General features: G+C 67.7%; 55 protein-coding genes (1 of these 55 cut by a window edge). 38 read left to right on the forward strand and 17 right to left on the reverse strand.

The annotated features are described in order from the left end of the window. The first annotated feature begins 199 nt into the window (after positions 1-199). From HNP48_RS24635 to HNP48_RS24650, 4 genes are all read left to right on the forward strand, one after another. A complete protein-coding gene (locus HNP48_RS24635) occupies positions 200-952 on the forward strand; it encodes a pseudouridine synthase (protein WP_184862097.1) in 753 nt (250 codons plus the stop codon). A 157-nt stretch (positions 953-1,109) separates the two neighbouring features. Then, positions 1,110-2,108, forward strand: coding sequence for a beta-propeller fold lactonase family protein (locus HNP48_RS24640; protein ID WP_184862099.1), 999 nt, complete (start codon positions 1,110-1,112; stop codon positions 2,106-2,108). A gap of 7 nt (positions 2,109-2,115) precedes the next feature. Next, on the forward strand, positions 2,116-2,919 hold the full coding sequence (locus tag HNP48_RS24645; RefSeq protein ID WP_184862101.1) for a polysaccharide deacetylase family protein: 804 nt from the start codon (positions 2,116-2,118) through the stop codon (positions 2,917-2,919). 55 nt (positions 2,920-2,974) lie between these two features. After that, the gene (locus HNP48_RS24650) at positions 2,975-3,973 is read left to right on the forward strand and encodes a sterol desaturase family protein (protein WP_184862103.1); all 999 of its coding nucleotides are present in this window, start codon (positions 2,975-2,977) and stop codon (positions 3,971-3,973) included. Here the strand turns inward: HNP48_RS24650 and HNP48_RS24655 are convergent. Continuing rightward, positions 3,970-4,869: a LysR family transcriptional regulator gene (locus HNP48_RS24655; protein WP_184862105.1), complete on the reverse strand. Its 900-nt coding sequence runs from the start codon at positions 4,867-4,869 to the stop codon at positions 3,970-3,972. The two genes, HNP48_RS24650 and HNP48_RS24655, sit on opposite strands and share 4 nt — an antisense overlap. A gap of 106 nt (positions 4,870-4,975) precedes the next feature. Between HNP48_RS24655 and HNP48_RS24660 the strand changes: the two genes are divergently transcribed. From HNP48_RS24660 to HNP48_RS24705, 10 genes are all read left to right on the forward strand, one after another. Next, positions 4,976-5,980: a bile acid:sodium symporter family protein gene (locus HNP48_RS24660; RefSeq protein ID WP_184862107.1), complete on the forward strand. Its 1,005-nt coding sequence runs from the start codon at positions 4,976-4,978 to the stop codon at positions 5,978-5,980. Between the two features lie 78 nt (positions 5,981-6,058). Next, positions 6,059-6,967, forward strand: coding sequence for an aromatic amino acid DMT transporter YddG (gene yddG, locus HNP48_RS24665; protein WP_311773857.1), 909 nt, complete (start codon positions 6,059-6,061; stop codon positions 6,965-6,967). An 80-nt stretch (positions 6,968-7,047) separates the two neighbouring features. Further along, positions 7,048-7,542 carry an aminoacyl-tRNA deacylase gene (locus HNP48_RS24670; protein ID WP_184862110.1) on the forward strand — a complete coding sequence of 165 codons (495 nt, stop codon included), beginning with the start codon at positions 7,048-7,050 and terminating at the stop codon, positions 7,540-7,542. Positions 7,543-7,582: 40 nt separating this feature from the next. Further along, entirely contained in the window at positions 7,583-8,527 is a 945-nt protein-coding gene (locus HNP48_RS24675) for an EI24 domain-containing protein (RefSeq protein WP_184862112.1), read from the forward strand. Next, the gene (locus HNP48_RS24680) at positions 8,524-9,351 is read left to right on the forward strand and encodes a molybdopterin-binding protein (protein WP_184862114.1); all 828 of its coding nucleotides are present in this window, start codon (positions 8,524-8,526) and stop codon (positions 9,349-9,351) included. The genes HNP48_RS24675 and HNP48_RS24680 overlap by 4 nt, the downstream gene beginning before the upstream one ends. 173 nt (positions 9,352-9,524) lie before the next feature. After that, complete coding sequence (gene glnA / locus HNP48_RS24685; RefSeq protein ID WP_184862116.1) at positions 9,525-10,940, forward strand: type I glutamate--ammonia ligase; 1,416 nt, start codon at positions 9,525-9,527, stop codon at positions 10,938-10,940. Positions 10,941-11,212: 272 nt separating this feature from the next. Then, on the forward strand, positions 11,213-11,725 hold the full coding sequence (locus HNP48_RS24690) for a hypothetical protein (RefSeq protein ID WP_184862118.1): 513 nt from the start codon (positions 11,213-11,215) through the stop codon (positions 11,723-11,725). A gap of 81 nt (positions 11,726-11,806) precedes the next feature. Then, a complete protein-coding gene (glnL, locus tag HNP48_RS24695; RefSeq protein WP_184862492.1) occupies positions 11,807-12,829 on the forward strand; it encodes a nitrogen regulation protein NR(II) in 1,023 nt (340 codons plus the stop codon). Positions 12,830-12,872: 43 nt separating this feature from the next. Then, positions 12,873-14,498 carry a nitrogen regulation protein NR(I) gene (ntrC, locus tag HNP48_RS24700; protein ID WP_184862120.1) on the forward strand — a complete coding sequence of 542 codons (1,626 nt, stop codon included), beginning with the start codon at positions 12,873-12,875 and terminating at the stop codon, positions 14,496-14,498. A 134-nt stretch (positions 14,499-14,632) separates the two neighbouring features. After that, the gene (locus HNP48_RS24705; RefSeq protein ID WP_184862122.1) at positions 14,633-15,118 is read left to right on the forward strand and encodes a GFA family protein; all 486 of its coding nucleotides are present in this window, start codon (positions 14,633-14,635) and stop codon (positions 15,116-15,118) included. 30 nt (positions 15,119-15,148) lie between these two features. Here HNP48_RS24705 and HNP48_RS24710 read toward each other — a convergent pair whose 3' ends face one another. Then, on the reverse strand, positions 15,149-15,823 hold the full coding sequence (locus tag HNP48_RS24710; RefSeq protein WP_184862124.1) for a hypothetical protein: 675 nt from the start codon (positions 15,821-15,823) through the stop codon (positions 15,149-15,151). A 5-nt stretch (positions 15,824-15,828) separates the two neighbouring features. Then, positions 15,829-16,533 carry a class I SAM-dependent methyltransferase gene (locus HNP48_RS24715; protein WP_184862126.1) on the reverse strand — a complete coding sequence of 235 codons (705 nt, stop codon included), beginning with the start codon at positions 16,531-16,533 and terminating at the stop codon, positions 15,829-15,831. A gap of 112 nt (positions 16,534-16,645) precedes the next feature. Between HNP48_RS24715 and HNP48_RS24720 the strand changes: the two genes are divergently transcribed. From HNP48_RS24720 to HNP48_RS24745, 6 genes are all read left to right on the forward strand, one after another. Then, complete coding sequence (locus HNP48_RS24720; RefSeq protein WP_184862128.1) at positions 16,646-17,167, forward strand: helix-turn-helix domain-containing protein; 522 nt, start codon at positions 16,646-16,648, stop codon at positions 17,165-17,167. Next, positions 17,164-17,610 carry a VOC family protein gene (locus tag HNP48_RS24725; RefSeq protein ID WP_184862130.1) on the forward strand — a complete coding sequence of 149 codons (447 nt, stop codon included), beginning with the start codon at positions 17,164-17,166 and terminating at the stop codon, positions 17,608-17,610. The genes HNP48_RS24720 and HNP48_RS24725 overlap by 4 nt, the downstream gene beginning before the upstream one ends. Next, positions 17,607-17,858 (forward strand): hypothetical protein, encoded by a 252-nt coding sequence (locus HNP48_RS24730; RefSeq protein ID WP_184862132.1) that lies wholly within the window; start codon positions 17,607-17,609, stop codon positions 17,856-17,858. Before HNP48_RS24725 ends, HNP48_RS24730 begins: the two co-directional genes overlap by 4 nt. Before the next feature lie 33 nt (positions 17,859-17,891). Then, positions 17,892-18,707, forward strand: coding sequence for an acetoacetate decarboxylase family protein (locus tag HNP48_RS24735; RefSeq protein ID WP_184862134.1), 816 nt, complete (start codon positions 17,892-17,894; stop codon positions 18,705-18,707). Then, entirely contained in the window at positions 18,700-19,515 is an 816-nt protein-coding gene (locus HNP48_RS24740) for an AraC family transcriptional regulator (RefSeq protein WP_184862136.1), read from the forward strand. Before HNP48_RS24735 ends, HNP48_RS24740 begins: the two co-directional genes overlap by 8 nt. A 141-nt stretch (positions 19,516-19,656) precedes the next feature. Then, entirely contained in the window at positions 19,657-20,529 is an 873-nt protein-coding gene (locus HNP48_RS24745) for a DMT family transporter (protein WP_184862494.1), read from the forward strand. Positions 20,530-20,640: 111 nt separating this feature from the next. Here HNP48_RS24745 and HNP48_RS24750 read toward each other — a convergent pair whose 3' ends face one another. After that, complete coding sequence (locus HNP48_RS24750) at positions 20,641-21,564, reverse strand: LysR family transcriptional regulator (RefSeq protein WP_260420373.1); 924 nt, start codon at positions 21,562-21,564, stop codon at positions 20,641-20,643. Between the two features lie 72 nt (positions 21,565-21,636). Between HNP48_RS24750 and HNP48_RS24755 the strand changes: the two genes are divergently transcribed. Together HNP48_RS24755 and HNP48_RS24760 are read left to right on the forward strand one after the other, a co-directional pair. Further along, positions 21,637-22,623 (forward strand): tripartite tricarboxylate transporter substrate binding protein, encoded by a 987-nt coding sequence (locus HNP48_RS24755; RefSeq protein ID WP_260420374.1) that lies wholly within the window; start codon positions 21,637-21,639, stop codon positions 22,621-22,623. 29 nt (positions 22,624-22,652) lie between these two features. Beyond that, positions 22,653-24,293, forward strand: coding sequence for an FAD-dependent monooxygenase (locus HNP48_RS24760; protein WP_184862138.1), 1,641 nt, complete (start codon positions 22,653-22,655; stop codon positions 24,291-24,293). 6 nt (positions 24,294-24,299) lie between these two features. Here the strand turns inward: HNP48_RS24760 and HNP48_RS24765 are convergent, their stop codons facing one another. Continuing rightward, entirely contained in the window at positions 24,300-25,406 is a 1,107-nt protein-coding gene (locus HNP48_RS24765; protein WP_184862140.1) for a hypothetical protein, read from the reverse strand. 195 nt (positions 25,407-25,601) lie between these two features. Here HNP48_RS24765 and HNP48_RS24770 point away from each other — a divergent pair, with 195 nt between their 5' ends. Further along, positions 25,602-26,540 (forward strand): PA2169 family four-helix-bundle protein, encoded by a 939-nt coding sequence (locus HNP48_RS24770; RefSeq protein WP_184862142.1) that lies wholly within the window; start codon positions 25,602-25,604, stop codon positions 26,538-26,540. Positions 26,541-26,721: 181 nt separating this feature from the next. Here the strand turns inward: HNP48_RS24770 and HNP48_RS24775 are convergent, their stop codons facing one another. Continuing rightward, complete coding sequence (locus HNP48_RS24775) at positions 26,722-27,612, reverse strand: LysR family transcriptional regulator (RefSeq protein ID WP_184862144.1); 891 nt, start codon at positions 27,610-27,612, stop codon at positions 26,722-26,724. Between the two features lie 110 nt (positions 27,613-27,722). Between HNP48_RS24775 and HNP48_RS24780 the strand changes: the two genes are divergently transcribed. Genes HNP48_RS24780 through HNP48_RS24790 form a run of 3 tightly spaced genes read left to right on the forward strand, consistent with a single transcriptional unit; the run spans position 27,723 to position 29,516 of the window. Continuing rightward, positions 27,723-28,370: an NADPH-dependent F420 reductase gene (locus HNP48_RS24780; RefSeq protein WP_184862146.1), complete on the forward strand. Its 648-nt coding sequence runs from the start codon at positions 27,723-27,725 to the stop codon at positions 28,368-28,370. Positions 28,371-28,403: 33 nt separating this feature from the next. Further along, complete coding sequence (locus tag HNP48_RS24785; protein WP_184862148.1) at positions 28,404-28,898, forward strand: SgcJ/EcaC family oxidoreductase; 495 nt, start codon at positions 28,404-28,406, stop codon at positions 28,896-28,898. 54 nt (positions 28,899-28,952) lie between these two features. Beyond that, positions 28,953-29,516 carry a GNAT family N-acetyltransferase gene (locus HNP48_RS24790; RefSeq protein WP_184862150.1) on the forward strand — a complete coding sequence of 188 codons (564 nt, stop codon included), beginning with the start codon at positions 28,953-28,955 and terminating at the stop codon, positions 29,514-29,516. Positions 29,517-29,529: 13 nt separating this feature from the next. Here the strand turns inward: HNP48_RS24790 and xth are convergent, their stop codons facing one another. After that, on the reverse strand, positions 29,530-30,306 hold the full coding sequence (gene xth / locus HNP48_RS24795; protein ID WP_184862500.1) for an exodeoxyribonuclease III: 777 nt from the start codon (positions 30,304-30,306) through the stop codon (positions 29,530-29,532). Positions 30,307-30,687: 381 nt separating this feature from the next. Between xth and HNP48_RS24800 the strand changes: the two genes are divergently transcribed. Further along, a complete protein-coding gene (locus HNP48_RS24800; protein WP_184862152.1) occupies positions 30,688-34,866 on the forward strand; it encodes an S-layer family protein in 4,179 nt (1,392 codons plus the stop codon). A gap of 394 nt (positions 34,867-35,260) precedes the next feature. Continuing rightward, positions 35,261-35,626, forward strand: a complete 366-nt coding sequence (locus HNP48_RS24805; RefSeq protein ID WP_184862154.1) for a hypothetical protein — start codon at positions 35,261-35,263, stop codon at positions 35,624-35,626. 36 nt (positions 35,627-35,662) lie between these two features. Here the strand turns inward: HNP48_RS24805 and HNP48_RS24810 are convergent, their stop codons facing one another. The 6 genes from HNP48_RS24810 to HNP48_RS24835 form a co-directional block, all read right to left on the reverse strand. Next, positions 35,663-38,170, reverse strand: a complete 2,508-nt coding sequence (locus tag HNP48_RS24810; protein WP_184862156.1) for a TonB-dependent receptor — start codon at positions 38,168-38,170, stop codon at positions 35,663-35,665. Positions 38,171-38,277: 107 nt separating this feature from the next. After that, positions 38,278-39,243, reverse strand: a complete 966-nt coding sequence (locus HNP48_RS24815) for a FecR domain-containing protein (RefSeq protein WP_184862158.1) — start codon at positions 39,241-39,243, stop codon at positions 38,278-38,280. A 2-nt stretch (positions 39,244-39,245) separates the two neighbouring features. Next, on the reverse strand, positions 39,246-39,797 hold the full coding sequence (locus HNP48_RS24820; protein WP_184862160.1) for a sigma-70 family RNA polymerase sigma factor: 552 nt from the start codon (positions 39,795-39,797) through the stop codon (positions 39,246-39,248). Between the two features lie 119 nt (positions 39,798-39,916). Then, complete coding sequence (locus HNP48_RS24825; protein ID WP_184862162.1) at positions 39,917-40,405, reverse strand: dihydrofolate reductase; 489 nt, start codon at positions 40,403-40,405, stop codon at positions 39,917-39,919. Between the two features lie 23 nt (positions 40,406-40,428). Further along, complete coding sequence (locus tag HNP48_RS24830) at positions 40,429-41,046, reverse strand: DUF4337 domain-containing protein (protein WP_184862164.1); 618 nt, start codon at positions 41,044-41,046, stop codon at positions 40,429-40,431. Between the two features lie 270 nt (positions 41,047-41,316). Continuing rightward, positions 41,317-42,168, reverse strand: coding sequence for a thymidylate synthase (locus HNP48_RS24835; protein WP_184862166.1), 852 nt, complete (start codon positions 42,166-42,168; stop codon positions 41,317-41,319). Positions 42,169-42,292: 124 nt separating this feature from the next. On the opposite strand from HNP48_RS24835, the gene HNP48_RS24840 reads away from it, so the two are divergent. Further along, positions 42,293-42,805, forward strand: a complete 513-nt coding sequence (locus HNP48_RS24840; RefSeq protein WP_184862168.1) for a GNAT family N-acetyltransferase — start codon at positions 42,293-42,295, stop codon at positions 42,803-42,805. Between the two features lie 158 nt (positions 42,806-42,963). Here HNP48_RS24840 and HNP48_RS24845 read toward each other — a convergent pair whose 3' ends face one another. Then, entirely contained in the window at positions 42,964-43,257 is a 294-nt protein-coding gene (locus tag HNP48_RS24845; RefSeq protein ID WP_184862170.1) for a DUF4148 domain-containing protein, read from the reverse strand. Between the two features lie 52 nt (positions 43,258-43,309). Next, positions 43,310-43,603, reverse strand: a complete 294-nt coding sequence (locus HNP48_RS24850; protein ID WP_184859606.1) for a DUF4148 domain-containing protein — start codon at positions 43,601-43,603, stop codon at positions 43,310-43,312. Positions 43,604-44,006: 403 nt separating this feature from the next. Here HNP48_RS24850 and HNP48_RS24855 point away from each other — a divergent pair, with 403 nt between their 5' ends. The 9 genes from HNP48_RS24855 to HNP48_RS24895 all read left to right on the forward strand — a co-directional run bounded on the left by HNP48_RS24855 (position 44,007) and on the right by HNP48_RS24895 (position 54,167). Beyond that, positions 44,007-45,338 carry a sugar ABC transporter substrate-binding protein gene (locus HNP48_RS24855; RefSeq protein WP_184862172.1) on the forward strand — a complete coding sequence of 444 codons (1,332 nt, stop codon included), beginning with the start codon at positions 44,007-44,009 and terminating at the stop codon, positions 45,336-45,338. 141 nt (positions 45,339-45,479) lie between these two features. Continuing rightward, positions 45,480-46,340 carry a carbohydrate ABC transporter permease gene (locus tag HNP48_RS24860; protein ID WP_184862174.1) on the forward strand — a complete coding sequence of 287 codons (861 nt, stop codon included), beginning with the start codon at positions 45,480-45,482 and terminating at the stop codon, positions 46,338-46,340. 23 nt (positions 46,341-46,363) lie between these two features. Next, the gene (locus HNP48_RS24865) at positions 46,364-47,203 is read left to right on the forward strand and encodes a carbohydrate ABC transporter permease (protein ID WP_184862176.1); all 840 of its coding nucleotides are present in this window, start codon (positions 46,364-46,366) and stop codon (positions 47,201-47,203) included. Positions 47,204-47,353: 150 nt separating this feature from the next. Further along, on the forward strand, positions 47,354-48,397 hold the full coding sequence (locus tag HNP48_RS24870) for an ABC transporter ATP-binding protein (protein WP_184862178.1): 1,044 nt from the start codon (positions 47,354-47,356) through the stop codon (positions 48,395-48,397). After that, entirely contained in the window at positions 48,397-49,128 is a 732-nt protein-coding gene (locus tag HNP48_RS24875) for an SDR family oxidoreductase (protein ID WP_184862180.1), read from the forward strand. Before HNP48_RS24870 ends, HNP48_RS24875 begins: the two co-directional genes overlap by 1 nt. A gap of 27 nt (positions 49,129-49,155) precedes the next feature. Then, complete coding sequence (dalD, locus tag HNP48_RS24880) at positions 49,156-50,553, forward strand: D-arabinitol 4-dehydrogenase (RefSeq protein ID WP_184862182.1); 1,398 nt, start codon at positions 49,156-49,158, stop codon at positions 50,551-50,553. A 29-nt stretch (positions 50,554-50,582) separates the two neighbouring features. Further along, a complete protein-coding gene (locus HNP48_RS24885) occupies positions 50,583-51,521 on the forward strand; it encodes an AraC family transcriptional regulator (protein ID WP_184862184.1) in 939 nt (312 codons plus the stop codon). 132 nt (positions 51,522-51,653) lie between these two features. Next, positions 51,654-53,123 carry a xylulokinase gene (xylB, locus tag HNP48_RS24890; protein ID WP_184862186.1) on the forward strand — a complete coding sequence of 490 codons (1,470 nt, stop codon included), beginning with the start codon at positions 51,654-51,656 and terminating at the stop codon, positions 53,121-53,123. A 21-nt stretch (positions 53,124-53,144) separates the two neighbouring features. After that, positions 53,145-54,167: a PfkB family carbohydrate kinase gene (locus HNP48_RS24895; protein ID WP_184862188.1), complete on the forward strand. Its 1,023-nt coding sequence runs from the start codon at positions 53,145-53,147 to the stop codon at positions 54,165-54,167. A gap of 81 nt (positions 54,168-54,248) precedes the next feature. On the opposite strand, the gene HNP48_RS24900 is transcribed toward HNP48_RS24895, so the two are convergent. Beyond that, positions 54,249-54,857 carry a GNAT family N-acetyltransferase gene (locus tag HNP48_RS24900; protein ID WP_260420375.1) on the reverse strand — a complete coding sequence of 203 codons (609 nt, stop codon included), beginning with the start codon at positions 54,855-54,857 and terminating at the stop codon, positions 54,249-54,251. Between the two features lie 37 nt (positions 54,858-54,894). Continuing rightward, a protein-coding gene (locus tag HNP48_RS24905; protein ID WP_184862190.1) for an ABC transporter substrate-binding protein crosses the window boundary here: on the reverse strand, positions 54,895-55,606 show its 3' portion. Its footprint extends 311 nt past the window's final position; only the last 712 of its 1,023 coding nucleotides appear in the window; its start codon lies off the right edge, out of view; it ends in the stop codon at positions 54,895-54,897.

The raw sequence follows: 55,606 nt of genomic DNA on the forward strand, positions 1-55,606 counted from the left end.
TAGTGCGGGTTCCCGTGTGAAAGTAGGTCATCGTCAGGCTCTTACAGCCCCAACCGCCCCCAGTACCATTTGGTATTGGGGGCGTTTGCTTTGGGGAATGCAAAGCCCGCGGGCTGCAGGGTACAGGCCCCGGTTGCGGGCCAGCCAGGCTTGCGTTTTTGCTTCTTCGTCCACCACCTCTCTTCTCCCTTCGATCACCATGCAGCTGCAAGACATTCTGTATTCCCAGGGCTTTGGCACCCGGCGCGTGTGCGCCGGTTTGGTGCAGCAGGGGTGGGTGGCCGTGAGCACCAATGGGGTGCATGGTGACTACCTGCCCTGTACCGAGGCGGCAGCCGATTTCGATCCCGAGGGCTTGCACCTGCGTGTGCAGGGGGTGGACTGGCCGTACCAGGAAAAGGCCTATGTGCTGCTGCACAAGCCGGCGGGCACCGAGTGCTCGCAAAAGCCATCGACCTACCCGAGCATCTACACCCTGCTGCCGGCACCGTTGCGCCAGCGTCCGAGCAAGACGGCCGTGCAGGGCATCCAGGCCGTGGGCCGGCTCGACCAGGACACCACAGGCATGCTGCTGCTCAGCGACGATGGCCAGTTCATCCACCGCATGAGCTCGCCCAAGAAGCATGTGCCCAAGGTCTACCAGGTGACGACCAAACACCCCGTGGACGAGGCCCAGGTCCAGAAGCTGCTGGCCGGCGTGGTGCTCGACGACGATCCCAAACCCGTGCGTGCCGCTGCCTGCGTGCAGGTGGATACGCACCGCCTGGACCTGACGCTGACCGAGGGCAAGTACCACCAGGTCAAGCGCATGCTGGCTGCCGTGGGCAACCGTGTGGAGGGGCTGCACCGCTCGCAGATCGGCCGCATGCCCTTGCCGCAGGATCTGGCGCCCGGCCAATGGCGCTGGCTCAGTGCGCAAGACCTTGAGGTGCTGGTGGCATCGCCGCTCTGAATGCCGTGCGGCACGGTCCACAGGCCGGGAAATCCGTGAAAAATACGGAACTTCCTTGATCCAGGGCTTGTCCCTGTGCAGATGTTACGCCTTGCGGCATGGAGGCCGGACTCCCGGCGCTACACTTGCAAACTGTCCTGAAAGTGCTTGGTTGTTTGTGAAGATCCTTTTTCCCGCGCGTGCACGCGCCGCCCTGGCCGCGATGGTCCTGCTGTGGGGCGCCGGTGCGGCAGCCAGCGCACAGACGGCGCCGCCTCCGATTTTTGTGCTCAATTCGCTGGAGGCCAATGTCAGCGTGATCGATCCGCTGACCTGGACGGAAACCTCGCGCATCCCCACCGGCAAGGAGCCGCACCACCTGTACCTCACGCCCGATGAGCGTTCGCTCATCGTGGCCAATGCGCTGGGTGACACGCTGACCTTCCTGGACCCGCGCACGGCGCAGGTGCAGCGCACGGTGCGCGGCATCGTCGACCCCTACCACCTGCGCTTCACGCCCGACATGAAGTGGCTGATCACGGCGGCCAACCGGCTCAACCACGTGGACTTCTACCGCTGGGACGGCAAGGAGCCCACGCTGGTGGCGCGCGTGAACACTGCGCGCACCCCGAGCCACATGTGGATCGACAGCCGCAGTACCACGGTCTATGTGTCCATGCAGGACAGTGATGAACTGGTGGCCATCGACATCGCCACCCAGGTGGTCAAGTGGCGCATGAAGACCGGCCCCATGCCGGCCGACGTCTACGGTACCTCGGACGACAAGCATGTGTTCGTGGGCCTCACGGGCAGCGACAGCGTCGAGGTCTTCGACGTCTCGGGCCGGGAGCCGCGCAGCGTCCGCAAGATCAAGACCGGCAACGGCGCGCACGCCTTCCGCGCGGCGGGCGACGGCAAGCACCTGTATGTGAGCAACCGCGTTGCCAATTCGGTCAGCAAGATCGACATGGCCAGCATGGCCGTGGTGGACAGCTACCCCGTGCCCGGCGGGCCCGACTGCATGGAGGTCTCGGCCGATGGCCGCTGGATCTACGTGAGCTCGCGCTGGGCGCGCAAGCTCTCGGTGGTGGACACCGAGGCCAAGAAGGTCGTGCGCCAGGTGCCGGTGGGCAAGTCCCCGCATGGCGTGTGGACGCTGCAGCACGCTCCGCGGTAGCCGCTGCATGACCCCCGGGCGCCTGCGGGCCCTATTGCTGCCCCTGGCCCTGCTGGCCGGGATGCCTGCCGGCCAGGCGCAGACCAGCGACAGTCGCTGTGCCAAGCCCGTCTACCTGACACTGGACACGGGCCACATGGAAGTGGCCCCGCTGATGGCCGACGTGCTCAAGCGCCAGAACGTACAGGTGACCTTTTTCGCGGCCCAGGAGCGCACGAAAGAAGGCGACGGCAGCCTGGGTGAGCACTGGGCGCCTTGGTGGCGCGCCCGGGCCGCCGAAGGCCATGCCTTTGCCTCCCACACCTGGGACCATACCTACTGGCGTGGCGACCTGGGCACCCCGGACAAGCCCCTGTTCAAGGTGCGGCCCTCGGCCGGCCCGCGCGCGGGGCAGGACTTCACCATGACGGCGGCCGAATACTGCGCCGAGATCGCCAAGGCCGCGGACCGCCTGCAGGCCCTTACGGGGCAAAAGCCGATGGCGCTGTTCCGGGCGCCGGGCGGCAAGACCTCGCCCCGGCTGATCGCCAGTGCCCAGGCCTGTGGCTACACGCATGTGGGCTGGTCGCCGGCGGGCTTTCTGGGGGACGAGCTGTCCACCGCGCAGGCCAGCAACGAGGCACTGCTGCGCAAGGCGCTGCGCGACATCCGGGCCGGCGACATCCTGCTGGCCCACCTGGGCATCTGGTCGCGCACCGACCCCTGGGCGCCCGCCGTGCTGGAGCCCCTGATCGTGGGGCTGAAAGAGCGTGGCTTTTGCTTCAGGACACTGCGCGAGCACCCGGACTACGCTACAAAGACCGTGCGGTGAGTCGCGGCACTGACCCACGGCACATCAGGCGACAGCAACAGGAGCGGGCAAGGCAATGGAGTGGTTGAGCGCGATTTTCGACGGGGCGCAGCAATGGCTGTTCGAGACCGTGGTGCAGCCCCTGATGTTCGCAGGCGGCCTGGGCAATCTGCTCGAGGATGGCTATGACGCCACCGGCTGGCTGCTGGTCGGCCTGCTGCAGCTGGCGGTGATCATCGCCGTCATCGGCCCCATCCAGCGCTGGCGTCCCGTGGAGCCGGTGACCAACCGCGCCACCATCCGCACCGACATCCTCTACACCCTGCTGCACCGCCTGGGCCTGTTCCGCGTGGGTCTGTTCTTTGCCATCGACCCGCTGATGGATGCGCTGTTCGGCGCGGCACGCATGTCGGGCATCAGCACTTTCCACCTCGACGGCCTCTGGCCTGGTGTGACCGACGTGGCCTGGGTCAGCCTGTTGCTGTACCTGGTGGTGTTCGACTTCGTGGACTACTGGATCCACCGCGGCCAGCACCATTTCGAGTGGTGGTGGAAACTGCACTCGCTGCACCATGCGCAGCAGCAGATGACGATGTGGAGCGACAACCGCAACCACCTGCTGGACGACATGCTGCGCGACACCATTCTCGTGGTCGTGGCCCAGCTCATCGGCGTGGCGCCAGGGCAGTTCGTGGCCATCGTCGCCATCACGCAGCTCAGCGAGAGCTTCCAGCATGCCAATGTGCGCCTGTGGTTCGGCCGCGTGGGTGAGCGCCTGTGGGTAAGCCCGCGCTTTCACCGCCTGCACCACAGCATCGGCATCGGGCACGAGACCGTCAAGCCCCCCGCCGCGGGCGAAAAGGCCCCGCGCGTGGTGCTGGGCGGCCACAACTTCGGCGTGCTGCTGCCCTGGTGGGACATGCTCATGCGCACGGCCAACTTCGAGCAGCGCTACGACCCCACGGGCGTGCGCGACCAGGTAGAGCCCGGGCCCGATGGCCGCGTGCGCGACTATGGTCGCGGCTTCTGGTCGCAGCAGTGGCGCGGGGTGCTGCGGCTGGTGGGCAAGGCTTAGCCCCTGCTGGCCGCAACGTCGCGTACCAGCGCCCAGGCCACTTCGGCGACCGGTGCCAGCGCGCGATTGGCCCGGCGCACCAGCACGATGGCGCGCTCCACGCGCGGTGTGAGCGGTCGCACCTCCAGGCCTTGAAGGCCCGCAGGGGGCAGGGCCAGCGTGGGCACGACCGAAATGCCCAGGCCCGCATCGAGCATGCGGAAGATGGTGGTCACATGGCCGACCTCCTGCGCCACGGGCGCCTGCACGCCATGCCCGCGCAGCGCATCGTCGATCAGCCGGCGGCTGCCCGAGGCGTGGTCCAGCAGCACCAGCGGCTCTCCGTGCAGCGCGGCCCAGCGCACGCTGCGCTGGCGCGCCAGCCGGTGCGTGGGTGGGCAGACCAGGCAGAAGGGTTCGGACAGGATGGGCTCGGCATGCAGCTCGTCGCTGCGCCCAGGCTCGGGCTCGATCACCACGCCGAAGTCCACCTCGCCCGAGAGCACGCTGGCCAGCGCATCGTGCTGCATGCGGTCCAGCAGCAGCAGCTCCAGCCCCGGGTGCTCCTGGCGGCAACGCGCGATGCACTCGGGCAGCAGGTTGGCCGACAGGGTGGGGCTGCTGGCCACGCGCACGCGGCCCTGGCGCTGCGTGGCCAGGCCGCGCACATCGAGCAGCATGGTGTCCAGGTCTTCCAGCACGCGCTGCAGGCGCACGGCCAGGCTGCGGCCGGCCTCGGTCAGCACCACCTCGCGCGTGGTGCGGTCCAGCAGTTTGATGCCCAGGTGCTGCTCCAGCTCGGTCACGCAGCGGCTCACGGCCGGCTGGGTCAGGCCGATCTGGTCGCCGGCGCGCGTGAAGCTGCTGTGCAGGGCCACGGCCTGGAACACCCGGAGCTGGCGCAAGCTGGGATTCATGATTTGAAATTATAAATTCATCAAATCAATCCATTTCTCTTTGGTCGGCAAACACGGTCCAATCGATGTGTACCGTTTCTCAATGGGCGTTCACGCCCCCACATCCATGGCCCGCTCCCGCCTGCTCCCCGACAATTTCACGCTCTACCTCGTCGCCACGGTCATCACGGCCAGCCTGCTGCCGGCGTCCGGGGCTTTCGCCAAAGTGCTTGAAGTGGCCACCACGGCGGCCGTGAGCCTGCTGTTCTTCCTGCATGGCGCCAAGCTCTCGCGCCAGTCCATCCTGGCCGGCATCGGCCACTGGCGCCTGCACCTGGTTGTGGTGGCCAGCACCTTCGTGCTGTTCCCGCTGCTGGGCTGGGCGCTGCGGCCGGTGCTGGAGCCGCTGGTCACGCGCGACCTGTACACCGGCATCCTCTACCTGTGCGCGCTGCCTGCCACGGTGCAGTCGGCGATCGCCTTTGTCTCCATGGCGCGCGGCAACATCCCTGCAGCAGTGTGCAGCGCCTCGGCGTCCACCCTGCTGGGTGTGGCCTTCACGCCGCTGCTGGTGGGCCTGCTGATGTCGCAGAACGCCGCCATGGGCGACCCGCTGGCCGCCATGGGCCGCATCGGCGTGCAACTGCTGCTGCCCTTTGCCATCGGCCACCTGCTGCGCCCCTGGATCAGCGGCTTTTTGCAGCAGCGTGCGGCGGTCATGAAGGTGGTGGACCAGGGCTCCATCCTGCTCGTGGTGTATGCCGCCTTCAGCCACGCCGTGATCGACGGGCTGTGGTCCCAGGTGCCTCCCATGGCCCTGGCCGGTCTGCTGGCCGTGTGCGCCGTGCTGCTGGCACTGGTGCTCACGCTCACCACCTGGAGCGCTCGGCGCCTGGGCTTTTCCAAGGAGGACGAGATCACCATCGTCTTCTGCGGCTCCAAGAAGAGCCTGGTGAGCGGCGTGCCCATGGCCAACGTGCTGTTCGCTGCCAACGTGGCGGGCGCCATCGTGCTGCCACTGATGCTGTTCCACCAGATGCAGCTCATGGTCTGCGGCGTGCTGGCGCAGCGCTATGCGCGGCGCGAGGCGGCTGCCGTGCCCGCCACCGCCGTGGCACAGTCCAAGGCCTGAAACCCGCCCTGCGGGTGGTAAGGTCGAAGGCGCCACGCTCCGAGCGTGGCGTTTTCTTTTTCTGGGGTATTCGGCAGCATGATGAGCAAGAACAGCGCGACGGGCATCGGCCTGGTCGCCGTCCTGTTGTGGGGCGCGGTGGTGGGATCGATCCGTGGCCTGAGCGAGCACCTGGGCCCGGTGGGCGGCGCGGCGCTGATGTATTCGCTGGCCTCGGTGCTGCTGCTGGCCACGGTGGGCCTGGGCCGGGTGTGGGAGTTCCCGCGCCGCTACCTCGCCTGGGGCAGCGTGCTTTTCGTCTCTTACGAGCTGTGCCTGTCGCTGTCCATCGGCTATGCGAGCAATGCGCGCCAGGCCATCGAGGTCGGCATGGTCAACTACCTGTGGCCCAGCTTCACCCTGCTGGCCGCCATCGTGTTCAACCGCCAGCGCGCCAATGCGCTCATCGTGCCGGGCTTTATCCTGTGCCTGCTGGGCATCGCCTGGGTGCTGGGCGGCGAGAAAGGCCTGGACCTGCCGGGCATGGTGCAGAACGTACAGCTCAACCCCCTGAGCTACGGCCTGGCGTTTGCCGGCGCCTTGATCTGGGCGGCCTACTGCACGGTCACCGCCCGCATCGCGGGTGGCAAGAACGGCGTCACGCTGTTCTTCATGCTCACGGCCCTGGCGCTGTGGGTGAAGTACCTCTTCTTCGCCGACGAGGGGGCTATGCAGTGGAGCCTGCAGGCCGCCCTGTACCTGGCGATGGCGGCTGCCGCCATGGGCTTTGGCTATGCCGCGTGGAACGTCGGCATCCTGCACGGCAACATGACCATCCTGGCTGGTGCTTCGTACTTCACGCCGGTGCTGTCGGCCGCGCTGGCCGGGCTGCTGCTGCGCACGCCGCTGCCCTGGTCGTTCTGGCAGGGTGCCTGCATGGTGTGCGCGGGCTCCGTCCTGTGCTGGCTGGCCACCCGGGGTGCCAGGCCAAAGGCGGCGGCTGCGTGATGCCGGCCACGACGGGGACCGCTATGCTGCGGCCTCGAAGGGCCTGAACGGCAGGCCCGAAAAGGAAGGAGTCCCCCACCATGCCCCTCGCCCCCGTCTCGGCCACCCTTCTGGCGCAGGCCCAGGTGGCCTATCGGTTGCATGAACACGCCGAGGCGCACACCACGCAGCAGTTCATGGCGCTCGGCTTTCCGGTGCAGCAGATGGTCAAGACGCTGGCCTTCCAGGCAGGCGATGGCGGCATCGTGCTGGTGGCCTTGTGCGCCGCCGACGCGGTGGACTATGGGGCCGTCGCGCGGGCTGTGGGTACCTCCCGCGCCAAGCTCACCCCCTTGGGCGAGGAGTTGCTGCGCGAGCGCCTGGGCATGCAGGCCGGTGGCGTGGGCCCCTTCGTGCAGCAGGACGGTGTGCGGGTGCTGGTGGACCGCCAGGTGCCCGCATTGCCGGCCGTGTTTTGCGGCTCGGGCGAACGCAGCAGCACGCTGGAGGTAGCGGGCCAGGCCTTTTCGGCCATTGCAGGGGCCGTGCTCGGCGAATTCGCCAAGCCTGTCGATGCGGCGGTGAAGGGTCCATAGCACCGCAAGGATGTCATCGGCAGAAGCCAGGGCTCGCGGTATGCTCACGCGCATGGGACTGTTACTGGACTCCTTCTGGCGCGCTGCGGCCTATTGCATGCGCCCGCGCGTCATCCTCCTGTCGCTGCTGCCATTGCTGCTGATGGCGCTGCTGGCCTTCGGCCTGGGCTATTTCTACTGGGATGCGGCGGTGCAGAGCATGCACTCACTTCTGGAGAGCTCGCCCATGCTCAAGAATTTCTGGAGCTGGCTCGAAGGCTGGGGCCTGGGCCGGGTGGTCGGGGTGCTGGCACCCATGATGGTCATCCTCACGGCGACACCGGTGCTGGTGGTGGTGTCGCTGCTGCTCGTGGCCGTGCTCATGACGCCGGCCCTGGTCACGCTGGTGGCCGAGCGGCGCTTTCCCGAACTGGTGCGCAAGAAGGGTGGTTCCTTCTTCGCCAGCCTGGCCTGGTCCGTGGGCTCCACGGCCATGGCGCTGGTGGCGCTGGCCGTGTCGGTGCCGCTGTGGCTGGTGCCGCCCCTGGTGCTGGTGCTGCCGCCGTTGATCTGGGGCTGGCTCACCTACCGCGTGATGGCCTTCGATGCTCTGGCCGAGCATGCCAGCAAGGAGGAGCGCAAGCGCCTGTTCGAGCGCCACCGCGCCAGCCTGCTGGGCATCGGCATCATCACCGGTTACCTGGGCGCAGCGCCCAGCATCGTCTGGGCCTCGGGCGTGCTGTTCGTGGCGGCCTTTGCCGTCCTGGTGCCGCTGGCCATCTGGATCTACATGCTGGTGTTCGCCTTCTCGTCGCTGTGGTTCACCCATTTCTGCCTGGCGGCCCTGCAAGAGCTGCGCGAAGACGATGTGCGGGCCACCATGCCCGTGCCGTCGCGCCTGCCGCTCGATACGCTGGCCCCCGCGCCGGCCATTGAAGACACCGCACCGCCTGCGGCCAGCCTTGCGGCACCTGGCGCCCTTCCTACCGATCCCCGCACCCCATGACCCCCACCTTCGGCCTCATCATCGTCGGCGACGAAATCCTCTCGGGCAAGCGCGCCGACAAGCACATGCCCAAGACCATCGAGCTGCTCGCTGCGCGCGGTCTGTCCCTGTCCTATGCCGACTACGTGGGGGACGACCCGGCACGCATCACAGCCACCTTGCAGCGCGCCTTTGCCTCGGGCGACGTGGTGTTCTCGTGCGGCGGCATCGGCGCCACGCCGGACGACCATACACGCCAGTGCGCGGCGCGTGCGCTGGGCGTGGGCCTGGCGCTGCACCCCGAGGCCGAGCGCCTGATCCGCGAGCGCATGCAGGACGTGGCGCGCGAGCAGGGCCTGCCCTACGAGCCCGAGCGCCACGACAACGTGCACCGGCTCAACATGGGCATGTTCCCGGTCGGTGCGCAGACCATTCCCAACCCCTACAACAAGATTCCGGGCTTCAGCTGTGCGAGCCCGGGCGGGCAGGGCGGGGCGGTGCATTTCGTGCCCGGCTTTCCGGTGATGGCCTGGCCCATGATCGAGTGGGTGCTGGACACCTTGTATCCCGATCATTTCAACCGCACGCCGCAGACCGAGCATTCGGTCGTGGTCTTCGGTGCCATGGAGGCTGCACTCACCCCGCTGATGGAGCAGATAGAAAAATCGCACCAAGGCGTTCGGGTGTTCAGTTTGCCCAGCGTGGATCATCCACAATACGGGCGGCATATCGAGCTGGGCGTCAAAGGCCCGGCGCAGGCGCTCCCCGCGGCATGGACGGACCTCAAAAATGGTCTGCACGAATTTGGTGCAGAACTTGGCCCCGAAATGGTGCGCAACCTGTGATGTGCAGCAGGGGTTGTTGGATTGCACCAATATTGTGCATTCGGTGGCCCTGGCCGGATCCCAGGTAGGGCCGCTGCTCCGCGATAGTGCGGTGATTGCACCCCGCTGGCACGCAAACTGCTTTTATTTCGGCAAATTCTTTTTTCAACAAGCGCTTTACCCAGGAGAACCTGATGGCCAAGACCGTTGCAGACGTGATGAAGATGGTGAAGGAAAACGAAGTCAAGTTCGTTGACTTCCGTTTTACCGACACCCGAGGCAAGGAACAGCACGTGACCGTGCCGGTTTCGCACTTCGACGAAGACAAGTTCACGTCGGGCCACGCATTTGACGGTTCGTCGGTGGCTGGCTGGAAGGGCATCGAAGCTTCGGACATGCAACTCATGCCCGACCCCAGCACCGCCAACATCGACCCCTTCTTCGAAGAAACCACGCTGTTCCTGCAGTGCGATGTGATCGAACCCGGTGACGGCAAGGCCTACGACCGCGATCCCCGCTCCATCGCCAAGCGCGCCGAAGCCTACCTCAAGGCCTCTGGCCTGGGCGACACCGCCTTCTTCGGCCCAGAGCCAGAATTCTTCATCTTCGACGGCGTGCGCTGGTCCAACGAACCCGGCCGCGTGTTCAGCGAAATCGAAGAATACGAAGCCCCCTGGAACTCGGGCGCCAAGCTCGAAGGCGGCAACCGTGGCCACCGTCCCACCGTCAAGGGCGGCTACTTCCCTGTGCCTCCCGTCGACAGCACGCAGGACATGCGCGCCGAGATGTCCCTGATCCTCGAATCCCTGGGCATCCCGGTCGAAGTGTTCCACCACGAAGTGGCAGGCGCCGGCCAGAACGAAATCGGTACCAAGTTCAGCACGCTGGTCGAGCGCGCCGACTGGACCCAGGTCCTGAAGTACGTGGTCTGGAACGTGGCCAACGCCTACGGCAAGACCGCCACCTTCATGCCCAAGCCCTACGCTGGCGACAACGGTTCCGGCATGCACGTGCACCAGTCCATCTGGAAGGACGGCAAGAACCTGTTTGCAGGCGACGGCTACGCCGGCCTGTCGGACTTCGCGCTGTACTACATCGGCGGCATCATCAAGCACGCCCGTGCCCTGAACGCCATCACCAACCCCGGCACGAACTCGTACAAGCGCCTGGTGCCTGGCTTCGAAGCCCCTGTGAAGCTGGCCTACTCGGCCCGCAACCGCTCGGCCTCGATCCGCATCCCTTACGTTGCCAACCCCAAGGGCCGCCGCATCGAAGCGCGCTTCCCCGATCCATCGGCCAACCCCTACCTGGCCTTCTCGGCCCTGATGATGGCCGGTCTGGACGGCGTGGAAAACAAGATCCATCCCGGCGAAGCCGCCACGAAGGACCTGTACCACCTGCCTCCAGAAGAAGACAAGCTGGTGCCTACCGTCTGCCACAGCCTGGACCAGGCCCTGGAGTACCTGGACAAGGACCGCAGCTTCCTGACCAAGGGCGGCGTGTTCACCGACTCCATGCTCGACGCCTACATCGAGCTGAAGATGGGCGAAGTCACGCGTTTCCGCATGGCTCCCCACCCTGTCGAGTTCGACATGTACTACTCGCTGTAATCGGCCCTTCCAGGCGGTTACACCCCCAAAAGGCGGCGCAAGCCGCCTTTTTTCATGGCGCCGGCACAACACCGGCTGCGGAACCAACCGTGGCTGCGGCGCCTCTGTACAGCAGGGGCACAGTGCCTGCCGCCTTGCCCCTGGCCTGCCGTTGGCCCCAAGGCCCGACTGCAAACCCCCATGGCCGCAGCACTTGCGCAATTGGCGATGCGGGGTGATTGGGGGATACTCTCTGGCTATCCCCTGCATAAGCTGCTGCGCGAGGAATTTCCATGAAGAAGACTGTCACCACCCTGTTGTTGCTTGCTGCCCTGGCCCCGGTGGCCGGCTGGGCGCAGGACCGCATCTACCGCTGTGGCAACGAGTACACGAACAACACCACCCAGGCCAAGGAGCGCGGCTGCAAGCTGGTCGAAGGCGGCAACGTCACCGTGGTGCAGGGCGCGCGCCCTGCCGCCGCTGCGGGTGGTGCCGCAGCGCCTGCCGGGGGCAGCGCGCCCTCGGCATCGCCACCGAACGCGCCGCGCGTGAACAGCAACGACCAGAAGGCCCGCGATGCCGATGCGCGCGCCATCCTCGAGTCCGAGCTGCGCAAGGCCGAGGCCCGCCATGCCGAACTGGTCAAGGAATACAACGGCGGCGCGCCCGAGCGCAATGCGCTCGATCTGCGCAACCCCCAGCGCTACATGGAGCGCACGGCCGAGCTCAAGGCCAGCGTGGCCCGCAGCGAGAGCGACATCGCCGGCATCAAGCGCGAACTGGGCCGCGTTGCGCCCGCCAACTGAGCCCGATTGAACCTGCGTGTGAGCACACCCCCCGACACCTCCACCCCGTCCGACACCGAGCGTTTCCATTCGCTGGACCTGATGTCCACGCTGGTGGCGGTGCTGCGCATCGATGGCGCAGTGCTGTTTGCCAACGCGGCCCTGGAAAACACCCTGGGCCTGTCGCGCCGCACGCTGGAGGGCGGGGATTTCTCCGGCTTCTTCACCGACCCGGCCCTCCTGCAGACGGCCCTGGCCGGTGCCCGTGTGCAGGACTTTGCGGCCTTGCGCTACGAGGCCAGCCTCAAGCGCCTGCACCAGGAGCCCGTGCCCGTGCATGTCAACGTGGCGGCGGCCGAGCAGGCCGGCGAGATCCTGGTGGAGCTGTGGCCCCTGGAGCAGCAGGCCCGCCAGGACCGCGAGGAGCGCCTGCTCGACCAGGCCCAGGCCAACAAGGAACTCATCCGCAACCTGGCCCACGAGATCAAGAACCCGCTGGGCGGCATCCGCGGTGCCGCGCAACTGCTGGAGATGGAGCTCGAGAGCCGCGAGCTCACCGAGTACACCCAGGTCATCATCCACGAGGCCGACCGCCTGCAGAGCCTGGTGGACCGGCTGCTGGCCCCGCACCGCCACCCGCACTTGGTGGGCGACGTGAACATCCACGAGGTGTGCGAGCGCGTGCGCTCGCTGGTGCTGGTCGAGTACCCGCATGGCCTGCGCGTGCAGCGCGACTACGACACCTCCATCCCCGAGTTCCGTGGTGACCGTGCGCAGCTCATCCAGGCGCTGCTCAACGTGGTCCAGAACGCGGCGCAGGCCCTGTCCGAACGCGTGGCCGCCGGCGATGCCGTGATCACCCTGCGCACGCGCGTGGCCCGACAAGTAACCTTTGGTCGCCAGCGCTATCGGCTGGCACTGGAATTGCATGTCATCGACAACGGACCGGGCGTACCCGATGCCATCAAGGAGCGTATTTTTTACCCTCTGGTGTCGGGTCGGGACGGCGGATCGGGGCTGGGGCTCACGTTGGCGCAAACCTTCGTACAACGGCACCATGGATTGATCGAATGCGACAGCGTACCGGGTCGCACCGACTTCCGAATCCTGATCCCCTTGCCCTGAGGTCCCTGACGACACGCAACCACAGGGAAGGTAAGCAACACATATGAAGCCGATCTGGATAGTAGATGACGACCCCTCGATCCGCTTCGTCCTGGAAAAGGCGCTGGCCCGCGAGAACCTGCCCACGCGCAGCTTCACCCATCCGCGCGAAGTGCTCGATGCACTGGCCGACATCACCGCAGGCGACCCGGCCCGCCAGGCCCCCCAGGTCCTGGTGAGCGACATCCGCATGCCCGGAGGTTCGGGCCTGCAACTGCTCGAAAAAGTCCGCGAACTGCAGCCCGGCCTGCCCGTCATCATCATGACGGCGTACTCCGATCTGGACAGTGCCGTATCGGCCTTCCAGCGCGGGGCCTTCGAATACCTGCCCAAGCCTTTCGACCTGCCCAAGGCGGTGGAGCTGATCCGCCGCGCCGTGGAGGAAAGCCAGCGCGAGGAAGTGACCGAAGAGCGCCAGACCGAGACGCCCGAGATGCTGGGCCAGGCCCCGGCCATGCAGGACGTGTTCCGCGCCATCGGCCGGCTCAGCCAGAGCCAGGTCACGGTGCTGATCACCGGCGAGTCGGGCTCGGGCAAGGAACTCGTGGCGCGGGCGCTGCACAAGCACTCGCCCTGCGCGGATGGTCCCTTCGTGGCCATCAACACCGCGGCCATCCCCAAGGACCTGCTCGAATCCGAACTCTTTGGCCACGAGCGCGGCGCCTTCACGGGCGCCCAGACGCAGCGCCGCGGCCGCTTCGAGCAGGCCGAGGGCGGCACGCTGTTCCTCGACGAAATCGGCGACATGCCGTTCGATTTGCAGACGCGCCTCTTGCGTGTGCTGTCGGACGGCCAGTTCTACCGCGTGGGCGGCCATGCGGCCGTGAAGGCCCATGTGCGCGTGATCGCCGCCACCCACCAGGACCTGGAAAAGCGCGTCAAGGAAGGCGGTTTCCGCGAGGACTTGTTCCACCGCCTGAATGTCATCCGCCTGCGCCTGCCCGCGCTGCGCGAGCGCCATGAAGACGTGCCCATGCTCACGCGCCACTTCCTGCAGCAGAGTGCGCGGCAGCTCGGCGTGGAGCCCAAGCGCATTGCCGATGCGGCCCTGGTGCGGCTGGAGCAGTTCGCCTTTCCGGGCAATGTGCGCCAGCTCGAGAACATCTGCCATTGGCTCACCGTGATGGCGCCGGCCCAGGTGATCTCGCTGCAGGACCTGCCGCCCGAGGTGCTGGAAGCGCCGGTGTTCCAGGCGCCTGCGCGTGCCGTGGCGCCCGACGGCCATGCCGTGGCACCGCAGCCGGTGATTGCGATGCCCGTGGCGGCGGTGGCACCCCAGCCCGAGCTGGTCGGCGGTCTGCATGCCGTGGCACCCGCGGTACCGCAGTTCGCAGCAGCAACCCCCGCGGCTACCTGGGCGGCAGACACCATGGCTGCACCGGCGACCCAGGCCAGCCCCGCGCTGAGCTGGGAGCAGGCCCTGGAAGCCGAGGCGCAGAAACTGCTGTCCGGCGGCCAGCCCGAGGTCTGGGACGCGCTCACGCGCCGTTTCGAATCGCGCCTGATCCGCACGGCCCTGGTGGCCACCCACGGCCGCCGCATGGAGGCCGCGCAGCGCCTGGGCATCGGTCGCAACACCATCACACGCAAGATCCAGGAACTGGGCCTGGACGCACCCGACGAAGGCTGAGCGGGCCATCCATCGGCCGCGAACCACAAGCCCCGGGCAGGCGCCCGGGGCTTTTTTGTTTTTGCGTGGCGTTCCTACAGGCAGCGCGCAGCAGCCTGTGTAGCCTGCAGGTTCTCCCTCACTGAGGACGCCCCATGCACCTCGAAGGCTCCTGCCATTGCCGCGCCGTCCGCTTCTCGCTCGAAGCCGACAGCCCTGTTCCCTTCATGCACTGCCACTGCTTCATCTGCCGCAAGACGGCAGGGGGCGGCGGCTATGCCATCAACCTGGGCGGCGATGCGCGCACGCTCAAGGTCCGGGGGGCCAAGCACCTGGGCACCTACCATGCCGTGATGCGCGAAGAGGGCCAGCGCGCCAGGCGCTCCAAGGCCGAGCGCAAGTTCTGCCTGCAATGCGGCAGCGCGCTGTGGCTGTGGGACCCGCGCTGGCCCGAGCTGGTCCATCCCCATGCCTCGGCCGTCGACACGCCGTTGCCCAAACCGCCGGAAGTCGTCGAAGGCATGCTGGAATTCGTTGCGAACTGGGTCGATGTGCCCAAGGGCCGGGGCCACCGGCACTACCAGGCGTTTCCCGATGAATCCCTGGCCGAGTGGCACGAGCGGCATGGGCTGAAAGGCTGACGTGCAAAGCAGCGCCGGCCGGGAGCTGCGTCACCGTTTCTGATTGCCGACAAAGGTGGTGCCGTACAGCGCCATGAGAAGGAGGAACATCACTATGGGGAACACATAGTCGCCGACGCGGTTCTTGTCCTTCAAATACCGTGCTTTGGACTGTTCGTAAGAAACCAGGATGGTCTGATCGGTTCGAATCTCGTAGCAGAGCGGGAATCGCTCGTGCATTTGTGTTGCCGACATGAGCACCGTCACGGGCTGCTCCCTCAGCGAGCGCATCAAGGAGAGGTTCTTGGCGTCATCCTGGCTCAGGCAGTTGGGTCCGCTGCTGCCTGCAGCGCAATGGCATTCTTTCAAACTGCCGTCGCTGGCCTGAACAGTGGTCGCATGCCCTTTGCCGTTGGGGCTGATGAAAGGCATCTTGTAGATGCCGCGCACCTCTGTCAGGTCGCTTTTCTCCGGGATTTCCAGCAGGGAAAGCTGCAGTACCGGAAAAATGAATGTGACGGCAAGCATCCACCACATCCATCGGAATCTTGCAAAAAGAAGCCACCAGGTCGTGCTGAGTAAATGCCTGTGCATTGGTTGTCGTCGGTCATCGGACTGTTTGGTGCGCGCATCATCGCCCACATGACTGCCGGGGCGGCTTTCACCCCGTGGAAATGCAAGGCTTCGATCTCTGGAGGGATTCGGATAGCTGATTTCGGCTGCCACCGTCTTCAGGCCTGCGCCACCCACCCCCGAAACGCCAGCCCCGCATAGAACAGGCGGATGCCGCCAAAGCCGGCCTGCGCCAGCAGCGCCTCTTCCTCAGCCGGGCCGAGCAGGGGCAGGGCGGTGTCGATGGCCGTGGCTGCGCGCTGGGCGGCCTCTGCATCCACACCCGAGGCCACGGCGAACGCCGCATAGCGTGCCAGCCACTGTGCGCGCTCCTTTGGCGGTGCCAGTGGAAAACTCAGGTGGGCCGTGACCAGGGGCGCTCCGGGTCGCAGGCGTTGGCGGATGGCCTTCAGGGTGGCCAGCCGTTCGTCCAGCGGAACGAAATGCAGGGTGAGCAGGCAGGTGGCCGCATCGAAGGGGCCCGCGGGCGCCGTGTGCACATAGCCCTGGTGGAAATCCACGCGCGCAGCCAGCGGCCCGAGCGTGGCCTGCGCCAGCTGCAGCATGGGCTCCGAGGGGTCCACCCCTGCGAAACGCCAATTCGGCTGGGATTGCGCGAAGACACCCAGTTCCGCCCCGCCGCCGGCCCCGACCACCAGCACGCTGGCCTCGGGTGGGGCGCGCTCGGCCAGCAGCACGCCCGCCATTTTTTGCAGATCGTCCCAGCCGGGCACGAGGCGGCGGGTGCGGTCGGCGTAGGACGCGGCGGCCTGGGGATCGGCGAATGGGGCATTCGGGTTGGCGCGGTTGGAGGAGGTGGACATGCTGGCTCTTGTTAAGTAACTTTTATTGTTGCATATGTGGCGGAGACACCGCAACCCGAGCCCTTCAAGCCCCTTGGGGTCGCCGACAATGGCGCTGTTGACCCGAGGACGCATGAAGCCATCTGCCACGCCCGACACATCTCCTGCCGCCACCCTGCAGGACCCGGCCCTGCTGCGGCGCCTGCTGCGCGCCAAGGACCGCATGGACGCCGCATCGCACGAGGCCTGGCCGGTGGCCCGGCTGGCCGAGGTGAGCGGGGTGTCCGAGGCGCATTTCGCGCGCTCGTTCAAGCAGGCCTTTGGTGTGCCGCCGCACCGCTACCTGCTCACGCGGCGCATCGAGCAGGCCTCGACGCTGCTGCGCGACACCGACCTGCCCATCACCGACATCGCCTTCGCCACGGGCTGGGAGAGCCTGGGCACCTTTGGCCGCATCTTTCGCGACATCACGGGCAAGAGCCCCAGTGTGTTGCGGCGCGAGGCGCGGGCCCAGGCCGGGCCGCTGGCCAGCGTGCCGGCCTGTGTCCTCAAGGCCGCCGAACGGCCGGACCTCACGATCGCAGTTTTGGAGAAGCGCCGGCGCGCGGCGGACGGTACAAACCGGTCTTCGACAACCCAGGAGATCGAACAATGACGATGACAAGCTTGATGAACCCGCCCACCCAGGGCATTGGTGTGGTGGGCGTGTATGTGGACGACCAGGACGCGGCGCTGGCCTTCTATGTGGACCAGCTCGGCTTTCGCGTGCACACCGATGTGCGCAACGGCAGCTACCGCTGGCTCACGGTGCAGGATCCGGCGCAGCCCTCGTTCCAGCTCGGCCTGTTTACCCCGGGGGCGCCCATGCACGATGAGGCCACGGCGCAGACCTTGCGCGCCATGGTGGCCAAGGGCGCCATGCCGCCGCTGGTCTGGCATGTGGCCGATTGCCGCGCCACCTGTGCGCAACTGCGCGAGCGCGGCGTCGAGTTCACCCAGGAACCTGTGGACCGCTATGGCAATGTGGACGCGGGTTTCCGCGACCCCGCGGGCAACGGCTGGAAGGTCATCCAGCGGGCCCAGGAGGGTGCACGGTGAGCGGCCCGGGGCTCTGGCTGCGGCGCAGCCACCGCTGGGTGTCCATCGTGTTCACGCTGACCGTTGTGGCCAATTTCGCGGCCATGGGCCTGGGACGGGGCGCGCCACCTGCCTGGATCACCTACGCGCCGCTGGCTCCCCTGGCCGTGCTGCTGCTCACGGGGCTCTACCTGTTCGTGCAGCCCTACCTGGCCCGCAGGGCCGGCGCGCGTGCGGCAGAGTCCGAGCGCCGTTCACATCCGTTCTAGCCGCAGGTGCGGGCCCTGGGCACCATGGCGGGCATGAACTCTTCATCCTGCACTCCGCACCTTCCCGCCTGGCCGCACCAGGCCTTCACTGCACCGTTCACCACCACGGGCCGCTCGGCCCTGGTGCCGCCGCCGCCCTGGCACTATGCGGGCTGGCTGCTCAATGTGTCCTTCCAGTTCGATGCCGGGCGCGCAGTGCCGTTGGTGCCACCGGCGGCGGGCCGTCCGCTGGGTTCGGGCTGCGTGCACTTTGCCGACTGGCAGGCCTGCACGCCAAACGGCAACGAGCTGCTGGACCCGGTGCTGGCGCAGTACCGCGAGACCATCGTGGTGCTGGAGGTGGAGCGGCCCGACGGCAGCCGCGCCATGTACTGCCCGGCGATCTGGGTGGACCAGGACATCTCCCTGGTACGCGGGCTGCTGCAGGGCTGGCCCAAGAAAATCGGCAGCACCTGGCTCACGCGCAGCCTGCCCTTGGACCACCCTGCAGCCGCCCCGCTGCGCGCCGGCAGCCGCTTGGGCGCCAGCCTGGCGGTGAAGGACCGCCGCGTGTTCGAGGCACAGGCCACGCTGACGGGCCAGCCCGGCCGGGCGCTGGGCTTTCTGGGCACGCCCACCATCGGCGCCGTGGGCTGGCCGGACCTGCGGCAGCCCGCGCAGCGGCCCACCCTGGCGCTGGTGAAACCCGCCATCGGGGAACGTGTGGGCAGCGGGTGGCATGCCGCCACGGCCACACTGCAGCTCACGCCGCACCCCACCGAAGACATCGGCCTGCTGGACGGCCTGGTGGCGCAGGAGGCCAGTGCGGGCTGGATCGGCATCACCGTGTCCGGGGCGGTCGATGCCTGAACAGCCGCCTGCCGCCGCGGTGCCGCATCTGCGCTCCGAGGTGCAGCGCTTGCGCGTGTTCGACCTGGAGCAGGTGCGCCACCAGCAGCACGGGCAGGAGTGGGTGCCGCACTGGCACGGGGAGTGGTCGTTTGGCGCCATCGTGCGCGGCGAATGCCGGTGCAGCGTGGCCGGGCGCCCGTTCGTGGCGCGCACGGGCGACGTGGTTGCCATTGCACCCGGCGTGGTCCACACGGGGGCCTTGAGTGCACCGCAGTACCGCGGGAGCGTGCTGGTGACCATGCTCTACGTGCCCACCGCATGGCTGTTGCACGAGGGCCTGCAGGCCCCCGCGCACAGTGGCGTGGTGCACATGCCCCGGCTGGCCGAGCGCGCGCGCAGCCTGGCCGGCACGGCCGAGGTGCAGGCCTGGCTGCGGCGCGTGGTGCCGGCGCTGCGCCGCAGCCTGCGCGCCGGATCATCTGCCATAGAGCCGCCGCTGCCGAGTGCTGCGGTGCGGGCACTGATCGAGCGGGTGCAGGTGGCGGTGGCTGGCGGCGAGACCTCGGTGGCAGGCCTGGCAGGCCACTGCGGGGTGAGCCGGGAGCGAGTGCACCGTGTGCTCACGCAATGGGTGGGCATGGCGCCGGGCGACTACCTGCGGGCGGTGCGCCTGCACCGCGCCCGGCAGATGCTGCTGGCGGGCGAGCCGGCGGCATCGGTCGCAGTGGCGTGCGGGTTTGCCGACCAGGCGCACTTCACGCGCTGGTTCCGCCGCTCCTTCGGGTACACACCGGGCGACCTGCTGCAGGCGGCTGTTCGCGGCTGACCAGCGCGGCCAGCGAAGGGCAGGCACAATCGCCCGGCGGCAGGGCCTTGCCCTTGCCGGTTGTCGGCCTTTTGCGCCACGTCCCCCCTTTGTTGACCGATGCCCGCGCCCGCACTGCGCGCGGGGGCCTCTTTTCTCTTCATGCAATCGCCGCTGCCCGTCTTCGCCCTGTTGTTCAATGCCTTTGTGTGGGGCCTGGCCTGGTGGCCGTTTCGGGTGATGCACGGGGCGGGCCTGCACCCGCTGTGGGCCACGGCCACGATGTACGCCCTGGTGCTGCTGGGCCTGCTGGCGCTGCGGCCGGGCATCCTCGCGCAGGTGCGCCAGCACCCGGGGCTGTGGCTGCTGGCGCTGGCCTCGGGGTTCAACAACGTGGCGTTCAACTGGGCCGTGACGGTGGGCGACGTGGTGCGCGTGATTTTGCTGTTCTACCTCATGCCCGCCTGGGCGGTGCTGCTGGCCTGGCGCATCCTGGGCGAGCGGCCCACGCCCATGGCCCTTGCGCGGCTGGTGCTGGCCTTCGCGGGTGTGGTGCTGGTGCTGCTGCCCGAAGGCACCTCGCCTGCGCGCCTGCTGCAGAACCTGTCCATGGCCGACGGGCTGGCGCTGATGGGGGGCTTCATGTTCGCGCTGGTCAACGTCACCGTGCGACGCCTGCATGCCGTGCCGGGCCAGGCGCGCATGTTTGCCATGTTCGGCGGCTGCATGCTCATGGCGCTGCTGGCGGGCTTTGTCGGCCTGCAGTTCGGCGTGGTGGAGGCCTTTCCGGCCTTCAATGCCACCTGGGCCGTCACGGCCTTGCTGCTGTCGGGCGTGCTGATGTTGGGCAACTGGGCGCTGCAGTTCGGCGCCTCGCGCCTGAAGGCGGGCACCACGGCGGTGGTCATGCTCTCCGAGGTGGTGTTCGCCAGTGTCTCGTCGGTGCTGCTGTCGGCCTCGCAGCTGGAGGCGCGCACGGTGCTTGGGGGCTCGTTGATCCTGCTGGCGGCGCTGCTGGCGTCGTTGCGGCGCTAAGAGCGGCTAACAAAACTCTTCTGGCGTCGTTGCTGCGTCTTGTCGTACTACTCGTACTGCCTGCGACGCGGCGCCTAGCCAGAACCGCTTCGCTGAGTTTTCTTATCCGCTCTAACTAGGCAAACGCGCCGCGGCGCGTTTGAGCGCCGCCGCAAACGCCAGCGCCGCCGGCTTGGGCTGGGTGCCGCGGCGTGACACCAGGTACAGGTCCAGGTGCGCCACGGGCTCGCGCAGCATGGCCACACCCAGGCCCTGGCGCAGGCATTCCTCCATCGCGAAGGAGGGAATCACGGCGTGCCCCCGGCCGGCGCGCACCATGCCGATGATGGTGCCCAACAGGTTCATGCGCGGGCGCTCTTCGTGCGTGCGGCCCAGGCGCGAGAGCTGCTTTTCGATCACCACCTGGATCGGGTTGCCCGAGGGCAGGCTCACCAGGGGCAGATCGGCCAGGCTGCTCCAGGGCTGGCTCTCCGTGAGGCCGCTGGTGCCGGCGCCGGGCGGGCTGATGCGCATGAGCCGGAACTTGCACAGCGGCTGGCGCGACAGGCCCACGGCGGGTTTCACGAAGAAGCCGAAGCCGATGTCGGCCTCGCCTTCCAGCACCTCCTGGCGCACGGTGCCCACCTCCACATCGGCCAGGTGCACCTGCACCCCGGGGTGGGTGTCGGCGAAGCCGCGCACCACGTCGGGCAGCAGGCTGGCCGAGATCATGGGCGTGGCTGCCACCCGCAGGCGCGAGCGCACGGCCGCCTCGCTGCCGTCGAGCACGGAGCCCAGCGTGCGCAGTTCGCCCACGATGCGCTCGGCCACGGGCTGCAGCCGCCGGCCCGCATCGGTCAGCGTCAGCGAGCGGGTGGTGCGGTCGAACAGGCGGGCGCCCATCTGTTCCTCCAGCTCCTTGACCAGCATGCTCATGCCCGAGGGTGACAGGTGCACCTGCTCGGCTGCCTTGGCAAAGCTCTGCAGCCGCGTCACTTCCAGGAAGGCGTGCAGCTGGCGGCTGCTCACATTCATCAGCTTTGTTGACGAATTCATCAGAAATTTCCGTTTGATTCACATCAAGACTGTCGTTGTAATTGTGGTCCAACTTCCAAGGAGACAAACGACATGGCCTTTTCATCCCCGATGGCGACCCGCCGATGCCTGGTGCTCGGCGCCCTGGCCACGGTGGCCACCCCCTTGGTCCGTGCGCAGGGCAGCGGTGCGGATACGCCCGTGCGCCTGGTCGTGCCCTTCACGCCCGGCACGGGGATCGACCTGATCGCACGCCAGATCGCGGTGCCGCTGTCCGAGCGGCTCAAGCGCCCCTTCTTCGTCGACAACAAGGCCGGGGCCTCGGGCATCATCGGCACGCAGGAAGTGGTGCGTGCGCCGGCCGATGGCACCACCATGCTGGTCAGCGTGAACACGCTGGTGATGAACATGGCGCTCTACCCCAAGCAGGGCTTCAATCCGCTGACCGATCTGCAGCCCGTGGCCCAGACCAGCTGGGGCCAGTTGCTGCTGGTGGCCAGCGAGGCGTCGAAGATCCAGTCGCTCAAGGAGCTGGTGGACCGCGCCAGGGCCAAACCCGGCGCGCTCAACTACGGCTCGCCCGGCGCAGGCACGCCGCACCACCTGGCGATGGAACTGCTCAAGAACCGCGCCAAGCTCTCGCTCACGCACATCAGCTACCGCGGCACGGCGCCCGCGGTGACCGACCTGCTGGGTGGCCAGATCGATGCCATGTTCCTGCCCATCCACGTGGCCCTGCAGCACGTGAAGGCGGGCAAGCTCAAGGCCCTGGCCATCAGCTCCGACACACCGCATCCGCTGCTCCCCGAGGTGCCTTCGCTGAACAGCCTGAAGGTGGGCGACCTGAACGTGGACATGTGGTACGGGGTGTTTGCGCCTGCCGGTACGCCAAAGGCCTACGTGGACCGGCTGAACATCGAGCTGCGCGAGGTGCTGGCCGCGCCCGCCGTGGCCAAGGCCTTCGAGACCCAGGGCATGACGCCCGCGCACAGCACCCCCGAGGCCTTCAAGAAGCTGGTCACGGCCGACGCCAAGCGCTGGTCCGACCTGATCAAGGCCCAGGGCATCACGGCGGAATGAGAACCACAGTGACACCAGAGAGCAATGCAATGAAGAACAAGGATCAAGCCATGGCCGCCGCATGCGACGCCGAAGTGGTCATCGCAGGCGGTGGCCCCGTGGGCATGGGCCTGGCCATCGAGCTGGGCCAGCGCGGGGTGCGCACCATCGTGGTGGAGCGTTACCCGCAGCCGCAGCCCATTCCCAAGGGCCAGAACCTGACCCAGCGCACGATGGAGCATTTCCACTTCTGGGGCGCCGAGGCGCAGCTGCGCGCGGCGCGCACGATTCCCAAGGAGTACGGCATCGGCGGCCTCACGGCACACGGCACCCTGCTCGGGCCGCACAGCTACGACTGGCTGCAGCGCGACTTGGTCAAGCCCTATTACTTCACGGGCAACGAACGCCTGCCGCAGTACGCGACCGAGGCCGTGCTGCGCGAGCGCGTGGCGCAGCTGCCCTCGGTGCAGACCGTGTACGGCTGGGAGGCCAAGGCCGTGGTGCAGGACGCCGATGGCGTGACCATCACCATCGCCGAGCGTGGCGGCAGCGGCGAGCGCGTGCTGCGCAGTGCCTATGTGGTGGGCGCGGACGGCGCGCGTTCGCTGGTGCGCGAGCAGGCCGGCATCACCCAGACCCGCACCGACCACGACCGCATGATGGTGCTGCTGGTGTTCCGCTCGCATGGGCTGCACCAACTGCTCGAGCGCTATCCCGGCAAGTCCTACTACAACGTGCTGCAGCCCGAGCTCAAGGGCTACTGGAAGTTCTTCGGCCGCGTGGACCTGGGCAGCACCTGGTTCTTCCACGCGCCCGTGCCACCGGGCACCACCAGGGACAACTTCGACTTCACCGCCTACCTGCAGGACGCGGTGGGGGCTCCGTTCGACGTGGAGTTCGAGCACATCGGCTTTTGGGACCTGCGCTTCATGCTGGCCGACCGCTACCGCCGGGGCCGCGTGTTCGTGGCCGGCGATGCCGCGCACAGCCACCCGCCCTATGGCGGCTATGGGGTCAACTCGGGGCTCGAAGATGCGCGCAATCTGGGCTGGAAGCTGGCCGCCACCTTGCAGGGCTGGGGCGGCGAGCGCCTGCTCGACTCGTACGACGCCGAGCGGCGCCCGGTGTTTGCCTCCACCATCAGCGACTTTATCGCCCGTTCCATCGATACGGACCGCGAGTTCCTCGATGCGCACGACCCGGCGCGCGACAAGGCCGCCTTCGAGGCCGCATGGAACGCGCGGGCCCAGGGTGCCGTGGGCGAGGTCCATGCCTTCGAGCCGCATTACGAGGGTTCGCCGGTGGTCTGGGACAGCGCAGGCCGCAGCAGCAGTGCCAAGGGCTCGCACCGCTTCGACGCGCGGCCTGGCCACCACCTGGCGCCGGCTCTCCTGCCCTCTGGGCGCAATGTGTACGAGGAATTCGGCACGGGCTACACCCTGCTGGCGTTCGGCGCCAGCGCGCAGGAGGTCCAGGCCTTTAGCGATGCCGCCGCAGCCCAGTCGCTGCCGCTCACGGTGGTGCAGGCGCAGGGCCCTGGTGAGCAAGAACGTTACAACGCCCGGCTGGTGCTGGTGCGGCCGGACCAGTTCGTCGCCTGGGTTGGCAGCGGTGCCGAGGTGGAGGGCGATCAGGCCCGCGAGGTGCTGCAGGTGGCTGCAGGCGTACCGGTCGAGGTGGCGACTGCCTAAGCGCAGTTACGGCTTTTTCTTCTGCAAGGCCTTCAGCCGCGCCCGCTGCTCGGGCGTCGTGCTGGGGGCGTACAGGCGCCCGATCAGGGCCTGCTGCCATTCCTCGCCGTGGTCCGGCCAGGTCTCGATCAACTGGGTGAGGCCTTCCACATCCTCTGCATGCACCAGATCGCGCACGCGCTGGGCGAACAGTGACAGCGGTGGTGGCGGAGGGGGCTCGGGTGCCGGCTCCCGCATCACCGGCTGGGCGCCGGGGCGAAAGGGATCGCGCCCCTCGCGCATGAAGCGGCGCATGGCCTCGGCCGAGACCATGGTGCCGGGATCGCCGGTGCCGTCGTCGAACAGCTCGAGGTGCAGGTAGCCATCCCAGTCCCCTTGCGCGTTCCAGTCGCAGATCGGCAGGTGGTAGCCGCCCTCTGCGTGCATGTCATGGTCGACGCAGACGAAGGCCCGACCGTACATCGCGCCATGGATCACCAAGCTTCCGTCGTTGTACTCGCCGTAGACGATGTTGTTGACCTTCACGTCGCCCATCACGCGCATGTCGCTGTCGCCGTGGCCGAAGCTGGTGGCATGGATGCTGCCACTGACCAGCGTCTGCCCTGGGTAGGTGTAGGTGAGCTGGCTGAACACGCCATCGACCTGCACGTCGCCTTCCACGATGACGCCCGCATGCAGGCCGAAGTCGGCGATGCGTTCCAGGTCGAAGTGCGTGTGCCAGCGCAGCCCGTGGCGGAACCACGCCAGCCTGCGGGGCTGGCCGCGCAGCTCGTCGGCGCCGTTGATGGCCAGGAAGGGCTCGAGCAGCGGGTGCGGGATGCGTGCGTCGCAGAACAGCTCGTCCGCCACGCTGCCATCGGCCACTGGCAACGACGGCTTGCAGGGCACGAAATCCCGCTCTTGCCATTCCTTCTGCAGGCGCTGGTAGTGGGCTTGCGCCTTGGCGGACGTGCCGTAGGTGGCGTTGAGCACCAGGCAGGGTTGGCCAATGGTGCCGCTGCGCACGCGCAGGCGGGTGCCGCCGTCTTGCAGCCGCAGTTCAATGAATTCGCCGAGTTCGGTCGATTCGAGGTGGGATGGCGCGGGTTCGTCGGCAGGGTTGACGGGGAGCATGCGGCATTGTCGCCGTGCGTGCGAACACCTTCGCCGAGAGCAGGCGCGGCCGTGTGTTTCAGGGTGTGTCGGCTTTGCGCAGCACCGTGGTCGCAGGGGGCCCGATGTCCTACGCCGGCACCCTCTGCATGCCGACCCAGGGGGCGTGCAGGGCCTTCCACAATGAATCCATTGTTCAACCAACCGGAGACTTCCATGGCCGATTTCGACGATGCCAACCGTGATCCCCTAACCAATGAACCTGGCGCCCACCCGGTGGGTACGGGCGTGGGCGCCGCTCTCGGCGGTGCTGCCACTGGCGCTGCCGCCGGTGCCTTTGGCGGCCCTGTAGGCGCTGCCATCGGTGGGGTCGCCGGTGCGGTGGTGGGTGGCCTGGCCGGCAAGGCCGCTGGCGAAGCCGTCAACCCCACCAACGAAGACGCCTACTGGCGCGAGAACTACCACCGCGAACCCTACTACGTGGGCGGCCGCACCTACGACCAGTACCGCCCGGCCTATGAACTGGGCTGGAGTTCGGTGGGCCGCTACGAGGGCGACTACGACGCCATCGAGCCCCGCTTGGCCGACGACTGGCGGGCTCGCCACGGCGACGCCGGCCTGGCCTGGACCGACGTACGCCCCGCCACCCGCGCGGCCTACGAACGTGCCTACAACGGCCGACCGCTCGAAGTGGCGGGCGAGATCGACAACGACGACGTGATCGACACGCTCAACGACCTGCTGGAATCGGCGCGCGACGGCGAATACGGCTTCCATGCCAGCGCCGAGCATGCCGAATCGGGCCAGCTCAAGGGCATCTTCCAGCGCCATTCGCGTGAATGCGCGGCCGCTGCCGCCGAGCTGGAGCGCGAGATCCGCGCCCGCGGCGGTGAGCCTTCCAGCGGCGGTACCGTGGCCGGTGCCTTGCACCGGGGCTGGGTGTCCGTGAAGACGGCGTTGTCCACGCAGGACGACAAGGCCGTGCTCGAAGAGTGCGAGCGCGGCGAGGACGCTGCGGTGGCCCGCTACCGCAAGGCCTTGAAGGCCAACCTGCCCAAGGACCTGCGCGCCCTGGTGCAGCGCCAGGCCGATGGTGCCCAGCGCAACCACGACGAAGTGAAGGCCCTGCGCGACAGCTTCATCCCCGCACGCTGACCGCTGCGTTCGCCGGCCCGACTGGCCTCCTGCCTGCCTGTACGCAGGCGCGCAGGGAGCAGGCGGGCCGCCACTGTGAGGACCGTGGCCGCGCCCTGACCAGAACAACAGCGCCGCCGCCGCTCCCCCCGCTACCGCCGCCCTGGGTTCGCGCCCATGGCGGCGGTGTGCGTTGGGGGCATCACTGCGGGCCGAAATGCGCGATCGCAAAGTCGATGAAGCTGCGCAGCTTGGGCGTCACGCGGCGGTCGGGCGCGTAGACCAGGTGCAGCGGGCGCGAGGGCACGCGGTAGCCGGGCAGCACCTCCACCAGCCGGCCATCGGCCAGCGCATGCTGCACGGCATCCAGCGGCTGCAGGATGATGCCCAGGCCAGCCAGGGCGGCATGCACCAGGGGCTCGCCGTGGTCGGCGACCAGGCGGCTGTGCACGGGCACGGTGACGCGGCCCTCAGGCCCGTCAAAGCCCCAGTGCGTGCGCAGCTCGGTGTGGGCAAAGCCCAGGCATTCGTGCCGCTGCAGATCGGCGGGGGTTGCCAGCGCCGAGGCATGGGCCTGCAGGTAGGCCGGGGAGGCACAGGCCACCAGCCGGTAGGGCGCGAGCGCCCGCGCGATGAGCCCGCTGTCCTGCAGCACGCCGACGCGGAACACCGCGTCATAGCCCTCGTCCACCAGGTCCACTGCGCGGTTGGAGGTGGTGAGTTCCACCTCCACCTGCGGGTGCGCCTGCATGTAGCCGGGCAGCAGGGGGGCCAGGGAGTGGATGCCAAAACTCACCGGCGCGTTGATGCGCAGCCGCCCGCTGGGCACGGCGCGGGCCTCGGCAGCCAGTTGTTCGGCCTGCTCCAGATCGGCCAGGATCAGCCGGGCGCGTTCCACGTAGGCGCGGCCGAAATCCGTGAGGCTTTGCCGCCGCGTCGTGCGGTGCAGCAGGCGCACACCCAGGTGCTGCTCCAGCGCCTGGATGTGCTTGCCCACGAACTGTGGCGACATCTGCAGCGCATCGCCGGCGGCGCGGAACGAGCCCAGTTCCACCGCCTTGACGAAGACAGCCATGCCTGTGAAGCGGTCCATTGCAATCCATTGGTTTCCAATTTCAAAACATTGTAGATATTTATCTGAATTTGGTTTGAATTGACACTGGCTTCCTCGTTTCACACCGCAATGAAGGAAAGGAAGAAGCCATGACGACAACAGCAAGCCTCCCGAAGGTCGCCGTTCTGGGGGCCGGCAATATGGGCGCCGGCCTGGCACGGGCATGGGCCGGTACCGGCGCTACCGTCGCGATCGGCGCGCGCGATGCCGCCAAGGCCCGGGCCCAAGGCCTGGGCGATGTGCCGGTGCTCACCGTGGAGGCCGCCGTGGCGCAGGCCGACGTGGTTGTGCTGGCACTGCCCCATGGCGCCAGCGTGCAGGTGCTGCAGGGTCTGCCGGCCTCGGCGCTGCAAGGCAAGGTGCTGGTGGACATCAGCAACCCGGTGACGGCCGATTTCCAGGGGCTGCAGCTGGGCACCACCACCTCGGCCGCCGAGGCCATCCAGGCCGCTGCACCGGGCGCGCACGTGGTCAAGGCCTTCAACACCATCTTCGCGCAACTGCTGGCGCCCGAGGCGCGCCAGGGCAAGGCCCCGGTGCAGGTGTTCGTGGCCGGCGATGACGCAGGCGCCAAGGCCCGTGTGCAGGAGCTGGCGCGTGCGCTGGCCTTCGAGCCGGTGGATGCCGGCCCGCTGCGCAACAGCCGCTACCTGGAGCCTGTGGGTGGCATGAACATCCAGTTCGGCTTTTTCCTGGGATGGGGGCCGACCACGGCGCCCGCCTGGGTACGTGCCTGATCCGTCCATTCACCAATCTCAGGAGGAATTTCCATGAACCAGCACCCCTTGTCTCGCCGCGGCCTGGCCGCCGTGGCCACCGCCGCCTCCCTCGCTGCAGGGCTGGGCCTTGCCACCGGGCCCGCGCACGCGGCCGACACCGCGGCCATCCGCCAGACCCTGCAGCGCTACGAAGAAGCGCTCAACCGCTCCGATACCGCCGCCATCGTGCAGCTCTACACCGACGACGGCGTGCAGATGGCGCCCGATGCGCCGGCCGCCACCGGGCGGGAAGCGCTGCGTGCGGCCTATGCCGCTACCTTCCAGGCCATTGCACTGCAACTGGCCTTCACGGTCGATGAGATCCAGCTGCTCGGTAAGGACACAGCCCTGCTGCGCAGCCATTCCAAGGGAACGCTCAAGGTCCAGGGGCAAGCCCAAGCCCTCGGTCCGGCCGCTTTCAAGGAACTGTTTGTGCTGCGCAAACAGCGCAACGGGCAGTGGCAGTTCTCGCACTACGCGTTCTCGGCGGCACCCATCCGGCCCTGAGCGCTGGCATGCCGGCACAATGCGGCTGTCCTACCGCATCCCTGACGCTACGCCATGACCACCATCCACCTGCGCCCGGAACTGCCCGGTGACGAACAGGCCATCGAGGCCGTGACCGTTGCCGCCTTCGAACACGCACCGCACAGCTCGCACACCGAGCAGTTCATCGTGCGCGCGTTGCGCGCACGCGGGCAGTTGGCGGTCTCGCTGGTGGCGGTGGAGCAGGGCGCCGAGGTGGATGGCGACCTGGACGGCGAGGTGCAGGGCGTCGAGCACATCGTCGGGCATGTGGCCATCTCGCCCGTTGTCCTCGACCCCGCCCCCGCGGGCGGCGGTTGGTATGGCCTGGGGCCCATCTCGGTGGTGCCGGCCTGCCAGGGCCGGGGCATCGGCGCGCAGCTGATGCGCCAGGCCCTGGCGCAGCTGCAGGCACTGCCAGGGGCTGCGGGTTGCGTGGTGCTGGGGGATCCGGCCTACTACACGCGCTTCGGCTTTCGGGCCGAGCCGGCGCTGGTGCTGCCCGGCGTGCCGCCCGAATACTTCATGGCCTTGGCCTTCGCGGGGCCGGTGCCCGCCGGCACGGTGCGGTACAGCGAGGCGTTCGAGGCCAGGGCCTGAGCCCTGGCAGGCTTCAGCCCAGCGTGACCACCACCGGCGCGTGGTCGCTGGGCTGCGGGTTCTTGCGCGGGGCGCGGTCCACCATGCAGGCCGTGACACTGCCGCGCAGGGCTTCGCTGACCAGGATGTGGTCGATGCGCAGGCCCCGGTTCTTCTGAAAGCCCAGCATGCGGTAGTCCCACCACGAGTAGCTCTTTTCGGGCTGCTCGAACATGCGGAACGTGTCCGTGAGGCCCAGCTCCAGCAGGGCCTTGAAGTGGTTGCGCTCCTCGGTCGTGTGGTGGATGGTCTCGCGCAGGCCCACGGGGTCGTAGGAGTCGCGGTCTTCCGGCGCCACGTTGAAGTCGCCCACCAGGGCCAGGCGCGGGTGGGCCGCCATTTCGGCGCGCACCAGGTCCTGCAGGGCCTGCAGCCAGCGCATCTTGTAGGCAAACTTTTCCGAGCCCGGCTCCTGCCCGTTGACGAAGTAGCCGTTGATCAGGCGCAGCGGGCCGGTGGGCGTGTCCAGCGTGGCGATGATCACGCGCGCCTGCTCGTCCGCGTGTGCGGGGATGTTGCGCACCACGTCGGCCAGCGGGTGGCGGCTCAGGATGGCCACGCCGTTGTAGGTCTTCTGGCCAAAGGCCACGGCCTCGTAGCCGGCCTCCTTGAAGGCGTCGTGCGGAAACTTGTCGTCGGTGAGCTTCAGCTCCTGCAGCCCGATGGCATCCACCGGGTTGGCGGCCAGCCAGGCCAGCACCTGGGGCAGGCGCACGGAGAGGGAATTGACGTTCCACGTCGCGATCTTCATCACCATCATCGGTCCTTGCTTGTTCAATTTCAGCCGCTCGCGGCGGCTGTGCTGGGGTGCATCCTATCCTCGATTGGCGGGGACGGCCCCGAGGGGCTGCCGGACTGAAAAACTGCATATCCAGCACATATGGAGATGCCCTGAAAATACTATTGGATTTGATGACGCTACCGGCTTATCGTTGCGCCAAATTACAACGCTGGAGACAAGCCTTGCCATTCGATTCCATGCCCCCGCTCCCGGACAGGTAACTGCCTTTCCGCGCCCTGGCGGGGCCTGCGCCGCCGCCTGATCTGCCAGTCCGAGGCCGCCTGCCGGGCCTCGTGGATTTTCCCCGTCCCCTACCACCCACTTCGTATTCCGTACCCGGAAGGCATCGCCATGTCCACGCCCAACGCATCCCACGTCCTGCAGCAGATCTTCATCCTCGCCACCGGCCATGCCGCACCGGCCGGCTTGCTTTCCGAATTCGAGGCGGTGGTGGCCGCCGATGGCCACTACGGCCGGGTGGCCGCGGCCTTCGAGGCAGCCATGGGCCAGCCGGCGGCCAGCCGGGGCGTGGGCGGCACCATCCAGCAGCTGGCGCTCAATGGCCTGGGGGTGGTGCTTTCGGCCGATGACGGCCTGGCCATCGCACGGGTGGCGCAGGAGCAGGGCCTGACCACCTGGGCCAAGCTCATGGACTTTCTGGTCAACGCCGATACGGGCATCTACACCGCGCTGGACCACCGTGCCGAGGCAGCCAACGCCTTCAACAGCGCGCTGGCCAGCCAGAACAAAGGCGCGCTGTTCAGCGGAGACGGCGTGGGAACGGCCGTGCACACCCTGCTGCAGGGCATCGGCGCCAGCGATGCGAGTGCGGCAGCGGGCATCAGCGGTGTGCAGGCGCTGGCCGCACGGCTCAGCGCCGCTGGCATCCAGGGCCATGTGGCCGATGGGTATGTGAAGGGCGCCACCGTGTTTGCCGACACCAATGGCAACCACCAACTCGATGCGGGCGAGTGGTCCGCCACCACCGATGCCGCGGGCGGCTTCACGCTGCCGGCCAATGTGCAAGGGACCTTGGTGGCCACCGGTGGCACCGACCTGCTCACGAACAAGGCCTTCAAAGGCATGCTCACGGCACCGGCCGGCAGCACGGTGGTGAACCCCCTCACGACCCTGGTGCAGGCGCTCATGGACAAGGGCGGTGCCACGACCACGGTGGAGCAAGCCACAGCCCTGCTCGCCAAGGCGCTGGGCCTGCCCGCGGGCGTCAACCTGCTGAGCTACGACCCGCTGGCCGTGCTGGCCAGCAGCAGCGCCAGCGCCGCCGACAAGGCCGTGGCGCTGGGCTACCAGAAGGTGGCGGTGGCGCTGGTGAATGTGATCGGCATCGGCGCCGCTGCATTGGACGCTGCCGAGGCCAAGGCAGCACAGCCGGGCGTGGCCACGCCGCATGCGGGGCAGCCGGGGGCGGCCGCAGGCACGCTGATCGCGTCCCTCGTGGATGCCATCGCCAGTGCGGCCGGCGGTGCCAGCGGTGTGGCGAACCTGTCGGACGCCGCCTTTCTGCGCACTCTCGTTGCGGATGCTGCAGGCGACTATGGCCTGCGGCTGGACTCCACCAGCCTGGACCAGATCAGCCGGGTGGTGGATGCCGCCAACGATGCCACCAGCGCCGCCAGCACGGTGGCGGTGCTGGGCCAGGTGGCCGCAGCGGCCAGCGACGCGGCGGGCTCGGTGGCCACGGGCAACTTCCAGGCCGCGGCCAACGGCTACACGGGCGCTGCCTTCACGGCCGCGGTGCAGCAGCAGGCCGTGGGCGAGTTGGCGCCCGGCGTGTCCGCGGGCCAGGGCAGCAGCCCGCCCGCGCCGCCGGCCTCGGGTGGCGGTGACACGGGAGGCGGCGCTACGCCCGGCCCGGTGGACACACAGGCCCCCACACTGGCCATCACCAGCTCGGCCGCGGCACTCAAGGCCGGGGGCACGGCCACCATCACCTTCACCTTCAGCGAAGACCCGGGTGCCAGCTTCACTGCGGCCGACATCACCACCACCGGAGGCACCCTGGGCGCCTTGAGCGGCACGGGCCTGGTGCGCACGGCCACCTTCACGGCCACGGCATCGGCCAACCTCGACACGGGCGGGCACATCGCCGTGGCCAAGGACAGCTACAGCGACGCGGCCGGCAACAAGGGCGCGGCTGCCGCCGTGGACATCGCCACGGTCTTCAACCCGGTGCTCTTCGTGGGCAACAGCGCGACCTTCGCGCGCATCGACCCGGCCATGTCGTACAACACCTACGACGCCGCGACCAACCCCTTCGGCGTGCACGACCTGACCTCGCCCGCCAATGGCGGCACCTTCACCAACCTGACCGGGGCCAACCTGTACGAGCCACACCCCTGGGGCGGCGTGGCGGGCCTGTTCGACAAGTTTGCCGACCAGGTGGGCCTGGGCTACGACGTGTCGCTGTCCACCCGCAACGCGGCCACGCTCAAGGGCCACTACCTCAATTCCTCGGCCGCGGGCTGGGACATGCGTGGCAACATCGCCAGCCAGAAGTGGGAGCTGGTGGTACTGCAGGACCAGACGGACGAACCGCTGCCCTCGGGCTCGGGGACCATCACCTTCGCGGCGGGCAGTGCCACGGCCAACCTGGTCATCACGCCCACGGCCGATGGTGCCAAGGAGTACGACGAGACCCTGGCGCTCAAACTGGCCGCCTCGGCCAGCAACTACCGCGTGGGCACCAGCTCCGCCGTGGGCACCACCATCCTCAACGACGACCCCACCGCGCCCGCCACCAATCCGGCGCTGGCCACGGTGACCCTGGCGGCCAGCCCCGGGCAGGTGACGGAGGACGGCACGGCCAACCTGGTGTTCACCTTCACGCGCACGGGCCCGACGACGAGCGACCTGACCGTGACGTTCACGGCGTTCCGCGACGGTTCCACATCGCCCTCGGTGTCGACCACGGTCAATGCGAGCCAGGACCTGGAGATGTACAACACTGCCAGCGGTGCCTTCTCGTCGGCCGGCGGCGCGGGCACATCGCCCTACCGCTTCACCAGCGGCAACGGCTTTGCCAGCAGTTCGGACACCGGCGCGCCCACCACCACGGGCAGCGTGTCTTTCACGTCCAATACCGGCACTATCGTCATCAAGGCGGGCCAGACCTCGGCCAGCATCACGCTGGACCCGCATGCCGACAGCACGGTGGAGGCCGATGAGGCGATCCGCCTCACGCTGACGCACCCGGCCACCGGCACGGACTACAACCTGGGCACGCTGGGCGCCGTCTCCGGCACCATCGTCAACGACGACTTTGCGGCCGGCACCGACACCAGCCTGCCCAACATCACGCTGGGCCTGAGCTCGGCCGCGGGCGTGTACGAGAACGCGGGCCAGAACCTGGTCTACACCTTCACGCGCAGCGGCGACACCAGCGCAGCGCTTACGGTGAACTTCACGGCCGATGGCACGGCCACGTACTTCGCGGCCGATCCGGCCAAGTCGGACTTCGGCATCTCCGCCAATGCCACGCTGACCACCACCTCGGGCGCCAATGCCGACATCGGCGAGTTCCAGAAATACGCCACAGCGATCGAGAACTTCGTGCACACAGGCGCGGCCGACACCACCACCCAGCCTGGTACCACCATCGCGGGCAACCCGAATGCGGACGCCTCGACCGACATGTACCTCTATGCCACCTGGGCCCGGCCCGACATGGTGGCCGGGGCCTACGACATGCTCACCTCGCGCACGCTCAATGCCGCGGGCGCCTACGAGGGCTCAGGGGCCATCAGCCAGTCGGACACGCAAGCCACGGCCTATTACCTGTCGCTGGAGGGCATGACCACCGACCTGCAGAACGCCTATGCCAACCTGGCTGCAGTCAACCCCGACTTCAAGGGCGTGGCCCCGGTGGGCACGGCCTTCATGACCGCCGTGCAGAACGGCCTGGCGATCCGCGACCCCTATACCGAGGCGGGGGGCTCCAGCGTCACCGGTGGCGGCAAGGTCAATCTCTGGCACGACGACAACCTGCACGCCAGCAAGTACGGCTCCTACCTGTCGGGCCTGGTGCTGTTCGAGACGCTCACCGGCCTCGATGCACGCTCGCTGGGCGCGGGTGACAAGGTGGCGAGCGACCTGGGCATCGACGCGGCCACGGCCGTGGCCCTGCAGAAGGTGGCCTCGGCCACGCTGGGCTTCGACCAGTCTTACCAATGGAGCTCACCGGGCAAGGTGGCCGACCTGGGCGGCAGCAATGCCACGGCCACGCTGGCCACGGCCGGCGGATTCAGCTTTGCCGACCCGGCGTTTGCCGCGCACACTGTGAGCGTCACGCCCACGGCGGGCGCTCTGGGCACGCTGACCGCCCAGCTGCGCTCCGACGGCCACACCGGTCAGGTCAACTGGCTCTACACCGTGGGCAACCAGACCATCGACCCGCTGCTCACCGCCGGCCAGCAGCGCCACGACCAGTTCACCGTGACCCTGGACGACGGCCATGGGCATGTGAGCACCCGCCTGGTCGACATCACCCTGGTGGGTACCGCTGTCATTTGAGGGGGCGCGCTGCAATGCGCAGCAAGCTGTGCTCCGCGTCACAGCCTTGGGGGCGGGGGATGCCTATGATTTCCCTGCCGGCCTCCAAGCGGCATCCCCTCTTGCGACAAGCAAGTTGCTGCCCGCCTCCGTGCGGGCTTTTTTTTGCGGGTGGGCTGGTGTTCTGTCCCGTAAATAGATGCCAAAAATAAAACCGATGGATTTCGCGCCATGGCGAGGCGCAAACCGCAGCGATAGCTGGTGCTATCGCGAGGATTTGCAACGCGGCCCTGGCGTGAAAGACGCGGCTTTATTGGCATTTATTTGCGGGACAGGACACCAGGGGCGACTTCCGTGAACTTCTGCGCGCTGCGCGATTCAGAACGCGTGACGCATACCAAAGGAACAACGAAGCATGAGCAAGACATTCAGATCCATGGCCGCCGCACTGCTGCTGGCAGGTGCTTCGGGCGCGGGCATGGCCGCCGGCGGGCCGCTGGACGGCGTCTACCAGTGCGCGGTGGCCGGTACAGGCGTGTTCATCACGGTCAGTGGCCAGCCCAGCGGGCCCTCGATGTTCACCATCGCGGCCCTGGGTCCGGCCAATGCACTCTATGGCTATGGCATGGGCACGGCCACGGCCTCGTCGTTCACCGGCACCACCAGCTTCAACCTGCCATTCAACCTGTCGGTGAGCCAGGGCAACCTGATCGGCAGCATGGGCGTGCTGCAGGGGAACACGGCCGCCCAGTTGCCGGTGAATTGTGCCAAATTGTTCTGAGCCCGCAGGCCCTGGCGGGCGCCTCTCTGAGTCCGCTTACCAGCGGTGTGCGTAGCTCAGCTTGAGCACCGCACCTGCAGCCGGCAGCCGGCTCGTATTGTTGCTGTTGCGCAGAAGCTGGCTGTACAGCGGGTAGTAGTGGCGGTTGAGCAGGTTTTCCACGCCCAGCGCTACGGTGCTGCGCTCGTCGAGCTTGACGCGGCTTACCAGGTCCAGCGTGGTGTAGCCCTGCGTGTCGCGGTGGCCGAAGCTGCTGGCACCGGCCAGGCGGTAGTCCCTGGAGGCGTACGAGGTGGCCTGCAGGCGGTGGCTCCAGCGGGCATCGGGTCGGTATTCCACATAGGCCGTGAGCTTGAGCGGCGGGATGCGGTAACCCGTCATGTCCTGGTAGCTGCTGGCGCCCTGCGGCAGTTCGCGGCCCTGCATCCAGGTGAAGCTGCCACCCAGGCTGAAGCGGTCGCCACTGCCGAAGTAGTCGATGCCGCCTTCCACCCCGTGCACGCGCTCCTTGGTGCGCGCCAGCGTGAGGCCATTGTTGAAGCTCTGCACCGCGCCCAGGTCGGACCGAGACTGGAACATGCTCACATTGGCCATGGCGTTGGCAAAGCGGCCACGCCAGCCCAGCTCCACGGTGTCGGTCTTGATCGCCTGCAGGTTGGAGTTGCCGATGGTGAAGCTGGGCGTGGCATTGCGCACCTGAAGCCCGATGTCGGGCAGCTCGAAGCCCTGGCTGAACGAGGCATAGAGCTCGTGGTCCTTGGCAGGGCTGAACACGGCGCCGGTGTTGTAGGTCCAGGCGCTGTAGTCCACCGTGCCGCCGGCCACGCTGCCCGGGTTGGCCACGCGCGACTGCGACAGCGGGACAAAGCGGTCGAAGCTGCCGCTGGCCCGGTCGTAGCGCAGCCCGCCTTCCAGCGACCACTGGTCGTTGAAGCGGTGCTGCAGCTGTGCGAACGCACCCAGGCTGCGCGTGGTGACCTCGGGCATGTAGACCAGCCGCCCGGTCTTGCGAAAGACCAGGCCGCCTGTGGCGTCGTACAGCGTGGGGTCGAACACGTCGATGGGCATGTCCGTGCGCTCGTGGTTGAAGTCGGCACCCCAGGTGAGCTGGGTCTGCTTGTCCTGGCCCAGGGGCGTCTTGACGGTCAGGCGCCCGCCGAACACGCGTGAGTTCTGCATGGACTGGTCTACGTTGGCGCCGCGCACTGGCACGGCACGCGCATCGAAGGGGGCAAAGCGCGTGTGGAAGTCGCGGTAGTACAGCTGCGCGGCGAGCGTGCTGCCGGCCAGGTCGCGGTGTTCGTAGTCCAGGCCCAGCAGGGTGTTGGCCACGCGGTTCTGTTCATCCAGCTGCAGGCCCTTGAGCGGGCGCGCTGCCGCGCTACCCGCCGGCAGGCGGCCCACCGATGGGTCGGACGCGTATTCCGTGTCCTGGCGGGCGTCGTAGCGGCTGGCCGAGAACTGCAGGCGCTGTTGGGGGGCGAGTTTGAGACCGATCTTGGCCGAGGCGTTGTAGATGTTGGCGTCGAACAGGTCACCCTGGCTGGGCTCGGGGGCGATGCGGTCGCCGCGCGCGTCAAACGAGCCGCCCACGCGGCGTACGCCCAGGCTCACGGTGTAGTCGATGGCATCGTTCGCGCCCGAGAGGTAGTGCTGCACCTCGCCGCCCAGCCCGGCCCCTGACAGGTGCGACAGCGGCGAGACCCCGGTGAAGGTGGTCTCGGCCCGCGTCTCGCCGCTGGGCTGGCGCGTGCGGATGGCGACAATGCCGCCAGCAGCGCCGCTGCCATAGATGGCGCTGCTGCCGCGCAGCACCTCGATCTGTTCCACATCGGCCGGGTTGATGTTGGCCAGGTTGCGCGACGAGCCCCGGTTGGTATTGAGCGGAATGCCGTCCACGAGGATGAGCATCTCGCGCCCGCGCAGCGTCTGGCCGTAGTCGGTGATGGTGTGGCTGGAGTCGGCCATGCCGGGCACGGCCTTGCTCAGCAGCGTGGCCAGGCTGTCCGAGCCCTGGCGCAGGGTGTCGAGTTCCTCGCGCTCCAGCGTGGTGACCTGGCGTGTGGGGGCCATGACGGAACTCTGGGTGCGGCCCGTCACGGTGACGGCGGGCAGTGCTGCGGCGGCGCTGGTGGGGTTGGCCGCATCCAGGTTGGCTGGCGCAGCAGACGTACCTGCTGCAACGGATACCAGCGTGTAGGCCCCGTCGCCCAGTGCGCGTGCTGCCAGGCCGCTGCGCGCCAGCAGGCGGGCAAAGCCTTCGGCCACGGTGTGGTTGCCAGCCAGGCCCTCGGTCACCAGGCCGCGCGTGCGGGCCAGGTCCATGCTGAGGTTCACGCCGGCCTGGCCGGCAAAATCGAGCAGGGCAGGGCCCAGCGGGCCGGCGGGCACGCGGTAGGCCTTGTGCACCTGGGCGGTGCCGGCTGCCTGGGCATGGGCAGCGCCGGCCAGCGTGGTGGCCAGGGCCAGACCGAAGGCGGCGCTGCGCAGTGCGCGCACCACGGGGCTCAAGGGAACAAGGTGGTCAAGGGGCTGGCGTGCCATGGAATGCGGTCCTCGGTTCGGTGGTCATGGATAGGTGCTTCCTACCCATGACAGGCGAGGCGCTGAAACCGGACACGGATCGCGAAAGTATTTTCAGCCGCAGGGGCTCAACGCGCCGCCACGGTGACCCAGTAGCGCGTGCGGGTCTCGATGCGCACCGGCAGCGTTTGCGCCAGCAGGGCGAGCACGCGGTCGGTATCGTCGATCTGGAAGGCGCCTGACACGCGCAACTGCGCCACGGCCGGGTCGCAGCGCAGCACGCCGTTGCGGTAGCGGGCCAGTTCGGCCACGAAGTCGGCCAGCGGCATTTCCTGGGCGAACAGGGTGCCTTGGGTCCAGCGGCCGGTACCGGCATCGAGGGGGGTCGGTGCGCTGGCCTGGTCGCGGGTGAATTGCGCCTGCTGGCCGGCGCGCACGAGCACGCTTACATCGCCCGAGGCTCGGGCAGGGTGCATCTCCACGCTGCCCTCCAGCACGGCCAGGCGCGTGGCACCACCGCCTTCGCTGCGCACCGTGAAGCGCGTGCCCAGCGCGCGCAGTTCCCCTGCATCCGTCCGGACAATGAACGGCCGGTGCACCGGGCCGGGGTCAGGGGCCGTGTTTACCAGGATCTCGCCGCTCTCGTGGCGCACCAGGCGCTGTCGTTCATCGAATGCCACCTCGATCGTGGTGGCGGTATTCAGGTCCACCTGCGTGCCATCGGCCAGTGCAATGCGGCGGCGCTCGCCCGTGGCGGTGCGGTACGCCAGGGCCGCACCCGCCCAGGGCGTGGCATGGTAGCCCCACCAGAGCACTGGCGGCACGGCCACCAGTGCCGCCACCGCTCCCAACAGGGCACGCCGGTTGGCGCGCAGGCGCCGGCGTCCCAGCACCGGCATGCCCACGGCGGCGGGCACCAGCCCGAAGCTGCGGCCCAGTTGCTCGGCGCTTTGCCACACGCGTTCATGCTCGGGGCTTTGGCGGCGCCACTGCTCGCAGGCGGCACGTTCGCCCTCGCTGAAGTCGCTGGCGTGCATGCGGGCCAGCCAGTGCGCGGCCTGGTCCACCAGCGCGGGGTCGATGGCATCGGGCATGCTCAAGTTCGGTGCGTGGGCGGTGCGTCCTGCGCCAGCAGGGCGGCCAGGCACTGGCGAAAGCCCTGGGCCATGTAGCGCGTCACCGTGCGCACGCTGACCTGCAGTTCCGTGGCAATGTCTTCGTAGGAGCGGCCTTCGAGCTGCGACATGAGAAAGGCGGCGCGCACGGCGGCCGGCAGCGCATCGAGCAGGGCATCGATCCCGTGCAGCGTCTCCAGCAGGATGGCGCGCTCTTCCACCGAGGGCACCAGCGGCTCGGGCAACAGAGCCAGTGCGTTGAGGTAGGCGCGCTCCAGCGACTGGCGTTCGTAGTGGTTGATGACCAGGCGCTTGGCCACCGTGGTCAGGTAGGCGCGGGGCTCGTGCAGGTGGCCGATGGCATCGGCCCGGTAGCCGGCCCACACGCGCACAAAGGTGTCGTGCGCGATGTCGGCCGCATCCCAGGGGTTGCCCAGCCGGCGGCGCAGCCAGGCGTGCAGCCAGCCATGGTGCTCGCGGTACATCGCATGCACCTGCTGCCCTTGCTGGGTCGATTCATTGGCTGCCGCCATGGTATTGCCGTCTGTTCCAGAGCGGCAGGCCATGCCGCTTCAAATACGAATGAGAATTTCTCGTATCGTATCAAAACGCCCTGGTAGGTCGGTGGTGCGGCCCTGCCGCCGCACCTGTGTCAGCGCTTGCGCTCCAGTGTCACGAAGCTGAAGGGCAGTCCATTCGTGGAGGTGTGCGTGCTGCGCGCGGTCTCGTGCCAGCCCGCGTCGAGCACCGGGGCATGGGCGTCGCCCTCGAAGTCCTGTGCGATCTCGGTGAGCTCGATGCGGTCCGCCAGGGGCTGGGCCTCGGCATAGACCTGGGCGCCGCCGATCACCCACACCGTCTGGCCGGCGCTCGCGTGTTGCAGGGCGTCCTGCAGGCTGGCGGCACGCACGGCGCCTTCGGCAGACCAGTCGGCCTGGCGGGTGATGACGATGTTGGTGCGGCCCGGCAGCGGGCGAAAGCGCGGGGGCAGCGAATCCCAGGTCTTGCGGCCCATGACCACGGGGCTGCCCTGGGTCAGGGCCTTGAAGTGCGCCATGTCCTCGGGCAGGTGCCAGGGCAGGCGGTTGTCCTTGCCGATCACGCCGTTGGCGGCGCGTGCATAGATCATGTGCAAAGGCATGGCGGTTCGCTCCAGTGGTGCCGTCAGATGTGCAGCGTGGCCAGGGCACCGACTGCGATGCCAATGCCGGCCACGCCGTACATGCCGTATTCCAGCCACTTCTTCTTGGTCAGCAGCGCAATCGCGGCCAGCGCGATCGCCACCTGCAATGCGGTCGTGGCCTGGGCCCAGCGGTGGTGCTGGTGCATCTGTTCTTCGCTCTGGCGGTCGAACTTGTGGCTGTCGGCCTCGAGCTTTTCAGCGGCCACCTTGATCTCGTTCTTTTCGCTCTCGTAGCGGTCCACCTTGGCCTGGTAGGCGGCCTTGCGGTCTTCGGGCGCCAGGTCGCGGGCCAGTTCGGCCAGGGACTGCTTGGTGCTCTTGGACTGGAAGTAGTTCCACTGGTTGGAGGCCTCGGTCTTCTTGATAGCCGCATCGTTCTTGAGCAGGCCGGCATTGGCCTGCGTGGCCCCGCCCATGTACGCGAAGATCGCGCCCACCGTGGCGACGATGGCCGTGAACATCGCGATCTTGCTCATCGACGAGCCGCCACCTTCGCTGCCGTGGCTGGCCGCGTGGTCGTCTCCATGGCCGTGGCCCTGTGCCGCATGCTCCACTGCGTGGTCATGCGGGCCGTGTACGTGAAATCCTCCGGAAGACATGGTGGGTGCTCTTTGTAGTAGTGGTTAAGGGAAACAGGAAATCTAGCAGGGCTCAGCAGCACCTGCGCCGAGGGGCACATGGGGGAAAGGGTCAGGCCGTCAATGTGTCGGTTGCATGTCGAACGCACGCGGCCGAGACCAGTGCCCCCGCGCAAGGGCCGCCCCGCCGCGAAGGCGGCGTACCCAGCGACTGCGCCGGGGCCGTCCCCCTCCCAGATTGCGAAGCAATATGAGAGAGGGGTGAAGGCGCGAAGCGCCTCAGGGGGTGCTTCATACTGCCACGGGCGCTTTGATCGCGGGGTGGCACTGGTAGTCCAGCACCTCGAAGTCTTCGTACTGGTAGTCGAAGATGCTGTCCGGCCGGCGCTTGATGTGCAGCGTGGGGTAGGGGTAGGGCGTGCGGGCCAACTGGGTCTGCACCTGCTCGCGGTGGTTGCTGTAGATGTGGCAGTCGCCGCCGGTCCAGATGAAGTCGCCCACGTCCAGGTCGCACTGCTGGGCCACCATGTGGGTCAGCAGAGCGTAGCTGGCGATGTTGAAGGGCACGCCGAGGAAGATGTCGGCGCTGCGCTGGTACAGCTGGCAGCTGAGCGTGCCGCGGCCGCCGGGCTCCTGCGCGGGCGCTACGTAGAACTGGAAGAAGGCGTGGCAGGGCATGAGTGCCATCTTGTTCAGGTCGGCCACGTTCCAGGCGCTCACGATGATGCGGCGCGAGTCGGGGTTGGTCTTGAGGGTCTTGATGACGTCGCTGATCTGGTCGATGTGGCCGCCATCGGGCGTGGGCCAACTGCGCCATTGCACGCCGTACACCGGGCCCAGGTCGCCGTCTTCGCGCGCCCATTCGTCCCAGATGGTGACATCGCGTTCCTTGAGCCAGTTGTTGTTGCCCGAGCCGGTGAGAAACCACAGCAGCTCCTGGATGATGGAGCGCAGGTGCACCTTCTTGGTGGTGACCAGCGGAAAGCCTTCTTTCAGGTCGAAGCGCATCTGGTGGCCGAACACGCTGGTCGTGCCCGTGCCCGTGCGGTCGGACTTGTGCACGCCCTGCGTGAACACATGGCGCATGAAGTCCTCGTACTGGGAGCGCACGGGGCGGACGGATGGGGCGGAAGGCTGGGTCATGGAATCGCTCACGGTGGGGCGCCGGGCCATCATCAAGGGAAGGCCGTTGCCGACTGCGGATTTTATGCGGAGCGGAACCATCGGGCACTTATCGGGCATTGGCGCCTTGGCGTATCGTTCGGCCATGACTTCTTCCTCCGCTTCCATCACCATCCGCCCGCTCGAACCAGCAGACTGGCCCACCGTCTGGCCCATCCTGCGCACCACCTTCCAGGCGGGCGATACGTACGCGTTCTCGCCCGACAGCAGCGAGGCCGAGATCCACAAGGCCTGGGTGGAATTGCCCGCTGCCACCTTCGTGGCCTGTGGCGCGGGTGGCGAGATCCTGGGCACCTATTTCATCAAGGCCAACCAGGCCGGGCTGGGCGCCCATGTGTGCAACTGTGGCTATGTGGTCGCGCCGGCCGCCCAGGGGCAGGGTGTGGCCTCGCTGATGTGCGAGCACTCCCAGCAGCAGGCCGTGGCCATGGGATTTCGGGCCATGCAGTTCAACCTGGTGGTGGCCAGCAATGTGCGCGCCGTGCGCCTGTGGCAGCACCTGGGCTTTGCCATCGTGGGCACGTTGCCGGGGGCCTTCAGGCACCACACGCTGGGCTATGTCGATGCCCATGTGATGTTCAAGACATTGGTGGCCTGAGCCGCGGGTGTCACCCAAAGCAAAGCAGGCTCCCAGATGGGAGCCCGTTTTGCTTTGGGGTGCAGGGGAAACACTTCCACATGGTGGCGGTGCCCACGACCGTGAAACACCACCACCATGGGAAGGCCCGCAACTGGCGAGCCTTCTCAGGCTCTTGTTTACATCGAGCTGATTTCGCCCGAAGGGATCTGGCCGGTGCGCACGGCTTCGGCAGCCGCAGCACGCACGGCGGCGCGGTCGGCCGTGGACTTGTAGGTCACGACGCGCGAGCCAGCAGGTTCCAGGCTGCGGGTCTGGGCAACCGTAGCAGCTTCGGCAGCCACTTCGGCACGGGTGCGGTTCGTGTCGAACTTCAGCGCGAACTGCGAGGCATCGGCTTCGTCAGCGTGGGCGCCAAAGGCAGAGAAAGCAGCCACAGCGGCGATGGACAGGAAACGTGCGGTCTTGTTCATGGTGATCTCGATTCTTGAATGGGGTTGGTCTGGGGTCCGTTCGGGGCGCTGATTACAGAGCGCCAATCTCGCCGGAAGAGATCTGGCCGGTGCGCACAGCGTCAGCCGCCTGGGCACGCACGGCAGCGCGGTCAGCGGTCGACTTGTAGGTCACCACGCGGGAACCAGCGGGTTCCAGGCTGCGCGTCTGGGCGACGGTGGCGGCTTCGGCGGCCACTTCAGCGCGGGTGCGGTTGGTTTCGAACTTGGTGGCGAATTGCGAAGCATCGGCTTCGTCGGCGTGGGCGCCGAAAGAAGCGAAAGCGGCTACAGCGGCGATGGAGAGGAAACGTGCGGTCGTGTTCATGATGAAAGTCCTTTGGGTAGAAAAAGCGTCTCAAAAAAACCGGAGCGAAAACAACTTCAAACCGGGTTCGGTGAGTCGCCTTGCGGGTTCGGCTCATCGATGGGTTGAACTGTACGCCTCGTGTGTTCAGAGAAAAACTACCCAGTCACGAACTGTCTGTTCCAGTTTTGGAAATAGTCGCGGGCATGGCAGGGGCCTTTGGCAGTTCCCGTGGCCGGTCGGTACGCATACCCAATTGACATATCTAGGTATAAATCCTGAGATTCTGGCGAAAATTAGTATGTGTATGGGTTTTCAAAGTATCAGCTGAGCATCAGAGCATCGGTATCGTTCAGGCCATCAATGCCGCGGTCCAGCTGGCGTTGAATGGCAGATCCATACCAACTACGCAGGAGACGTTCCGATGCCCCGTACCACCCGTCCACACACCCGCCTGGCCCTGGCCGTCGCTGCCCTGGCGGCATCGCTGTGCGGCGCCGCTGCGCATGCGCAGACCGAACTCGTGATTGCCACCGTGAACAACGGCCACATGATCGAGATGCAAAAGCTCTCCAAGAACTTCGAGCAGGCCAACCCCGACATCAAGCTCAAGTGGGTCACGCTCGAAGAAGGCGTGCTGCGCCAGCGCGTCACCACCGACATCGCCACCAAGGGCGGCCAGTTCGACGTGATGACCATCGGCATGTACGAAGCCCCCATCTGGGGCAAGAAGGGCTGGCTGCAGGAGCTCAAGACCGACGCCGCCTACGATGTGGACGACCTGCTGCCCGCCATGCGCAACGGCCTGTCGGTCGATGGCAAGCTGTTCGCTGCGCCGTTCTACGGCGAAAGTTCGATGCTGATGTACCGCAAGGACCTGGCCGACAAGGCCGGCGTGCAGGTGCCCGAGCGCCCCACCTGGCCGCAGATCAAGGACCTGGCCGCCAAGATCCACGACCCCAAGAACGGCGTGTACGGCATCTGCCTGCGCGGCAAGCCGGGCTGGGGTGACAACATGGCCTTCCTGACCACGCTGGTCAACACCTTCGGCGGCCAGTGGTTCGACATGCAGTGGAAGCCGCAGCTCGAATCCAAGCCCTGGAAGGACGCCATCGGCTTCTACGTGGACCTGCTCAAGAACTATGGCCCACCCGGCTCGTCGGCCAACAGCTTCAATGAAATCCTGGCACTGACCAACTCGGGCAAGTGCGGCATGTGGATCGACGCGACCATCGCCGCATCCTTCGTGAGCGACCCCAAGCAGTCCAAGGTGGCCGACCAGATGGCATTTGCCCAGGCCCCCACCATGAACACGCCCAAGGGCGCCAACTGGCTGTGGTCGTGGAACCTGGCCATCCCGGCCGGTTCGAAGAAGGTGGACGCTGCGCAGAAGTTCATCACCTGGTCGACCAGCAAGGAGTACGTGCAACTCGTCGCCAAGACCAATGGCTGGGCCAATGTGCCCACCGGCACGCGCAAGAGCACCTACGCCAGCCCCGAGTTCCAGAAGGCAGCCCGTTTTGCCGCGGCCGAGAAGGTCGCCATCGACTCGGCCAACCCCACCGACTCCACCCTGCCCAAGAGCCCGTATGTGGGCGTGCAGTTTGCTGCGATCCCGGAGTTCCAGGCCATCGGCATCGCCGTGGGCCAGCAGATGAGCGCGGCCCTGGCCGGCAAGACCAGCGTGGATGCGGCCCTCAAGGCGAGCCAGGTATCGGCAGACCGCGAAATGAAGAAGGGCGGCTACTACAAGTAAGCCGCCGGCCGGCTGATCAGGGCTGATCGGAGCCCGAGACTCCTCGCTGCGCACAGGTGTAGCGGGGAGTTTCGGCCTCCCAAAGGCCCTGGCATCGGCTTCTACCTTGTCTGGCGACGCCAGATTTCTCCCGGGACTCCCATGAACCGCCTGCTTCCCCGCCTGCTGCTCACGCCCGCCATGGCCACGCTCTTCCTGTGGATGATCGTGCCGCTGGTGATGACGATCTACTTCTCGCTGATCCGCTACAACCTGATGCAGCCGGACCAGACCGGCTTTGCCGGGCTGGAAAACTTCGAGTTCTTCGTCACCGACCCTTCGTTCGGCACGGCGGTGGTCAACACCTTGCTGCTGCTGGGCAGCGTGATTCTCATCACGGTGGTGTTCGGCATCGCCATCGCGCTGCTCATCAACGAGCCGTTCGCGGGCCGGGGCATCGTGCGGGTGCTCTTGATCTCGCCCTTCTTCGTCATGCCCACGGTGAATGCGCTGATGTGGAAGAACATGATGATGAACCCGATCTACGGCGTGCTCGCCCAGGTGTGGATGTTCTTCGGCGCGCAGCCGGTGGACTGGCTCACCGACCACCCGCTGTTCTCGGTGATCGTCATGGTCTCCTGGCAGTGGCTGCCGTTCGCCACGCTGATCTTCATGACCTCGCTGCAGAGCATGAACCACGAGCAGCTGGAGGCCTCGCGCATGGACGGTGCCAACTACCTGCAGCAGCTGCGCTACCTGTACGTGCCGCACCTGGCACGCTCGGTGGCGGTGGTGGTGATGATCGAGCTGATCTTTTTGCTCAGCATCTTCGCCGAGATCTACACCACCACGGGCGGTGGCCCGGGCGATGCGAGCACCAACGTCACCTTTTTGATCTTCAAGCAGGCGTTGCTCAACTTCGATGCGGGCGTGGCCTCGGCCGGTGCGCTGTTCGCCGTGGTGCTGGCCAATATCGCGGCGGTGTTCCTGATCCGCATGGTCGGCAAGAACCTCGACAAGTAAATACAAGAAGAAGGACCTCCGACATGAGCACCCGACGCCGATCCTCCTACCCCCTGGGCCTCCTGGCCCTGCGCACCGCGGCCGCCTGGGGCGTGGCCCTGCTGCTGTTCTTTCCGCTGGCCTGGCTGCTGCTGACCGCGTTCAAGACCGAGCTGCAGGCCATTGCCGTGCCGCCGCTGTTCGTCTTCACGCCCACCCTGGAGAACTTCCACGAGGTACAGGAGCGCAGCGACTACCTGCTGTATGCCAAGAACTCGGTCATCACCAGCGTGCTCTCCACCGTGGTGGGCCTGCTACTGGCCGCGCCCGCGGCCTATGCCATGGCCTTCTTCAAGGGCAAGTACACCAAGGACATCCTGATGTGGATGCTCTCCACCAAGATGATGCCCGCCGTGGGCGCGCTGGTGCCCATCTACGTGCTGGCGCAAAAGAGCCACCTGCTGGACACGCAGCTGGCGCTGATCATCGTGTTTGCGCTGTCCAACCTGCCCATCATGGTCTGGATGCTGTACTCGCACTTCAAGGACATCCCGCGCGAGATCCTGGAGGCCGCGCGCATGGACGGCGCCACCCTGTGGCAGGAGGTGCGCCTGGTGCTGCTGCCGCTGGGCATGGGTGGCCTGGCCTCCACCGGGCTGTTGTGCCTGGTGCTGTCATGGAACGAGGCCTTTTGGAGCCTGAACCTGAGCGCCGCCAAGGCCGGCACGCTGGCCACGCTGATCGCCTCCTACTCCAGCCCCGAGGGCCTGTTCTGGGCCAAGCTGTCCGCCGCCTCGCTGATGGCCATTGCGCCCATCGTGGTCTTTGGCTGGTTCAGCCAGAAGCAGCTCGTCCAGGGCATGACCTTCGGCGCAGTGAAATGACTCCCCCCCGAAGCGCCTTCGGCGCCTCCCCCTCAAGGGGGCGCAGCCAGCGGCCCGGCAAAGCCGGTTCCGCGGCTACCACGCTTTGCGCCCCTGTTCAAACCACCGCTGCTGGCGGATCGGAATCAATCTATTTTTCGGAGCACTAGAGTGGCCTATCTTCAACTGCGCGGCATCGAGAAATTCTTTGGCGAGCACCGCGCCATCAAGGGCATCGACCTCAGCATCCAGCAAGGCGAGTTCATCGTCTTCGTCGGCCCCTCGGGCTGCGGCAAGTCCACGCTGCTGCGCCTGATCGCGGGGCTCGAGCAGATCGACGGCGGCACGCTCATGCTGGACGGCCGCGACATCACCGACCAGCCGTCGAGCAAGCGCGACCTGGCCATGGTGTTCCAGAGCTATGCGTTGTACCCGCACATGAGCGTGTACGAGAACATGAGTTTCGCGCTCAAGCTCGCCAAGGTCGACCCGGCCATCGTGCGCGAGAAGGTGGAGCGTGCCGCGGCCATCCTCAACCTCACGACCTACCTGGAGCGCACGCCCAAGGATCTGTCGGGCGGGCAGCGCCAGCGCGTGGCCATCGGCCGCGCCATCGTGCGTGCGCCCAAGGTGTTTCTGTTCGATGAGCCGCTGTCCAACCTGGATGCGGCCCTGCGCGGCCAGACCCGCGTGGAGATCGCCAAGCTGCACCGCGACCTGGGCGCCACCACCATCTACGTGACGCACGACCAGGTGGAGGCCATGACCCTGGCCGACCGCGTGGTGGTGCTGCGTGACGGGCTCATCGAGCAGGTGGGCACGCCGCTGGAGCTGTACGACCGCCCTGCCAACCAGTTCGTGGCGCAGTTCATCGGCACGCCGCAGATGAACGTGGTGCCGCTGCAGAAACTGCCCGCGCCGGTGCAGCAGCAGGCCCCGGCAGGGGCGGCGGGCGGCTGCATCGGCCTGCGCCCGGAGAATGTCGCCGTGCGCGGTACCGGCGCCACGCCGGTGGGCGGGCAGGTGGACCTGGTCGAGGCGCTGGGGGCCGAGACGCTGATCTACGTGAGCACCCCGGGCGGCGCGCAATTCGTCTCGCGCCAGAACGAGCGCACCGGCCTGCGCGCGGGCGATGCCGTGAGCCTGGACATCGATGCCTCGCAGGCGCACTGGTTCGACCAGGCGGGCCGTGTGGTGGCGGAGCAGGGCGCGTGATGGCCGCGCAGCCTTTGCAAGGGCAGGTGGCCGCCATCACGGGCGCGGCCTCGGGCATCGGCTTTGCCAGCGCCCAGGCCCTGGCCGATGCCGGCGCGCGCGTGGTGCTGGTCGACCGCGATGAAGCGGCGCTGGCCAAGGCTTGCGCGGCCATCGGTGGCAACGCCTCGCCGCTGGTGCTGGACCTGCTCGACGCCAAGCAGTGCGCCAGCCTGCTCGAACGCACGTTGGCCATCGCGGGCCCGCTCGATATCTTCCATGCCAACGCGGGGCTCTATGTCGGCGGCGACCTGGTGGACGCGGACCCCGATGCCATCGACCGCATGCTGCAGCTCAACGTCAATGTGGTGATGAAGAACGTGCACAACGTGCTGCCCCACATGATCGGGCGCGGCCGCGGGGACATCATCGTCACCAGTTCGCTGGCCGCGCATTTCCCCACGCCGTGGGAGCCCGTCTACGCATCGTCCAAGTGGGCGGTGAACTGCTTCGTGCAGACCGTGCGCCGCCAGGTGTTCAAGCACGGCATCCGCGTGGGCTCTATCTCGCCGGGCCCGGTCATCACCTCGCTGCTGGCCGACTGGCCGGCCGAAAAACTGGCCGAGGCCAAGGCCAGCGGCAGCCTCATCGAGGCCGCCGAGGTGGCCGAGGTGGTGTTGTTCATGCTCACCCGGCCGCGCGGCATGACCATCCGCGACGTGGTGATGATGCCGACCAATTTCGATCTCTGAGACCCCTTTTCATTGCATCCACGCACCATGAATTTCATCCTGCACCTGGGCCTGGGCTCGTTCCACCGTGCCCACCAGGCCGTCTATGTCCACCAGCTGCGCCAGCAGGGCGACACCACCTGGGCCATCGCGGGCGGCAACCTGCGTCCCGACATGGCCGAGACCATCGCCGCGCTGCAGGCCCAGGGCGGGCGCTACACGCTGGAGACCGTCACTCCCCAGGGCGAGCGCAGCTACACGCGCATCGAATCCATTGAGCGCATCATCCCCTACCAGGACGACCTGGCCCCGCTGATCGCGGCCGGTGCTGACGCCGCAACGCGCATCATCTCGTTCACCGTGACCGAGGCCGGCTACTACCTGGATGCCGCCAACCAGCTCGACTGGGCGAACTTCCCGGACCTGCGCGCCGACCTCGCGGCGGTGCAGGCTGGCCGGGCGGGCCATACGATCTATGGGGGCCTCGTGAGCATCCTGCGTGCGCGCATGGCCGCTGGGGCCGGCCCCGTGACGCTGATGAACTGCGACAACCTGCGCCACAACGGCGACCGCTCGCGCGGCGGCCTGCTGCAGTTCATCGACGCGCTGGGCGATGCCGCGCTCAAGGCCTGGGTGCAGGAGTACACGAGCAGCCCCAACGCCATGGTCGACCGCATCACGCCGCGCCCCACACCCGACGTGGCCGAGCGCGTGAAGGCCGCCACCGGCTGGAACGACCAGGCCGCACTCATGGGTGAGAGCTTCATCCAGTGGGTGATCGAGGACCGTTTCATCGCCGGGCGCCCCGCCTGGGAGGCCGTGGGCGTGGAGATGGTGGACTCGGTGCAGGCCTACGAGGAGGCCAAGATCCGCCTGCTGAACGCCACCCACAGCTGCATCGCCTGGGCTGGCACGCTGGCGGGCTACCAGTACATCCACGAAGGCACGCACGACGCCGCCATCCGCCAGATGGCCTACGACTACGTGACTGACGATGCCATCCCCGTGCTGCTGCCATGCCCCATCGACCTGGAACGCTACCGCGACGTGGTGCTGGACCGCTTTGGCAACCCCGCCATCGCGGACACCAACCAGCGTGTGGCCATGGATGCGTTCTCCAAGATCCCCGGCATGATCGCACCCACCATCCGCGACAAGCTGGCGCGGGGGGGCTCGTTCGACAGCGTGGCCATGCTGCCGGCGCTGTTCCTGGCCTACCTGCAGCGCTGGCATGCCGGGCAGATCCCCTACGCCTACCAGGACCAGGCCATGGACCCGGCCGTGGCCCACGCCATCTGCGATGCCGCCGACCCGGTCGCCGCCTATGCTGCGGACACGACGCTGTGGGGCGAGATGGCCTCGGACCCGCGCCTGATCGCCGCGCTGCGCCAGGCCTTCGCCCGCGTGCAGGCCTTTGTGGCGGAACGTGCAAAATCAACGGGGTAAGTGAAGCGGCTTGCCCCAGGAATGACGCCATGACTGCCAAGACCACGCCTGTCTCCCCGCGCCAGACCAAGCCGGAGCTGGAGCACGACTACGTGCGCTCGCCCGAGCTGGGCTATGAGCCGCCGGAGACAGCGGGCTTCATCCGCTGCCTGTCGCATGGCTTTCCCACGCCGCTGGCGCGCTGGCACTACCACGACGAGTACGAACTGCACCTGATCACCGCCACCTCCGGCAAGGTCTTCGTGGGCGACTGGATCGGCCAGTTCCAGCCGGGCCACCTGGTGCTGACCGGGCCACGCCTGCCGCACAACTGGATCAGCATGGACCTGCCCGAGGGCGGCGTGCCGCTGCGCGACCTGGTGATCCAGTTCTCGCATGCCCCCCTGGTGGCCAGCAGCGAGCACATTCCCGAGCTGCGCGAGGTGCTGCCGCTGCTGGAGCGGGCGCGCCACGGCATTGAGTTCTTTGGCATGCACGCGCCGGCGGCAGAGCACTGGCACCGCATCAAATCGCGCCAGGGGCTGGCCCGCTTCGGCGCCTTCTGCGAGTTCCTGAGCGAGCTGGCCCAGTGCACGGACTTTCGTTTGCTGTCGAGCACGCAGCTGCAAAGCGAGGACAACGACACCCAGCTCGACCAGATCAACGCCATCGTGAGCCGCATCACCGACCACCTGGCGGAGCCCCTGTCGGCCGCCGATCTGGCGCAGGAACTGGGCATGACCGAGAGCCGCTTCTCGCGCTTCTTCCGCCGGGCCACGGGAAATACCTTCACCGACTTCGTGAACCTGGTGCGCGTGAACCGTGCCTGCCAGCTGCTCATGGAGTCCGAGCGCTACATCACCCACATCGCCTACGACGTGGGCTTCAACAACATGGCCAACTTCAACCGCCGCTTCCTGGACATCAAGGGCATGACCCCCAGCGAATACCGCAAGCAGGGGGCCGGCCGCTTCGGAGGCAAGGCGTGACGGGATTTTGCGATGGGACGCAACCTATGAAACTGGCACGGCCTGTGCCAGCGCCCCCGCGCAAGGGCCGCCCCGCCGCGCTGGGGGCGTCCCCCCTCTGGGGGGAAGGCGCGAAGCGACTCAGGGGGGATCATGTTTCTTGGGATTGATCTGGGCACCTCGGGTGTCAAGTTGCTGTTGCTTGGGGAGGACCAGCAGGTGCACGCCGTGGCCGATGCACCCGTTGCCCTGCAGCGCCCCCAGCCCGGCTGGAGCGAACAGCATCCGGCCCACTGGCTGGCGGCCACCGAAGCCGCCGTGGCACAGTTGCGCGCGCAGGCACCCCAGGCTTGGGCCCAGGTGCGCGGTGTGGGCCTGTCGGGCCACATGCACGGCGCCGTGGTGCTGGGCGCGCAGGGCGAGGTGCTGCGCCCGGCCATCCTCTGGAACGATGGGCGTGCTGCGGCCGAGTGCGCCGCGCTGGAGCAGGCCGTGCCTACTTCGCGCGAAATCACCGGCAACCTGGCCATGCCCGGTTTCACGGCGCCCAAGCTGCTGTGGCTGCGCACGCACGAACCCGAGGTCTTCGCGCGCACACGCAGCGTGCTGCTGCCCAAGGACTGGCTGCGCCTGCAGCTCACGGGCGACGCGGTGAGCGACATGTCCGATGCATCGGGCACCCTGTGGCTGGACGTGGCGCGCCGCGACTGGAGCGATACCCTGCTGGCCGCCTGCGGCCTGACCCGCGCCCACATGCCGCGCCTGGCCGAGGGCAGCGATGCCACCAGCGCGCTGCGCGCCGACGTGGCCGCCCGCTGGGGCCTGCCGGCCGGCGTGGTGGTGGCCGGTGGCGGCGGCGACAACGCCGCCAGCGCCGTGGGCGTGGGCGCGCGCCAGGCAGGGCAGGGCTTTGTCTCGCTGGGCACCTCAGGCGTGGTGTTCCGCGTGTCCGAGCGCTTCGCGCCGGCCACCGAAAGCGCGGTGCATGCGTTTGCCCATGCGCTGCCCGGGCGCTGGCACCAGATGGCCGTCATGCTCAGCGCGGCCAGTGCCTTTGGCTGGCTGGCGTGCATCACCGGCCAGAGCGAGGCGCGGCTGTCTGCGGCGGTGCAGAGCATGGACCTGGCGCGCCACGCGCAGGCCCCGGTCTTTCTGCCCTACCTGAGCGGCGAGCGCACGCCCCACAACAATGCAGCGGCCACGGGCGTCTTCATGGGCCTGCGCACCGAGCACGATGCCACCGACATGGCCTGTGCCGTGATGGAGGGCGTGGGCTTTGGCCTCATGGACGGGCTGCAGGCCATGCAGGCGGCGGCTGCCGAAGGCGGGGGCTCAGCCGCGCCGCTGGCCCTGGTGGGCGGTGGTGCGCGCAGCGATGCCTGGGCCCAGATGCTGGCCAGTGGACTGGACTGCGTGCTCGAGCGGCCCGAAGGTGCCCATGCCGCCGCAGCCCTGGGCGCCGCGCGCCTGGCTGCCATGGCCTGCGGTGGCGATGAGGCGCTGTGGTGCCAAAGCCTGTCGGCCCAGGCGCGCTTTCTTCCCGAGCCTGCCCAGCAGGCCCTGCTGCACGAGCGCCATGCGCGCTTCAAGGCGCTGTACCCTGCGCTGCTGTCCCATTTCTGAACCCTTCCTCGTCTTTCGCCCATGTCCACACATTCTCCCGTGCAGGTCGCCATTGCCGGCGAAGCGCTGATCGACCTCATCCGCCGTGCCGATGGCCACTACGAGCCCTGCCTGGGCGGTGCGCTCTACAACCTGGGCCGGGCGCTGGCGCGCCAGGGCGTGGGCGCGCAGTACCTCAACCCCTTGTCGCGCGACCGCTTTGGCCGTGAGCTCGCGGCGCAGCTGGCGGCCGATGGGGTGCAACTGGCCCAGCCCACGCCCGTGGGCGAGGTCACCTCGCTGGCCGTGGTCAACCTCACCGAACACGGCCACCCCGACTACGCCTTCTACCGCGAAGGCGTGGCCGACCGCGCCGTGACGGCCGAAGGCCTGAACGCGGCCTGCGCGCATGCCTCCGGCCTCCAACTGGTCTGCACTGGCGCCCTGGCCCTGGACGCACGCGATGCCGCCATCTACTTGCCCTGGCTGCAGGCCCAGCGCGCCGCCGGCCGCTGCGTGGTGGTGGATGCGAACCTGCGCCCCTCGGTGATGCCCGACCTGCCGGCCTACCGCGCCCAGGTGCATGCGGCCCTGGCCGAGGCCCACATCATCAAGGCCAGCGACGAAGACCTGGACCACCTGCAGGTGCCCGGTGCCGACCCGCTGGCGCGCTCGCGCCACCTGCTGGCCGCCAACCCCCGTGCCCGGCTCATGGCATTGACGCTGGGCGGCGAGGGCGCCTGGTTGCTGCAGCAAGGAGCAGCCGGCAGCCAATGGTTCGCCCAGGAGGCGCAACCCCTGGCCGTGGTGGACACCGTGGGCGCGGGCGACAGCTTTCTCGCGGGGCTGCTGGCCTACCTGCTGCGCGCGCAGGCGCAGCAGGCCAGCCTGGCACCCACGGGCATGGCGGACTTCATCGCGGCCCTGCCCGCCGCCGCCTACCAGCAGGCCCTGCGCCATGCCCTGGCCAGCGCCAGCCTGTGCGTGCAGGAGCGCGGCTGCGTACCGCCCAACTGGCAGGCGGCACAGGACTGGGCCACCGCGCATCCGGCGCGGCAGGGCTGAGCCGTCAGTGCTCGGTACGTAGCCGATTCCCACCGCGGTGAGCGGTGACGGCGTGGTGCAGGTCGGGGAGGGGCATGGGCTTTACCGCCGTGCGGTGCGCAGCATGATGGTGTAGTGCGCGCCGGTCACCGGTTCGAGGTGCGAGGCGAGGGCGCTGAACCCCATGCGCGCATAGAAACGTTCGTTGCGCGGCGAAAACGTCTCCAGGTAACAGGCCACCCCGGCCTCATCGGCCGAGGCCAGCGCCGGGGCCAGCAGGCGGGCGCCCAGGCCCTGGCCCTGCGCTGCCGGGTCGATGCCCAGGATGGACAGGTACCAGGCGCCCTGCAGCTCGGCGCCGCTGGCGCGCGGGCCCATGAAGGCGATGATGCGGTGGTAGCTGTCCATGCCTTGGGGGCCCAGCACGTTCTGCAAGCAGGCCACCTTGGCCTGTGCATCGGCCTCTTCGACATCGGCCGGGCGTGGCAGGCTCCAGATGGCCATGCCCAGGCGCGGGTCCTTGGGCACATGGCACAGGCCGCCGCGCTGCGCCTCGCGCACGGCGCAGTCCAGGTAGTACTGCAGCACCGTGCGGCGCGCAGCCGCATCGTGTGCGAAGTCGATGGTGACGGCCTGGTAGAACGGGTCGTCGATCAGCGATGCCGCCAGGGCAGGCGTGGAAGGGTGCAGCGAGGAGGTGGGCAACAGCATGGCCGCGGACCTTACCAGACCCGCGCCCCGCCTGGCGTCACGAGCCCGGCTGCGCGTAGGCCTCTTCGAAGAAATAGTCCTTCCATGAGGCCGCCTTGTTCTTGAGCACGCCGAGCTTTTCCAGCTCGTTTGCATAGACGAAGCTGCGGTGCGGCGACACGGTGAAGTCGTTTTCCGGGTCTTCCACGATCTTGCGCACCAGCTCGGGCGCGAGCTTGGACTTCTGCACGCGGATGAAGATCTCGGCGGCCTTGGCCTTGTCGGCCTTGATGATCTGCGCGGCCTCCACCAGCGCGTTGTAGAACGCCTTGTAGGTCTTGGGGTTCTCGTCGTGGAATTTCTGCGTGGTGTAGAGCACGTTGAAGGTGGCCGGGCCACCCAGGATGTCGTAGGAGCTGATGAGCTTGCGGATGTTGGGGTTGGAGGCGAGCGCCTGGTAGTAGAACGGCGCGCTCGAGAAATGCGTGTTGATCTCCGAGCCGCCCGCGATCAGCGCGGCCGTGGCCTCAGGGTGGGGCAGGCTCACCGAGATCTTGTCGAAGCGCTTGAAGTCGTCCTTGCCGAAGACGCGTGCCGTCTCGATCTGCAAGGTGCGCGACTGGAAGCCCACGCCCGCGGCGGGCACGGCGATGCGGTCCTTCTCGCCCAGGTCCTTCAGGGTCTTGACGCTGGGGCTGTTGGTCAGCAGGTAGTTGGGCAGCGAGCCCAGCGCCGCCACGGCCTTGACGTTCTGCTTGCCGCGCGTGCGG

The sequence above is a fragment of the Acidovorax soli genome (assembly GCF_014207955.1).
GTDB lineage: Bacteria > Pseudomonadota > Gammaproteobacteria > Burkholderiales > Burkholderiaceae_C > Acidovorax > Acidovorax soli_A.

Excerpts from the sequence above, each read along its gene's own strand:
- xth (WP_184862500.1), bottom strand. The coding sequence starts at position 30,306 with ATGAAGATCGCGACGTGGAACGTCAATTCCCTCTCCGTGCGCCTGCCC.
- glnL (WP_184862492.1), top strand. The coding sequence starts at position 11,807 with ATGTCCACGCTGGTGGCGGTGCTGCGCATCGATGGCGCAGTGCTGTTT.
- HNP48_RS24680 (WP_184862114.1), top strand. The coding sequence starts at position 8,524 with ATGACCCCCACCTTCGGCCTCATCATCGTCGGCGACGAAATCCTCTCG.
- HNP48_RS24900 (WP_260420375.1), bottom strand. The coding sequence starts at position 54,857 with ATGCTGTTGCCCACCTCCTCGCTGCACCCTTCCACGCCTGCCCTGGCG.
- HNP48_RS24660 (WP_184862107.1), top strand. The coding sequence starts at position 4,976 with ATGGCCCGCTCCCGCCTGCTCCCCGACAATTTCACGCTCTACCTCGTC.
- HNP48_RS24860 (WP_184862174.1), top strand. The coding sequence starts at position 45,480 with ATGAACCGCCTGCTTCCCCGCCTGCTGCTCACGCCCGCCATGGCCACG.
- dalD (WP_184862182.1), top strand. The coding sequence starts at position 49,156 with ATGAATTTCATCCTGCACCTGGGCCTGGGCTCGTTCCACCGTGCCCAC.
- HNP48_RS24875 (WP_184862180.1), top strand. The coding sequence starts at position 48,397 with ATGGCCGCGCAGCCTTTGCAAGGGCAGGTGGCCGCCATCACGGGCGCG.
- HNP48_RS24745 (WP_184862494.1), top strand. The coding sequence starts at position 19,657 with ATGCAATCGCCGCTGCCCGTCTTCGCCCTGTTGTTCAATGCCTTTGTG.
- glnA (WP_184862116.1), top strand. The coding sequence starts at position 9,525 with ATGGCCAAGACCGTTGCAGACGTGATGAAGATGGTGAAGGAAAACGAA.
- HNP48_RS24670 (WP_184862110.1), top strand. The coding sequence starts at position 7,048 with ATGCCCCTCGCCCCCGTCTCGGCCACCCTTCTGGCGCAGGCCCAGGTG.
- HNP48_RS24790 (WP_184862150.1), top strand. The coding sequence starts at position 28,953 with ATGACCACCATCCACCTGCGCCCGGAACTGCCCGGTGACGAACAGGCC.
- HNP48_RS24735 (WP_184862134.1), top strand. The coding sequence starts at position 17,892 with ATGAACTCTTCATCCTGCACTCCGCACCTTCCCGCCTGGCCGCACCAG.
- HNP48_RS24715 (WP_184862126.1), bottom strand. The coding sequence starts at position 16,533 with ATGTCCACCTCCTCCAACCGCGCCAACCCGAATGCCCCATTCGCCGAT.
- HNP48_RS24820 (WP_184862160.1), bottom strand. The coding sequence starts at position 39,797 with ATGGCGGCAGCCAATGAATCGACCCAGCAAGGGCAGCAGGTGCATGCG.
- HNP48_RS24655 (WP_184862105.1), bottom strand. The coding sequence starts at position 4,869 with ATGAATCCCAGCTTGCGCCAGCTCCGGGTGTTCCAGGCCGTGGCCCTG.
- xylB (WP_184862186.1), top strand. The coding sequence starts at position 51,654 with ATGTTTCTTGGGATTGATCTGGGCACCTCGGGTGTCAAGTTGCTGTTG.
- HNP48_RS24845 (WP_184862170.1), bottom strand. The coding sequence starts at position 43,257 with ATGAACAAGACCGCACGTTTCCTGTCCATCGCCGCTGTGGCTGCTTTC.
- HNP48_RS24645 (WP_184862101.1), top strand. The coding sequence starts at position 2,116 with ATGACCCCCGGGCGCCTGCGGGCCCTATTGCTGCCCCTGGCCCTGCTG.
- HNP48_RS24815 (WP_184862158.1), bottom strand. The coding sequence starts at position 39,243 with ATGCCCGATGCCATCGACCCCGCGCTGGTGGACCAGGCCGCGCACTGG.
- HNP48_RS24675 (WP_184862112.1), top strand. The coding sequence starts at position 7,583 with ATGCTCACGCGCATGGGACTGTTACTGGACTCCTTCTGGCGCGCTGCG.
- HNP48_RS24740 (WP_184862136.1), top strand. The coding sequence starts at position 18,700 with ATGCCTGAACAGCCGCCTGCCGCCGCGGTGCCGCATCTGCGCTCCGAG.
- HNP48_RS24760 (WP_184862138.1), top strand. The coding sequence starts at position 22,653 with ATGAAGAACAAGGATCAAGCCATGGCCGCCGCATGCGACGCCGAAGTG.
- HNP48_RS24810 (WP_184862156.1), bottom strand. The coding sequence starts at position 38,170 with ATGGCACGCCAGCCCCTTGACCACCTTGTTCCCTTGAGCCCCGTGGTG.
- HNP48_RS24720 (WP_184862128.1), top strand. The coding sequence starts at position 16,646 with ATGAAGCCATCTGCCACGCCCGACACATCTCCTGCCGCCACCCTGCAG.
- HNP48_RS24850 (WP_184859606.1), bottom strand. The coding sequence starts at position 43,603 with ATGAACACGACCGCACGTTTCCTCTCCATCGCCGCTGTAGCCGCTTTC.
- HNP48_RS24770 (WP_184862142.1), top strand. The coding sequence starts at position 25,602 with ATGGCCGATTTCGACGATGCCAACCGTGATCCCCTAACCAATGAACCT.
- HNP48_RS24805 (WP_184862154.1), top strand. The coding sequence starts at position 35,261 with ATGAGCAAGACATTCAGATCCATGGCCGCCGCACTGCTGCTGGCAGGT.
- yddG (WP_311773857.1), top strand. The coding sequence starts at position 6,059 with ATGATGAGCAAGAACAGCGCGACGGGCATCGGCCTGGTCGCCGTCCTG.
- HNP48_RS24800 (WP_184862152.1), top strand. The coding sequence starts at position 30,688 with ATGTCCACGCCCAACGCATCCCACGTCCTGCAGCAGATCTTCATCCTC.
- HNP48_RS24830 (WP_184862164.1), bottom strand. The coding sequence starts at position 41,046 with ATGTCTTCCGGAGGATTTCACGTACACGGCCCGCATGACCACGCAGTG.
- HNP48_RS24705 (WP_184862122.1), top strand. The coding sequence starts at position 14,633 with ATGCACCTCGAAGGCTCCTGCCATTGCCGCGCCGTCCGCTTCTCGCTC.
- HNP48_RS24755 (WP_260420374.1), top strand. The coding sequence starts at position 21,637 with ATGGCCTTTTCATCCCCGATGGCGACCCGCCGATGCCTGGTGCTCGGC.
- HNP48_RS24635 (WP_184862097.1), top strand. The coding sequence starts at position 200 with ATGCAGCTGCAAGACATTCTGTATTCCCAGGGCTTTGGCACCCGGCGC.
- HNP48_RS24885 (WP_184862184.1), top strand. The coding sequence starts at position 50,583 with ATGACTGCCAAGACCACGCCTGTCTCCCCGCGCCAGACCAAGCCGGAG.
- HNP48_RS24725 (WP_184862130.1), top strand. The coding sequence starts at position 17,164 with ATGACGATGACAAGCTTGATGAACCCGCCCACCCAGGGCATTGGTGTG.
- HNP48_RS24650 (WP_184862103.1), top strand. The coding sequence starts at position 2,975 with ATGGAGTGGTTGAGCGCGATTTTCGACGGGGCGCAGCAATGGCTGTTC.
- HNP48_RS24775 (WP_184862144.1), bottom strand. The coding sequence starts at position 27,612 with ATGGACCGCTTCACAGGCATGGCTGTCTTCGTCAAGGCGGTGGAACTG.
- HNP48_RS24750 (WP_260420373.1), bottom strand. The coding sequence starts at position 21,564 with ATGAATTCGTCAACAAAGCTGATGAATGTGAGCAGCCGCCAGCTGCAC.
- HNP48_RS24840 (WP_184862168.1), top strand. The coding sequence starts at position 42,293 with ATGACTTCTTCCTCCGCTTCCATCACCATCCGCCCGCTCGAACCAGCA.
- HNP48_RS24835 (WP_184862166.1), bottom strand. The coding sequence starts at position 42,168 with ATGACCCAGCCTTCCGCCCCATCCGTCCGCCCCGTGCGCTCCCAGTAC.
- HNP48_RS24765 (WP_184862140.1), bottom strand. The coding sequence starts at position 25,406 with ATGCTCCCCGTCAACCCTGCCGACGAACCCGCGCCATCCCACCTCGAA.
- HNP48_RS24895 (WP_184862188.1), top strand. The coding sequence starts at position 53,145 with ATGTCCACACATTCTCCCGTGCAGGTCGCCATTGCCGGCGAAGCGCTG.
- HNP48_RS24855 (WP_184862172.1), top strand. The coding sequence starts at position 44,007 with ATGCCCCGTACCACCCGTCCACACACCCGCCTGGCCCTGGCCGTCGCT.
- HNP48_RS24825 (WP_184862162.1), bottom strand. The coding sequence starts at position 40,405 with ATGCCTTTGCACATGATCTATGCACGCGCCGCCAACGGCGTGATCGGC.
- HNP48_RS24865 (WP_184862176.1), top strand. The coding sequence starts at position 46,364 with ATGAGCACCCGACGCCGATCCTCCTACCCCCTGGGCCTCCTGGCCCTG.
- ntrC (WP_184862120.1), top strand. The coding sequence starts at position 12,873 with ATGAAGCCGATCTGGATAGTAGATGACGACCCCTCGATCCGCTTCGTC.
- HNP48_RS24690 (WP_184862118.1), top strand. The coding sequence starts at position 11,213 with ATGAAGAAGACTGTCACCACCCTGTTGTTGCTTGCTGCCCTGGCCCCG.
- HNP48_RS24780 (WP_184862146.1), top strand. The coding sequence starts at position 27,723 with ATGACGACAACAGCAAGCCTCCCGAAGGTCGCCGTTCTGGGGGCCGGC.
- HNP48_RS24785 (WP_184862148.1), top strand. The coding sequence starts at position 28,404 with ATGAACCAGCACCCCTTGTCTCGCCGCGGCCTGGCCGCCGTGGCCACC.